This is a genomic window from Streptomyces sp. NBC_01224, from assembly GCF_036002945.1.
GTDB lineage: Bacteria > Actinomycetota > Actinomycetes > Streptomycetales > Streptomycetaceae > Streptomyces.
Genome location: NZ_CP108529.1, coordinates 3,847,288 through 3,904,655, shown reverse-complemented (window position 1 = coordinate 3,904,655; position 57,368 = coordinate 3,847,288). Strand labels below are relative to the sequence as shown.

Here is a 57,368-nt window from a genome sequence, read left to right as displayed (position 1 = left end):
TCTCCCCCGTCCTCTCCGCCTTCTGGGACCAGCCGGAATCCTGGACCCTGGATACCTACCGGCGTCACGAGGGGTACGAGGGTCTGCGCAAGGCCCTCGCCATGTCGCCGGACGACCTCATCGCGTACGTCAAGGACTCCGGTCTGCGCGGTCGCGGCGGCGCGGGTTTCCCCACCGGCATGAAGTGGCAGTTCATCCCGCAGGGCGACGGCAAACCGCACTATCTGGTGGTCAACGCCGACGAGTCGGAGCCCGGGACCTGCAAGGACATCCCGCTCCTCTTCGCCAACCCGCACAGCCTCATCGAGGGCATCGTGATCGCCTGCTACGCGATTCGTTCCTCGCATGCGTTCATCTATCTGCGCGGTGAAGTCGTCCCCGTGCTGCGGCGGTTGCACGAGGCCGTGCGTGAGGCGTACGAGGCGGGCTTCCTCGGGACGGACATCCTGGGCTCGGGACTCGACCTGGAACTCACCGTGCACGCGGGCGCGGGCGCGTACATCTGCGGTGAGGAGACCGCGCTGCTCGACTCGCTCGAAGGGCGACGCGGCCAGCCCCGGCTGCGACCTCCCTTCCCCGCGGTCGCCGGTCTGTACGCCTGCCCCACTGTGGTGAACAACGTCGAGTCCATCGCCTCGGTTCCCGCGATCCTGAACCGGGGCAAGGACTGGTTCAAGTCGATGGGCAGCGAGAAGTCCCCGGGCTTCACGCTGTATTCGCTCAGCGGGCATGTCGCGAGCCCCGGCCAGTACGAGGCCCCGCTCGGCATCACGCTGCGCCAGCTGCTCGACATGAGCGGCGGCATGCGCCCCGGCCACCGGCTGAAGTTCTGGACCCCGGGCGGCTCCTCGACCCCGATGTTCACCGATGAGCACCTCGATGTGCCGCTCGACTACGAGGGTGTCGGCGCCGCGGGTTCCATGCTCGGCACCAAGGCGCTCCAGTGCTTCGACGAGACGACCTGCGTCGTGCGGGCCGTCACCCGCTGGACCGAGTTCTACGCCCACGAGTCCTGCGGCAAGTGCACACCGTGCCGCGAAGGCACCTACTGGCTCGTCCAGTTGCTCCGCGACATCGAGGCCGGCAAGGGACAGATGGCCGACCTCGACAAGCTGAACGACATCGCCGACAACATCAACGGCAAGTCCTTCTGCGCCCTCGGCGACGGCGCCGCCTCGCCGATCTTCTCCTCACTGAAGTACTTCCGCGAGGAGTACGAGCAGCACATCACGGGCAGGGGCTGCCCCTTCGATCCCGCCAGGTCGACCGCCTGGGCCGACGACAAGAACGCTCACCAGGGGGTGAACGCATGACAGTCACCACGAGTGCGCCCTCCGGGGGCGGCGAGGCGGCCCTTCCGCCCGAGGACCTCGTCACGCTGACGATCGACGGCATCGAGATCAGCGTGCCCAAGGGCACCCTGGTCATCCGGGCCGCCGAACTCCTCGGCATCGAGATCCCGCGCTTCTGCGACCACCCGCTCCTCGACCCGGCCGGCGCCTGCCGCCAGTGCATCGTCGAGGTCGAGGGCCAGCGTAAGCCGATGGCGTCCTGCACCATCACCTGCACCGACGGCATGGTGGTGAGGTCGCAGCTCACCTCGCCCGTCGCCGAGAAGGCGCAGAAGGGTGTGATGGAGCTGCTGCTCATCAACCACCCGCTGGACTGCCCGGTCTGCGACAAGGGCGGTGAGTGCCCGCTGCAGAACCAGGCGATGTCGCACGGCGGCGCCGACTCCCGCTTCGACGGCAAGAAGCGCACGTTCGAGAAGCCCGTCCCGATCTCCACCCAGGTGCTGCTGGACCGTGAGCGGTGTGTGCTCTGCGCGCGCTGCACCCGGTTCTCCAACCAGGTGGCGGGCGACCCGATGATCGAGCTCCTGGAGCGAGGTGCGCTCCAGCAGGTCGGTACGGGCGAGGGTGACCCCTTCGAGTCGTACTTCTCCGGGAACACCATCCAGATCTGCCCGGTCGGGGCGCTGACCTCGGCGGCGTACCGGTTCCGCTCCCGCCCCTTCGACCTGGTGTCGTCGCCGTCGGTGTGCGAGCACTGCGCGGGCGGCTGCGCGACCCGTACCGACCACCGGCGCGGCAAGGTCATGAGGCGGCTCGCCGCCAACGATCCCGAGGTCAACGAGGAGTGGGTCTGCGACAAGGGCCGCTTCGGTTTCCGTTACGCGCAACAGCCAGGCCGGCTCACCACTCCGCTGGTACGCAACGCGGACGGCGTCCTGGAACCGGCGAGCTGGCCCGAGGCGCTGGACGCCGCGGCCGCCGGACTCGCCGCCGCACGCGGCAGGACGGGTGTCCTCACGGGCGGCCGGCTGACCGTCGAGGACGCGTACGCGTACAGCAAGTTCGCCCGGATCGCGCTGGACACGAACGACGTCGACTTCCGGGCCCGGGTGCACAGCAGCGAGGAGGCCGACTTCCTGGCCGCCCGCGTGGCCGGGCGAGGCCGGGACCTGGACGGCACGGGTGTCACGTACACCTCGCTGGAGAAGGCCCCGACGGTGCTGCTGGTCGGGTTCGAGTCGGAGGAGGAGGCGCCCGGCGTCTTCCTGCGGCTGCGCAAGGCGAACCGTAAGCACGGACAGCGCACGTTCGCCGTCGCCTCGCACGCGACGCGCGGCCTCACGAAGGCGGGCGGCACGCTGCTTCCCGCCGCCCCCGGCACCGAGACCGAGTGGCTGGACGCGATCGCGGGCGGCGTCGGACTCGACGGCGACGGAGCCGCGGCGGCCGAGGCGCTGCGCGGCGGGGGTGCCGTGATCGTGGTCGGTGAGCGGCTGGCGGCCGTGCCGGGCGGGCTCACCGCCGCGGTACGGACAGCCACCGCGACCGGGGCCACGCTGGTGTGGATTCCGCGCCGGGCCGGTGAGCGCGGTGCGGTGGAGGCGGGCGCGCTTCCGTCGCTGCTGCCCGGCGGACGTCCGGCGACCGACCCGAGGGCCAGGGACGAGGTGGCGGCCGTCTGGGGCGTCGCCGAGCTCCCGTCCGGCTTCGGCCGCGACACCGGCCAGATCGTGGAGGCCGCGGCCACCGGTGAACTGGGCGCGCTGGTCGTCGCCGGGGTCGAGACCGTGGACCTGCCGGACCCGGCACGGGCCCTGGAGGCTCTGGACCAGGTCGGCTTCCTGGTCTCGCTGGAGCTGCGGCCCAGCGAGGTGACCGAGCGGGCCGATGTGGTCTTCCCGGTTGCCGCGGTGGCCGAGAAGTCCGGCACCTTCCTCAACTGGGAGGGCAGGGCGCGGATGTTCGAGGCGGCGCTGAAGCCCGAGCAGATGACGCGGACGCTCGCGCCGACCGATGCGCGGGTGCTGCACATGCTGGCCGACGCGATGGCCCGCGTCGGAGGCGCTGATGGAGCCAGTCGCTTCGCGCTGCCGGATCTGAAGTCCGTACGCCGTGAGCTGGACCGGCTCGGCGGCTGGACCGGCACGCACGCCACCGACCCGAACGAGCCGGCGCGGCCGCTGCCCAGGCCCGGCGACGGCGAGGCGGTCCTCGCGGGCCACCGGATGCTGCTCGACCTGGGCCGGCTCCAGGAGGGCGACGACGCACTGGCCGGCACCCGGCACGCCTCAGTCGCCCGGCTCTCCGCCGTCACCGCGGCCGAGACGGGCGTGAAGGACGGCGATCTGCTGGCCGTCACCGGCCCGGCGGGCAGCGTCGAGCTCCCGTTGAAGGTCACCGACATGCCGGACCGGGTGGTCTGGGTGCCGCTGAACTCCGTCGGGCGGGGCGTCCCGGCCGACACCGGCGCCCGGCCCGGCGGTCTGGTCCGGATCGGCCCCGCCGCACCGGGTACTCCCGACGTCACACCGGAGGTGGGGGCGTGACTGCTTTCGCTCAACTGGCCGCGGCACCGCGCGGTGCCGTACTCGCCGCCGAGGATCTGTCGATGTTCGGCACCGATCCGTGGTGGCTCGTCGTCATCAAGGCGGTGTTCTGCTTCGCGTTCCTGATGGTGACCGTGCTCTTCTCCATCGTGTGGGAGCGCAAGGTCGTCGCCTGGATGCAGCTGCGCATCGGCCCCAACCGGCACGGCCCCTGGGGCATGCTCCAGTCGCTCGCCGACGGCATGAAGCTGATGCTGAAGGAAGACGTCGTCGTCAAGCGCGCCGACAAGGTCGTGTACGTGCTCGCGCCGATCGTCGCCGCCATCCCCGCGTTCATGGCGATCGCGGTGATCCCGTTCGGTCCGTCCGACGAGGTCTCGATCTTCGGGCACCGTACGGCGATGCAGCTCACCGACCTGCCGATCGCGATGCTCTACATCCTCGCGGTCGCCTCGGTCGGGATCTACGGCATCGTGCTGGCGGGCTGGTCGTCCGGATCGACGTACCCGCTCCTCGGCGGTCTGCGCTCGTGCGCGCAGATGATCAGCTACGAGATCGCGATGGGAGCCGCGTTCGCCTCGGTCTTCCTCTACTCCGGGTCGATGTCGACCTCGAAGATCGTGGAGGCGCAGCAGGACCGCTGGTTCATCATCCTGCTGCCGGTCTCCTTCATCATCTACATCGTCACGATGGTCGGTGAGACCAACCGGGCCCCGTTCGACATGCCGGAGTCCGAGGGCGACCTGGTCGGCGGCTTCAACACCGAGTACTCGTCGATCAAGTTCGCGATGTTCATGCTCGCCGAGTACGTCAACATGGTCACCGTCTCCGCGGTCTCCACGACTCTGTTCCTGGGCGGCTGGCGGGCCCCGTGGCCGATCAGCACCTTCTGGGAGGGCGCGAACCACGGCTGGTGGCCGATGCTCTGGTTCGTCATCAAGGTCCAGCTGCTGCTGTTCTTCTTCATCTGGCTGCGCGGCACGCTGCCCCGGGTCCGCTACGACCAGCTGATGAAGCTCGGCTGGAAGGTCCTGATCCCGGTCTCCGTGGTCTGGCTGATGCTGGTCGCGACAGTACGGGCGCTGCGCAACGAGGGGTACGACTTCTCGAAGATCGTGCTGTACGTGGCCGGGGCCGTGATCGCGATCCTGCTGATCTCCTTCGTCGCCGACATCTTCCGCGACAAGAAGGGCCGGGCCGCTCAGGCGGAGGCCGGCCCGGAGCCGGCGTTCGACCCGATGGCGGGCGGATTCCCGGTGCCTCCGCTGCCCGGACAGACCCTGCCGCCGGTGCCGCGCCGCAGGCCGCGGGGCGAGCGGGAGCTCGTTGTCAGTGGCGGGTCGGATACTCAGAGTGACGGAAATTCGAGTGACGGAAAGGAGGCTGACGGTGTCTGAGTCATCAGAGCCCTCGGGGGAGAAGTTCCAGAACCCTGTCGCCGGCTTCGGCGTGACCTTCAAGGCCATGTTCAAGAAGCGGCTGACCGAGCAGTATCCGGAAACGCACAAGGTGACGGCGCCGCGCTTCCACGGTCGGCATCAGCTCAACCGTCACCCGGACGGTCTGGAGAAGTGCGTCGGCTGCGAGCTGTGCGCCTGGGCCTGTCCGGCGGACGCGATCTATGTGGAGGGCGCGGACAACACCGACGAGGAGCGCTACTCCCCGGGGGAGCGCTACGGCCGCGTCTACCAGATCAACTACGCGCGCTGCATTCTCTGCGGACTGTGCATCGAGGCATGCCCGACCCGGGCGCTGACGATGACCAATGAGTTCGAGCTCGCCAACACCACCCGCGAGAGCCTCATCTACACCAAGGACGAGCTGCTCGCGGGCCTGGAGGAGGGCATGGTCGACACCCCGCACGCGATCTACCCCGGGATGGACGAGCAGGACTACTACCGGGGTCTCGTCACCGAGGCCGCGCCCGGTACGGAGCGCCAGGTCGCGGTCTCCAAGGGCGAGAAGCCGGCGGACGGCGCCGACGAGAACAGCGGCTCCGCGCGGGAGGTGGACGCATGACCGGCCTGGCCGCGGCGGCCTCCCAGACCTCGACCGGCGAGGCCGTCCAGTTCTGGGTGCTGGGCATCGTCGCCGTGCTCGGCGCGCTGTCCACCGTACTGATGAAGAAAGCCGTGCACAGCGCGCTGAGCCTCGCCGGGACAATGATCGTCCTGGCGGTGTTCTATCTGGCCAACGGCGCCTACTTCCTGGGCGTCGTCCAGATCGTCGTCTACACCGGCGCGATCATGATGCTGTTCCTCTTCGTGGTCATGCTCGTCGGCGTCACGGCGGCCGACTCCCTGAAGGAGACCCTCAAGGGCCAGCGCTGGCTGGCCGCGGGCTGCGGGATCGGCTTCGGCGTCCTGCTGATCGCGGGCATCGGAAACGCCTCGCTGAACAGCTTCAACGGGCTCGGCACCGCCAACGCCGAGCACGGCGGAAACGTCGAGGGGCTGGCCAGCCTCATCTTCACCAAGTACGTCTTCGCCTTCGAGATCACCGGCGCCCTGCTGATCACGGCGACGGTCGGTGCGATGGTGCTCACCCACCGGGAGCGCACCGAACGGGCCAAGACCCAGCGGGAGATGTCCGAGGAGCGCGTACGCGGCAAGCAGTTGCCCCCGCTGCCCGCCCCCGGTGTCTACGCCCGGCACAACGCCGTGGACATCCCGGGTCTGCTCCCGGACGGCACACCGTCCGAGCTCACCGTCATGCAGACGCTGCGCAATCGCGGGCAGATCCGCGATGTGTCGAACGAGTCGCTGGACCAGCTCAAGGCGCTGGAGCAGCGCTCCGAGGAGCGACTCGGCCGTGACAACGAAGATGAGGAGGTCGCCAAGTGAATCCGGTCAACTACCTCTATCTCGCCGCCCTGTTGTTCACGATCGGTGCGGCCGGGGTGCTGATCCGGCGGAACGCGATCGTGGTTTTCATGTGCGTGGAGCTGATGCTCAACGCCTGCAACCTCGCGTTCGTGACCTTCTCCCGGATGCACGGCAATCTCGACGGGCAGATCATCGCCTTCTTCACGATGGTCGTCGCTGCCGCCGAGGTCGTGGTCGGGCTCGCGATCATCGTGTCGGTGTTCCGTTCCCGCCACTCGGCCTCGGTCGACGACGCCAGCCTGATGAAGCTGTAAGGGGACGTTGAATCGTGGAGAACCTGATTGCGCTGCTCGTCGCGGCGCCTCTGCTCGGAGCCGCGGTCCTGCTCTGCGGCGGCCGACGGCTGGACCGCGCCGGACACTGGGTCGGCACCCTGCTCGCCGCCGTGTCGTTCGTCATCGGTGTCGTGCTCTTCCTCGACATGCTGGGGAAGGGCGCGGAGGACCGGGCGCTGCACCAGAAGCTGTTCAGCTGGATTCCGGTCGAGAGCTTCCAGGCCGATGTGGCCTTCCAGCTGGACCAGTTGTCGATGACGTTCGTGCTGCTGATCACCGGTGTGGGCACGCTGATCCACATCTACTCGATCGGCTACATGGCGCACGACGAGCGCCGGCGCCGCTTCTTCGGCTATCTGAACCTGTTCCTTGCGGCGATGCTGATCCTGGTCATCGCCGACAACTACCTGCTGCTGTACGTCGGGTGGGAGGGCGTCGGTCTGGCGTCGTACCTGCTGATCGGCTTCTGGCAGCACAAGCCCAGCGCGGCGACGGCCGCCAAGAAGGCATTCCTGGTCAACCGGGTCGGCGACATGGGCCTCTCGATCGCGATCATGCTGATGTTCACCACATTCGGCACCTTCGCCTTCGGTCCCGTCCTGGGGGCGACCGGTCAGGCGAGCGAGGGCAAGCTGACGGCGATCGGCCTGATGCTGCTGCTCGCGGCCTGCGGCAAGTCGGCCCAGGTGCCGCTGCAGTCCTGGCTCGGTGACGCGATGGAGGGCCCGACCCCGGTCTCGGCCCTCATCCACGCCGCGACCATGGTGACCGCGGGTGTCTACCTCATCGTCCGGTCCGGCGCGATCTTCAACGCGGCGCCGGACGCACAGCTGGCCGTCGTGGTCGTCGGTGCGGTCACGCTGCTCTTCGGTGCGATCGTCGGTTGTGCGAAGGACGACATCAAGAAGGCCCTCGCCGGGTCGACGATGTCGCAGATCGGCTACATGATCCTGGCCGCCGGGCTCGGCCCGATCGGCTACGTCTTCGCGATCATGCACCTGGTGACCCACGGCTTCTTCAAGGCCGGGCTATTCCTCGGCGCCGGTTCGGTCATGCACGGCATGAACGACGAGGTCGACATGAGGAAGTTCGGCGGCCTCAGGAAGTACATGCCGGTCACCTTCATCACCTTCGGCCTCGGCTATCTGGCGATCATCGGCTTCCCCGGTCTGTCCGGCTTCTTCTCCAAGGACAAGATCATCGAGGCGGCCTTCGCCAAGGGCGGCACCGAGGGCTGGATCCTCGGCTCGGTGGCCCTGCTGGGCGCCGCGATCACCGCGTTCTACATGACGCGCGTGATGCTGCTGACGTTCTTCGGTGAGAAGCGCTGGCAGCCCGACGCGGAGGGACACGAGCCGCATCCGCACGAGTCCCCGAAGTCGATGACCATCCCCATGATCATCCTGGCGTTCGGTTCGGTCTTCGCCGGATTCCTCTTCTCCTTCAACGACCGCTTCCTGAACTGGCTGGAGCCGGTCACCGGCCACAGCCACGGCCACGCCCCGGTCAGCGCCGCGACCGTCACGGCAGCCACCATGGTGGTGCTCGTCATCGGCGTCGCCATCGCCTGGGCGATGTACGGACGCAAGCCCGTTCCGGTCGTCGCCCCGCGCGGCTCGCTGCTCACCCGGGCCGCCCGCCGCGATCTCCTCCAGGACGATTTCAACCATGTGGTCCTGGTCCGCGGCGGCGAGCACCTCACCCGCTCCCTGGTGTACGTCGACCACACCCTGGTCGACGGCGTCGTCAACGGCACGGCCGCCTCGATGGGCGGGCTCTCCGGCCGACTGCGCAAACTGCAGAACGGCTACGCCCGCTCCTACGCGGTCTCGATGTTCGGCGGTACGGCGGTCGTCATCGCCGCGACCCTGCTGATGAGGGCGGTCTGATCACATGTCCTTTCCCCTCCTGACAGCGACGGCGGCGCTCCCGGCGATCGGTGCGATCGCCACCGCCGCCGTCCCGGCCGCCCGGCGCACCACCGCCAAATGGCTGGCGCTGCTCTTCTCGCTGGCCACGCTCGTACTGGCGGGCATCGCGCTCGCCCGCTTCGAGCCCGGCGGCGCCCGCTACCAGCTCACCGAATCGCATGCCTGGATCAAGGACTTCGGCGTCCGGTACGAACTGGGCGTGGACGGCATCGGGCTGGCGCTCATGGCGCTCACCGCCCTGCTGATCCCCTTCGTCATCCTGGCCGGCTGGCACGACGCCGACCCCCTGGAGAACAAGTCCTCGCGCTGGCGGCCGACTCAGGGTTTCTTCGCCCTGATCCTGATGGTCGAAGCGATGGTGATCCTCTCCTTCGAGGCCACCGACGTCTTCCTCTTCTACATCCTCTTCGAAGCCATGCTCATCCCGATGTACTTCCTCATCGGCGGCTTCGGGGACCGGGCACACACCGGCAGCGACGAGAACGCGGCTGCCCAACGCTCTTACGCCGCCGTCAAGTTCCTCCTCTACAACCTGGTCGGCGGCCTCATCATGCTGGCCGCCGTGATCGGCCTGTACGTGGTCGCGGGGACGTTCTCGCTCTCCGAGATCGCCGAGGCCCGGGCGAGCGGCTCGCTCTCCATGGCGACCAGCACGGAGCGCTGGCTCTTCCTCGGGTTCTTCTTCGCCTTCGCGGTGAAGGCCCCGCTGTGGCCGCTGCACACCTGGCTTCCCAACGCCATGGGTGAGGCGACCTCCCCGGTCGCCGTCCTGATCACCGCGGTCGTGGACAAGGTCGGCACATTCGCGATGCTCCGCTTCTGCCTCCAGCTCTTCCCGGAGGCCAGCAAGTGGGCGACGCCGGTGATCGTCGTCCTGGCGCTGATCAGCATCGTGTACGGGGCGCTGCTCGCCGTCGGCCAGCGCGACATCAAGCGGCTGATCGCCTATGCGTCGATCTCGCACTTCGGCTTCATCATCCTGGGCATCTTCGCGATGACGAGCCAGGGCCAGTCGGGCGCCACGCTCTACATGGTCAACCACGGGATCTCGACCGCCGCGCTGATGCTGGTGGCGGGCTTCCTGATCACCCGGCGCGGTTCGCGGCTCATCGCCGACTACGGCGGGGTGCAGAAGGTGGCGCCGGTCCTGGCCGGCACCTTCCTGATCGGCGGTCTGGCCACCCTGTCGCTGCCCGGACTCGCCCCGTTCGTCAGTGAGTTCCTGGTCCTCGTCGGCACGTTCAGCGCGTATCCGGCGGCGGGCATCATCGCCACGACCGGCATCGTGCTCGCCGCGCTGTACGTCCTCGTCCTCTACCAGCGGACGATGACCGGACCGGTGAAGGCCGAAGTCCAGGGCATGGCGGACCTCAAGGTCCGGGAGCTGGTGGTGGTCCTGCCACTGATCGCGCTGCTGCTCTTCCTGGGTGTCTATCCGAAGCCGCTGACGGAGATCGTCAACCCGGCGGTGCAGCACACCATGTCGGACGTCCAGAAGAAGGACCCCCAGCCTGAGGTGGAGGCCGCCAAGTGAGCGCAACAGCTGTCCACAGCCTGTGGACAATGGCGGGCGGGGTGACATCGGCCGCCCCGGCCGAGAAGTTCAAGGCACCGGTCATCGAGTACGCCCAGCTGACCCCGGTCCTCATTGTGATCGGTGTCGCCGTCGTGGGCGTACTCGTCGAGGCCTTCGTGCCGCGCCGGGCCCGCTACTACACGCAGGTATTCCTGACGGTCGTCGCCCTCGCCGCCGCGTTCGCCGCGGTCATCGGCCTGGCGGCCGGGGGATACGGCACGACGAAGGCGCACATCGCCGCGATGGGCGCCATCGCGATCGACGGGCCGACACTCTTCCTGCAGGGCACCATCCTGCTGACCTCACTGGTCGCCGTCTTCACCTTCGCCGAGCGGCGGCTCGACCCCGCCGCGCACGGCAACCGCGTCGACTCGTTCGCCGCACAGGCCGCGTCGGTCCCCGGCAGCGACAGTGAGAAGGCCGCGGTCAGGGCCGGATTCACCACCACCGAGGTCTTCCCGCTGGTCCTCTTCTCGGTGGCCGGCATGCTGGTCTTCCCGGCGGCCAACGATCTGCTGACGCTCTTCGTGGCCCTGGAGGTCTTCTCCCTCCCGCTCTACCTCCTGTGCGCCGTCGCCCGCCGCAAGCGGCTGATGTCGCAGGAGGCCGCGGTGAAGTACTTCCTGCTCGGCGCCTTCTCGTCGGCGTTCCTGCTCTTCGGGATCGCCCTGCTGTACGGGTACGCGGGCTCCGTCTCGTACGCCACCATCGCGAACGTGGTCGACGGCTCCATCACCCGGATCGACCCGGCGCTCGCCGACACCATGGGCAACGACGCGCTGCTCCTGATCGGCGGGGCGATGATCCTGACCGGCCTGCTCTTCAAGGTCGGCGCCGTCCCGTTCCACATGTGGACCCCGGACGTCTACCAGGGCGCCCCGACCCCGGTCACCGGCTTCATGGCCGCGGCCACCAAGGTCGCCGCGTTCGGTGCGCTGCTGCGGCTGCTGTACGTGGTGCTGCCGGGCCTCGCCTGGGACTGGCGCCCGGTCATGTGGGCCGTCGCGATCGTCACGATGCTGGGCGGTGCGATCGTCGCCATCACCCAGACCGACATCAAGCGGCTGCTCGCCTACTCCTCGATCGCACACGCCGGCTTCATCCTCGCCGGTGTCATCGCGACCACCCCGGACGGCATCTCGTCGGTCCTCTTCTACCTGGGCGCGTACTCCTTCGTGACGGTCGGCGCGTTCGCCGTCGTCACCCTGGTGCGCGACGCGGGCGGCGAGGCGACGCATCTGTCGAAGTGGGCCGGGCTCGGCCGGCGCTCGCCGCTGGTCGCCGCAGTCTTCGCGGTGTTCCTGCTGGCCTTCGCCGGTATCCCGCTCACCTCAGGGTTCTCCGGAAAGTTCGCCGTCTTCAAGGCCGCGGCCGACGGCGGCGCTGGCGGCCTGGTCGTCGTTGGTGTGATCTCGTCGGCGATCGCCGCGTTCTTCTACATCCGGGTCATCGTGCTGATGTTCTTCAGCGAGCCGAAGGCGGACGGCCCGACGGTCGCCGTCCCGTCCCCGCTGACGATGACGACGATCGGGGTCGGGGTCGCGGTCACGCTGGTGCTGGGCCTGGCCCCGCAGTACTTCCTGGACCTGGCGAGCCAGGCGGGAGTGTTCGTGAGGTAGCACACACGCACACAGCTGGGACAACGCCGGACGGGCCCGAGAAGTCAAGCCCGTCCGGCGTTGTCGTAGGCGGCGCCTATCGTGGCAGGGGACGGCGACAGGACAGAACGGCACGACTTCGGGGGACAGGGCAATGAGCGCGACGGGCGGGACCATGGATGTGACCGAGAGCGACGCGCTGCAGACGCTGCACCGGGTGTTCGGGTACGAGGCGTTCCGCGGCGAGCAGGAAGCGATCGTCGACCATGTGGTGGCGGGCCGGGACGCCGTCGTGCTCATGCCGACCGGTGGCGGAAAGTCGCTTTGCTACCAGATCCCGGCCCTGGTCAGAGCCGGTACAGGCATCGTCATCTCACCCCTGATCGCCCTGATGCAGGACCAGGTGGACGCGCTGCGGGCGCTCGGTGTGCGGGCCGGCTTCATCAACTCCACGCAGGATTTCGACGAGCGCCGCTCGATGGAGGCCCAGTTCGCCGCCGGCGAGCTCGACCTGCTCTATCTGGCCCCGGAGCGGCTCCGCCTGGACACCACGCTCGGCCTGCTCTCCCGTGGCGAGATCTCCGTCTTCGCGATCGACGAGGCGCACTGCGTCGCCCAGTGGGGCCACGACTTCCGCCCGGACTATCTGGCCCTCTCCGTCCTCGGCGAGCGCTGGCCCGACGTACCGCGCATCGCCCTGACGGCCACCGCGACCAACGCCACGCACCAGGAGATCACACAGCGCCTGGGCATGCCCGACGCGAAGCACTTCGTCGCCAGCTTCGACCGGCCCAACATCCAGTACCGGATCGTGCCGAAGGCCGACCCTAAGAAGCAGCTGCTCTCCTTCCTCAAGGAGGAGCACGCCGGGGACGCGGGCATCGTCTACTGCCTGTCACGCAACTCGACGGAGAAGACCGCCGAGTATCTCTGCCGCAACGGCATCGAGGCCGTCCCGTACCACGCCGGTCTGGACGCGGGCACGCGCGCCGTCCACCAGTCCCGCTTCCTGCGCGAGGAGGGCCTGGTCGTCGTCGCGACCATCGCCTTCGGCATGGGCATCGACAAGCCGGACGTGCGCTTCGTCGCCCACCTGGACCTGCCGAAATCGGTCGAGGGCTACTACCAGGAGACCGGCCGCGCCGGGCGTGACGGGCTGCCGTCCACGGCCTGGATGGCGTACGGACTCCAGGACGTGGTCCAGCAGCGCAAGCTCATCCAGGGTGGCGAGGGCGACGAGGCGTTCCGCCGCCGCGCGGCCTCCCACCTCGACTCGATGCTGGCCCTGTGCGAGACGGTCCAGTGCCGCCGCGCCCAGCTCCTGACGTACTTCGGCCAAGAGCCCACCGCGGCGACCTGCGGCAACTGCGACACCTGCCTCACCCCGCCCGAGACCTGGGACGGCACGGTGGTCGCGCAGAAGCTGCTGTCGACCGTCGTGCGGCTGAAGCGGGAGCGAGGGCAGAAGTTCGGTGCGGGCCAGATCGTCGACATCCTGCTCGGCCGCAAGACGGCGAAGGTCATCCAGTTCGACCACGACCAGCTCTCGGTCTTCGGCATCGGCGAGGAGCTGGCCGAGGCCGAATGGCGCGGAGTCGTGCGGCAGTTGCTCGCCCAGGGGCTGATCGCGGTCGAGGGCGAGTACGGCACGCTGGTGCTGACTCAGGAGAGTGGCTCGGTGCTCGGCCGGGAGCGCGAGGTGCTGCTGCGCAAGGAGGCGCCGAGGCCCGCGTCGCGCTCCACGAAGGGCGAGCGCAAGGCGAAGACCCAGGCGTCCGCCGCCGAGCTGGCGCCCGAGGCCGTCCCGGTCTTCGAAGCGCTACGGGCCTGGCGCGGCGCCCAGGCGAAGGAACAGGGCGTCCCGGCATACGTCATCTTCCACGACGCGACGCTGCGCGAGATCGCCACGGTGCGGCCGGACTCGGTGGCCGCGCTGGGCGGAATCAGCGGCCTGGGCGAGAAGAAGCTGGCGACGTACGGGGAGGGGGTGCTGGAGGTGCTCGCGTCGTTCGGGGAGGCCGCTGACGGGACCGGCGCGGAACCGGAAGCCGGCCCCGTACCGGTCCCGTCAGCGGCCCCCGTACCGGTCCTGGCTGCTGCCCCCGCGCCGGTGTCCTTCGACGACGGCTCGGAGTTCGGCTGGGACGAGGAGCCGCCGGAGTACGAGTGAGTGCCGGGCCCGGCGGCGGTCGCCGGTCTACGCCGGGGCCGCCGCCCGGCGCCGCGAGACGATCGCGGTGAGATCGAGATCGACGGGGAAGGGGACGGAGACCTTCATCCGGTCGTGGAAGACGCCGGTGGAGGTGTAGGCGCCGGTGGCCGGTTCCAGCTCGAAGACGTAGACCACCGCCCGGCCGTCCTGGTTCTCCACCCGCCAGTAGTGAGGGATCCTCGCCCGCGCGTATTTCACGGGCTTGGTCTCCCGGTCCCGGGTCAGGGATTCGTCGGACACGACCTCGACCGCCAGCAACACCGTCTCGGCGCGGAACCGTGTCTGCCGCAGACTCTCGACTGCATCCGCCCGCACGACGACCACATCGAGTTCGGGCCGGTTCTGCCAGTCGACGTCGACGGTGAATTCGCGAAAGACTTCCAGGTCGAGCGGTGCGAGCGACTGCAGCTGCCACTTGAGAAAGTCGGTCGCGCGCTCGTGGAATACGGTCTGCGGACTCACGAAAACAAGGCTCCCGTCGATCAGCTCCGTGTGCGGAGGCAGATTCGGGAGTGTGTCCAGGTCATCGGCGGTCCAGCCGCCCACGGGCGGCACCGCCCACCTCGGCTCGTTCGCCTCGGGGCCGACGCCCATCAGTGCTCCCATGCACGGAGTCTCGCGGATCTGTCCGGCATATCCGCCGAGAACCGGTTCAAAACCGCGCGAACAGGTGAACCAATCGAGTGCCAAACGGCCGCGCTCCGTCAGGGGCGCGGCCGTCGACGGGCAGGCGTCATGCGGGCGGCACGATCCGTCCCGTGACCTCGCCGAGGCCGACCCGCGTGCCGTCCGGGCCCGGTGCCCAGGCCGTCATCGTCACCGTGTCGCCGTCCTCCAGGAACGTCCGCTTGCCGTCCGGGAGGTCCAGCGGGTCGCGGCCGTTCCAGGTCAGTTCCAGGAGCGAGCCGCGCTGTCCGGGCTCGGCGCCGCTGACCGTGCCGGAGCCGTACAGATCACCGGTGCGCAGCGACGCGCCGTTCACCGTCATCTGGGCCAGCATCTGGGCCGCCGTCCAGTACATGGTGGCGAACGGCGGCTCGGCGACCGGCTGTCCGTTGATCGCGACGGAGATCCGCAGGTCGAGGCCACCGGCCTCCTCCTCGCCCGCGTCCTCCAGATAGGGGAGCAGCGGGAAGTCGCGGGCCGGGGGTGCGATCCGGGCCGCCTCCAGGGCTTCGAGCGGGGTCACCCATGCGGATACGGACGTGGCGAAGGACTTGCCGAGGAACGGGCCCAGCGGGACGTACTCCCAGGCCTGGATGTCCCGTGCCGACCAGTCGTTGAGCAGCGAGAGCCCGAAGACATGGTCGCGGAAGTCGCCGAGCGGGACCGGACGGCCCTGCTCGGAGCCCACTCCGACGACGAAGCCGACCTCGGCCTCGATGTCGAGCTTGATGGAAGGGCCGAAGACGGGGGCCGCGTCGGCGGGCGCCTTGCGCTGGCCGGACGGGCGCACCACATCAGTGCCGGAGACGACGACGGTGCCGGACCTGCCGTGGTAGCCGATCGGGAGGTGCTTCCAGTTGGGCGTCAGCGCGTCACCGTTCGGCCGGAAGATCTTTCCGACGTTGGTGGCGTGGTTCTCGCTCGCGTAGAAGTCGACGTAGTCCGCGACCTCGTACGGCAGATGGAGCGTCACGGAATCGACCGGGTGCAGCAGCGGTTCGATGTCCGCGCGGTGTGCCGGGACCGTCACCCATGCGGTCAGCGCCCGTCGGACGTCCCGCCAGGCGGTGCGGCCGGCGGCCAGCAGCGCGGTCAGGTCCGGCTGGGCGAGAAGCTGTGCGTAGGGCGATCCGAGTGCGTGTGCCGCCGCGCCGGCGTCCAGTACGTGGCTGCCGATGCGGACGCCGACCCGGCGGTCCTCGAGGTGGTCGGGGGTGGAGAACACACCGTACGGAAGGTTGTGCGGACCGAAGGGGTCGCCCTCGGCCAGATCGAGCGGGCTGCTCTGCTCGGGCATGTGTTGCTGCCTCGCTTTCCAGGTCGCTTGGGGGACACGTTACGTCGGTGTTGCTACCCCGCGGGAGTGTCCCAACTGCTCCTGATGCCCGGAAAGTTCCGCCGTGCCCCCTGCTGTCGGGGGCACGGCGGTGGATTCACCCGGCCGTGCGCGGGATCCGCTTCTCCCAGGTCCGGTGGAAGACGACCTCGCCGCCGTCCTTGCACAGCACCTCGTCGGACGTGATGAAGTCGGTGTCGTCCGCGCTGATTTCGGACCGGGTCTCGATCCGTACGTCCCACGCCATCTCCGGCCGGTGCAGCCGGATCGACCAGTCGGAGCGGGTGCGTGCGGAGAGCGGGTCGTTCTCCTGGATCGTGTACGTCTCCACGGCGTCCTCGGTGAATTCCAGGCCGTCCGGGTAGACGCGGGTGCCGCCGTAGCGCGGGTCGACCTCCAGCCGCCATTCGCCCTTGGCGACATCGCGGACCACCAGGCGCTCGGGGCGCTGTTCGTCGAGCGTCACCGGGTGGACGACGCCGAGCGGCTCCGACTGCTCCGGCTCCTCGAACCGGATCGCGGGGTCCTCGGTGTGCCGGCGCACCGGCAGTTCGACGAAGCTGCCGTCGGCGTCCAGGGTGAAGCCGACCGACCCGGCCTGCGGCCAGATCCACGGCCAGTACGAGGAGGAGACCGCGAGCCTGATCCGGTGGCCGGGCGGGAAGGTGTGCCCGATGCCGTTCAGATCGAAGGTCACGTCCTCGGTCCCACCCACCGGCCAGTCGTCCGCACGGTCGCGGCCGTGCCGTGCGGAGAGGTTGAGCGCGCCGCGGGTCACCAGGGTGGAGGAGCCGTCCGGCGCGACGTTGCAGAGCCGGGCGATCGCCTGGCCCCGCGGCACGTCCATCCGGATGCGCAGCTTCACCCGGGGGCGGCCCAGGATCTCGATCGGGGCGTCCTCGACCGGGAACTCGAAGCAGACCGACTTGGCGTCCTCGTCGCGCTGGTCGGGCGGCAGGTCGGCGTCGTTGCCGAACGGGAAGAAGCGCCCGGCGTCCAGACCGGTCTGCTGGGGCGAGTCGACGATCTGCGGACCGCCCTGGAGGGCGTACGCGACCGGCGCGATGTTCTCCGAGGGCCAGCCGGTCTCACCGACCCAGCGGCCGGGCAGCGTCTCGTACACCGTGGCGGGCCGGTGGGACTCGCTGATCCAGGACCGCAGCAGGGGCTCGGCCATGATGCCGGTGTCCTTGTCCTTCAGGTGCTGGTCCCACCAGCGCAGCGTCTCCTGGAGGAAGCCGATCGCCGGACCGGGCGGCAGACCCCGGTCGGGGTACTGGTGCGACCAGGGGCCGATCAGCCCGCGGACCTTGTCCGGGCGGAGGTGTTCGACGAGCCGCAGGACGGTGTCGCGGTACGGGTCGTGCCAGCCGCCCACCGCGAGGACGTTCGCTGTGATCGCGGAGTAGTCCTCGCAGACGCTGCCGTGCTTCCAGTAGTCGTCGCGGGTCTGGTGCGCCAGCCAGGTGTGGATGAATGGTTCGACCGCTTCCAGCCGATTCAGCCACATGTCCTTCCAGCCCTCGCCGACCTGTGCCGGATCCGGCGGCCGGGCGACGAAGGCCAGCATGGTGGCCGCCCAGGCGTGCATGTCGACGGCGAGGACCGAGCCGCCCATGTAGTGGACGTCGTTGTCGTAGCGGTCGTCGGTCGAGCAGACGGTGACGACGGCCTTCAGCGGCTCGGGGGCCAGCGCCGCGATCTGGAGCGAGTTGAAGCCGCCCCAGGAGATGCCGAACATGCCGACCCGGCCGGAGCACCATTCCTGCTCGGCCAGCCAGTGGATGACCGCGACCCCGTCGGCCAGCTCCGTCGCGTCGTACTCGTCGCCCGGCATCCCCTCGCTGTTGCCGTGTCCGCGTACGTCCACCCGGACGGAGGCGTAGCCGTGGCCCGCGTACCAGGGGTGGCGCTGCCAGTCGCGTGGCGCCGTCCAGTCGCTCAGCCGGTACGGCAGATATTCGAGGAGCGCGGGGACGGGCTCGTCGGTGAGGGGCCGCCAGATCCGGGCGTAGAGCCGGGTGCCGTCCGGCAGCGGAATGTAGACGTCCTCACGGGTGGTGTCATACGGATACGTGGTGCGGATGTGCATGGCGGTACCTCAGTGGACGGGGTGCATGGTGCGCTTGAGCCAGGGTGCGGCGGCGATGACGGCCACACCGGCCACCACCGCGATTGCGCCATTGACACCGAAGTAGGCGGGGTTGGAGACCTCGCCGTACAGCTTCACGACCTGGGCCTGGATGCCGTTGGCGAGGGCCAGCGAGAGGAACCAGAGCGCCATGGTCTGGCTGGCGAACGCCTTGGGCGCGAGCTTCGTGGTCGCGGACATGCCGGAGGTCTCCAGCAGGATGTCGCCGAGGCCGAGCAGCAGATATGAGCCGACGATCCACCAGGCGGCCATCTTGTAGGTGTCGCCGGAGTGCCCGGAGGTCGGCAGCACCATCAGCAGGAACGACAGTCCGCCGAGGATCACCCCGATCGCGATCTTGTTGGAGGCGTGCGGCTGACGCGGGCCCATCCGGGCCCAGACGGCGGCGACCACCGGGGCGAGCGCGACCTCGAAGGCGCCGAGCGCGGAGGCGTACCAGCTCGCCGGGAAGTGGAAGCCGAGGATCTCGGTACGGGCGTTGGTCGACGCGAGCAGAATCATCGTCGAGTACGCCTGGAAGAGGATGAAGTTGAAGACGACGGAGGCCAGGAACAGCACCACGTACGGGCGCAGCCTGCCGCGTTCCTCGCTGGTGACCCGCGGGCTGCGGAACATCACCACGAAGTACACGACCGGTGCGATCACCGAGATGAGGGTGAGCAGGTCGACGAAACGGTTCATGGTCAGCCACCCCGCAAGGGCCAGCGCGGTGGCGACGGCGGCGACCACGACGGCACCGGCCACGATCAGCCGGACGGCGCGGCGCATCGGCTCCGGAGCCAGTGCGAATTCGGCGCTGTGCTTTCGCCCGGCCAGGTGACGTCGGCCCAGTACGTACTGGATCAGACCGAGCGTCATACCGAAGGCGGCCGCGGAGAAGCCCCAGTGCCAGCTCGCATGGTCCCCGAGCCAGCCGGTGACCAGCGGGCCGAGGAACGCCCCGATGTTGATGCCCATGTAGTAGAGCGCGAAGCCGGCGTCGCGGCGCTCGTCGTCGGTGCGGTAGAGCTTGCCGACCATGGTCGCCACATTGGGCTTGAGCAGACCGGTTCCGGCGCTGATCAGACCGAGGCCGGTCCACGTCATGGCGTCGGTGGGCACCGCCATGGCGTAATGCCCGCACGCGATGAGAATTCCGCCGTACAGGACGGCGCGGTACGAGCCGAGGATCCGGTCGGCCAGCCAGCCGCCGGCCACGGAGACCAGGTAGACCAGGGTGCCGTAGGCGGCAGAGACGGACGCCGCGGTGCCCACATCCATGCCCATGCCGCCGCGGGCGACGGTGTCGGCGAAGTAGAGGACCAGGATCGCCTGCATGCCGAGGAACGAGAACCGTTCCCAGACCTCCAGGCCGGAGAGGGTCATCAGACCCCGTGGCTGGCCGAAAAAGGCATGGTCGTCGCTGGGTGGCGGCTGAGTCGGTTCAGTGTCGGTTGCCGTGAGGGACAAAGGGAGAACTCCTGATCGTATGAGCTGATCCCGAACATACCGGCGGTGGCGGGAAGGCGCCCACGGTGATCGAAAGGGGACCGGATACGCTGACTTGAGTGATGACAGCGACAGATCGACATTCCGTGTGATCGTCAGCAGACAGGAGATCCCCTCGTGACCGTCGTCGGGCCGTTCGGACTGAGCGTGCGGGACCACGCTCTTGAGGCCGATGTCCAGGCCGGTTTGGCTGCTGTCGAGTCGGGGCTGCTCGATGCCACCAAGAGCGGCGTGCCCTTCATCACGGAGGCCGCGCAGCATCTCGTACGCGCCGGGGGCAAGCGATTCCGGCCGCTGCTGGCCATACTGGCCGCCCAGTTCGGCGACCCCGACGCGCCGGGCGTCGTGCCCGCCGCCGTTGTCGTCGAGCTGACCCATCTCGCGACGCTCTACCACGACGACGTGATGGACGAGGCGGACGTACGCCGCGGCGTCGACAGCGCCAACACCCGCTGGGGCAACTCGGTGGCCGTCCTGACCGGCGACTTCCTCTTCGCCCGCGCCTCGCACATACTGGCCGACCTCGGTCCGGAGGCCGTACGCATCCAGGCGGAGGCGTTCGAGCGGCTGGTCACCGGCCAGATCCTGGAGACCGCGGGCCCGGGCGAGGGGCGCGACCCGGTCGAGCACTACCTCGAAGTGATGCGCGGCAAGACCGGCTCGCTGGTCGCGGTGGCCTGCCGGTTCGGCGCGATGACGGCCGGCGCGGACGAGACGGCCGTCGACATCCTCACCCAGTACGGGGAGCGGCTCGGCGTCGCCTTCCAGCTCGCCGACGACGTGCTCGACATCGCCTCCGACTCCCACGAGTCCGGCAAGACCCCCGGCACCGACCTGCGCGAAGGCATCCCGACGCTCCCCGTGCTCCATCTGCGGGCCCGGGCCGCGGCCGACGGAAAGCCGGACGACCTGGAACTCGTCGAGCTGCTCGACGGCGACCTGAGCGACGACGCCCGGCACGCCGAGGCGCTGCGCAGGCTGCGCGCGCACCCAGCGCTGGAGCAGGCCCGACGGGACGCCATCCGGTACGCGCAGGAGGCGCGTGCGACGCTGGCGCCGCTGCCCGGGGGCTACGCGAAGGCCGCGCTGGAGGAGCTGTGCGACGCGGTGGTGCACCGGGCGGGCTGAGCCCGTCCCCGCCCTCGGTGCGCCGCTTTCGCGGTGGTCCGGTGGTCGGGTGAGCTCCGAGGCCGAACGCGTTGTTCACCGGCCCGGGACGCGGTCCGTGGGCGCTTTCGGCCGTACCGGATTCGCGCCGGTGGCGCCTCGCCCGTCCGGGCCGGCGCCCGGCGGGTCCCGCCGGTATGACCCGCCCGGAAGAGGGCGCCCCTGGCGCCGCGTTCCGGGCACGTCCGTACCCCGGCCTCGGCCCGGCGGGACTTCCCGCCGTTGCCCGGGGCATGGCGCACCGGGGGCTGCGGGTTCTGTCGCCCCAGGTGCGCCGAGGGCGTACGCGGTCCTGACCGACGGTCGTCCGCAGATGTCCCGGGCGGCAACTGAGACGGGCCCGCACCCGGGCACTTTCGTTCCCCGGGTGCGGGCCGCTCGTCAGCGCAGGCCGATGGTGACCGGGCCGCCCTGGGCGCTGAGGCCCTTCATCACGGACCACGGCACGCGGAAGACGCGGCCGGGCGCGGCGGGCCAGGGCAGGGTCCGCTCCGAGAGGACCCGCCCGTTCTGGCGGACGATCACGTGCGGGAACCGGATGGACCGGTCCGTCCACAGCAGCAGGCGCCCACGCGGGGGAGCCGGGTCACCTGGGCGCAGCAGCCCCGGTGCCACCCAGCGCAACGGCGCCTCGGCGAGGATGCGCAGGCCCGGGGCAGGCTCGCCGGCCCCGGTCAGCCATGCCTCGACCTGGTCCGCGACGTGCAGGCCGTCAAGGGCTGCGACGTCGGCGGTGTCGACCGGGTGGAGGAGGTTGCCCGCGGCGAAGACGCCGGGGCGGCTGGTCCGCAGGGCGGTGTCGGTCAGCGGGCCGAGGGTTCCCGGGTCCAGGTCGAGCCCGCCGCTGCGGACCAGTTCGTGGTCGGGGATCCAGTCTCCGGTGAAGACCACGGTGTCGCAGGCGACGGTGCGCCGGGCGCGGGTGTCGAGATTCTCGATCTCGACGGCCTCGACCCGGCCCTTGCCGATGATGCGGGTGACCCGGCTGCGGTTGGCGACGGGAACGCGCAGCAGGGCGCGGCCGGCGATGTTGAAAGCTGCGTACGACTCCGTCCTGGGGTACTGGCTGACCATCAGCTCGGTGGCGCAGCCGGCTTCGCGGAGGGTGACGGCGGCGGACCAGCTGACCAGTTCCCCTCCGACGATGACGGCCCGGCTGCCGACCTCGCTGTGGTGGAGGTGGACGGCGTTCTGCAGCTGCCCGGTGGTGTAGACGCCCTGCGGCCGGTCGCCGGGGATGCGCCGGGCCGCGCGGGGCCGTTCGCGTGCGCCGGTGGCGAGCACGACGGCCTTGGCCTCCACACGCAGCCGCCCCTGCGGACCGGTGACCTCCACGGCCCGGTCGCCCGCCCAGTGGGTGACCATGGTCTCGGTGCGGATGGTGGCCCCGGCCGAAGTGGCCTGTTCGACGAGGTGGCGTGCGTACTTCGGGCCGGTCATGACCCGGCGCAGGTCCCGCAGGCCGTATCCGGTGTGGTCGCTGTGGCGGGGGATGCCTCCGGCGTCCTTCTCCCGGTCGAGCACCAGGACCTCGCCGCGGATGCGGGGTGCGAGGGCGGCGGCAGCCGTGAGCCCGGCGGGGCCGCCCCCGATGATCAGGACGTCCGGTGTGAGTGTGGTGGTGGTCATCAGGAGTTCACCTCGGGCCGCGCCGGCGCGGCGGCAGTGCCGCCGCAACCGTTTTCGTTCAGGAGTCGGTTGACAGCCGCGCCGCAGAAGAAGCCCTGGCAGCGGCCGTTCATGGCCCGGGTGCGGCGGCGCAGGCCCTCCAGGTTGCGTGCGGGCAGGGGCGACTGGAAGGCGTCGCGGATCTCACCGGCGGTGACGCGCTCGCAGAAGCAGACGACCTTGCCGTACTCGGGATCGGCGGCGATGCGGTCGGCGTCCTGGTAGGGACGTACGGTCGCCTCGCCGATGTTGGCCATCTGCGGAGGGCCGGGCAGGTCGGTGCGTGCGGTGAGGGCGAGTCCGGCCTTTTCGAGCACCTCGTGGACGTGCTCGGCGATGGCCATGCCGGAGGTCAGCCCGGTCGAGCGGATTCCGCCGACGAGGAGGTACCGCTGCGAGGGGGTGGGCTCGATGAGATAGTCCCCGTGGTTGATGGCGGCCCGCAGCCCCGCGTAGGAAGCGGTCACCTCCTCGGCGAGCAGCCGGGGCATGAGGCGCTCGCCCTTGTCCAGCAGGAAGGCGAATCCGTCCTCGGACGTTCCGGTCGCGGTGCGGTCGGTGAGGTCCTCCGAGGTGGGCCCCAGCATGACGTTGCCGTAGATGGTGGGGGAGATGAGCACCCCCTTGCCCCGGGACGTGGGAACCGGCAGGACGATCTTGTCGACCAGCGGGCGAGCGAGTTTGTCGAAGACGAACAGTTCACCGCGGCGCGGGGTGACGGTGAACCGCTCGTGGCCGAAGAGCCGGTCGATGCGGTCGGCGCCGAGGCCCGCCGCGTTGACCACCCAACGGGCCTGTACGGAGCCGCCCGTGGTGGTCAGCGTGGTGGACCGGGTGTTCACCGACACCGCGGTGACGGCGTGGTTGAGCAGGACCTCGGCGCCGCGCTGCCTCGCGTCGGTGGCCAGGGCCAGGTTCGTGGTCCAGGTGCAGATGATCGACTCGTCGGGGACCGTGAGTCCGCCGAGCGCTCCCTCGCCGAGGGAAGGGATCAGCTCGTAGACCTCGTCGGCGCCGACGATCCGGCACCGGTCGTAACCGTTCTGCTCGGCCTTCTCCTTGAGGCCGGGCAGGGCGGCCAGCTCCTCCGCGTTCCACGCGACGAGGATCGCGCCCGTCTGTTCGACCGGGATGCCGGTCGAGCGGGCGTACTCCGACAGCAGGTGATATCCGCGCTTGACGAGCCTGGACTCCAGCGTGCCCGGCTTTGCGTCGAATCCGGTGTGCAGGATCGCGGTGTTCGCCTTGCTGGTTCCGTCGCCGACGTCGTCGCGAGCCTCGACGAGCGCGACCGACAGCTGATGGCCGGACAGGTCGCGGGCGATTGCCGAGCCGACGATGCCTGCGCCGATGACGACGACGTCGTAGACATGGTCGGGCTCGTGCGGTGTGGTGTCGGTCATCCGAGTTCTCCCTTGCGGGCGGTGGCCTCGGCGGCCGCCGCCCATGTACTGCGGTAGTGCGCGGCCCGGTCGGCCGACCAGACCGGTTCGTAGACGGTGACCGGGTTCCAGTCACCGACGGCTTCCGCCAGGTCCATGCCCGGGGTGAGGGCCAGCCTGGCCAGCGCGGCCGCGCCGAGCGGGGTGGCGTGCGAGGACGGGTAGATGTCGATCGGTACCTGGGCCAGATCGGCCTGGGCCTGCATCAGGGTGCGGCTGCGGGTCAGCCCGCCGTCCGCGCGCAGTCGGCTGAGCGGCGTACCGAGGTCGGACTCGACCAGGCCGCACAGGGCGGCGACCTGGGCGGCGATGCCCTGCAGCACGGCGAGGACCAGGTGCTCCCTGCCGGTGGACAGGGTCATCCCGGTGAACGTGGCGGTGGCGTCGGGACGCCACCACGGTGCCGCGAGGCCCGCCAGGGCCGGTACGCACAGGGTGCCGTCGGACTCCTTCGCCGCTACGGTGTCCAGCTCGCTCGCGGACCCGATGAATCCCAGGTCACGGATCCAGCGGACGGCCGACGCCGCGGTGTACACCTGGCCGTCCACGCAGTAAGGCGTCTGCGCCGCGGTCCGCCAGGCTACCGAGGAGGTGAGCCCGGCCCGTGAACGCAGCGCGGTGTCGCCGGTGTTGGCCAGCAGGAACGCGCCTGTGCCGTAGGTACACTTCGCGGTTCCCCGCTCCAGGCAGCCCTCGGCGAGCAGAGCTGCCTGCTGGTCGACGACCAGGCCGGCGACCGGCACCTCGCGTCCGAACGCACTGGTCGTGCCGATGACCTCGTCGCAGCCCACGATTCGCGGCAGCTTCTCGGAGCCAAGACCGAACAGATCCACCAGCTCAGGGTCCCAGGAGACCTTGTCGAGGTCCATCAGCAGCGATCGGCTCGCGGTCGAGGCATCGGTGACGAACTCGCCGGTCAGCTGGTGCACCAGCCACGTGTCAGTGGTCGTCACCACTCCTTCGGTGGTGACGTGTCGTCGCAGCCAGGCCATCTTCGGCGCCGAGAAGTACGAGTCGAGTACGAGCCCACTGCGCTGAGCCACCCAGGGGGCGTGCTCGGCCAGAGCGGTGCAGATCGACTCCGCCCGGCGGTCCTGCCAGACGATCGCCCGGGACAGCGGGGTGCCGGTGCGCGGGTCCCAGGCCAGTACGGTTTCGCCCTGGTTGGCGAGGGCGACCGCGTCGACGGGCCTGCCTGCGGCGGCGATGGCACGCCGTCCGGCGGTGAGGACCGAGTCGAGCAGTTCTTGCGGGTCCTGCTCGACGCCACCGCCGCCGAGGTAGGCCGGCCGCAGTTCCTCCTCGGCGATGGCGATGGTCTCGCCCCGCTCGTCGACCACGATTGCCTTCGTGCCGGAGGTGCCCTGGTCGATGGCCAGAATGGTGCTCATCGCTTGCTTTCCTTGGCGGTCATGTGCACCGTGCCCGGGGCAGCGGGGTCGGTGACGTCGAGGGTTTCGTCGATGTTGATCATGTCGGGCATCGACATGCCGGACACGCCGCGCCGGACCAGCAGACAGGCGAGGTAGGCGGCCCCGAGGGCGAAGAGGACGAGGACGTAGAGCCAGGGGTCGCGGAACGACTGGTCACGGAAGATGAGGAGTTCGTATCCCAGCCACACGGAGGCGACCACGATGACCGGTATCTCCCAGCGCCCGAGGGAGAAGCCCTGCGTGGGCGGCAGCGACTTCCGCTTGACGATGTACATGAGCACCGTGCCGGCGTAGATGATCGCGGGCAGCAGAGTGGCGGCGGAGAACAGTGAGAACAGGGCGTCGGTCGAGCTGGAGAAGCTGGCGAGGATCAGCTGCGCGATGACGAAGATGAACATCGTGGCATTGAGCGGGGTGCCACGGGACGGGCTGACCTTGCGCAGCGCCTGCCACCCGGGGAAGCGCTCGTCGCGGGACATCGCCCACACCAGCCGGGTGCCGCTCATGGTGATGACCAGACCGCAGGAGAAGATCGAGATCACGACCAGGACCAGGAGCGCCTTGCCGACCGTCGATCCGAGCACGGCGGTGATCACGGTCGCCACGGGGGTGGCGGACGTGGCGAGCTTCGCGGGGTCGTCGATGAGGGCGGTGATGGCTACGAGGAACAGGAATCCGAGGACGCCGAGGGAGAGCACGGCCTGGGCCATGGCCTTGGGGATCACCCGTGCCGGGTCCTTGGTCTCCTCGGCGAGGTTGGCCGCGGACTCGAACCCGACGATGGTGAAGGCGCCCAGGAGGAACGCGAGGGCGAACGGACCCGCCTCGGTGGCGGTGCCCAGGCTGTAGTAGCCGTCGGTCGCGGCCGGCGCGGCGCTGAACAGCGTGGAGAAGTCGAGCTTGCCCGTGAACGCTCCGACGACGAAGAGCAGCACGGTCAACGAGATCATGCCGATGAGCTGCACGGTGACGGCGACCTTGTTGACCTTGTGCGTCAGATGCGTCGAGGCGGCCACGAGAATCGCCTGGAGCAGGATGACCACGGCGGTGATCGCCCAGGCGTTCTGCGTCGTCCCCCGGTACTGGAGAAGCTCCGGCAGGATTGTCGCGGCGACGGTGTAGTCCACCGCGACTACCACGACTCCGAGGAAGGAGAACGAGATCCAGCCCATGACCCAGCCCCAGACCGGGTTCACCAGTCGGGAAACCCACTGGTAGGCGTATCCGTTGATGGGGATACGGGCGGCGAGAGCGCCGAAGACGAGCGCGACCGACAGCTGGCCGATGACGCTGATCGGCCAGGCGAAGATGCCGCGCGGGCCCGAGCTGTTCAGCACGGAGCCGTAGGTCGTGAAGATGCCCGTGGCGATCGAGACGAAGCCGAAGGCCATGGCGAAAGAGGCGTACCGGCTCAACTCCCGGCGCATCTCCTGCTTGTAGCCGGAGCCCGGCGTGGAGGATGGGTCGTCACCTTGTACGACATCGGTGTTTGTCGTGACCATGGCGGTGCTGTCCTTTCAGAAACTACCGCTCGCTACAGAAACTGCCGTTCGTTGCATGGGGCGGGTCTCACGCGGAGACGTCGCCGAGAAGAGATCGCCGCAGTGCTCAGGAGTGTCCGGCCGAGATCACCACTGCGCCCGACTGCTCGATGGTCGAAGCCAGCGACAGTTCGGGGGTCTGATCGGTGATCAGGCCGGTGCAGTCGTCGAATCCGCAGACGCGGTGCGGAGCCACCCGGCCGAGCTTGCTCCCGTCGGCCAGTACGTAGGTGAGCGCGCTGCGAGCGAGGATCGCGCGCTTGGTCGCGTTCTCCTCGAAGTAGAAGTCGGTCATCCCGGCGGAGCTGTCGACACCGCCGGAGCCGAGAAACGCCACGTCGGCGTAGAGGCCGTTGAAGAAGTCCACTGTCAGCGGGCCGGAGCAGACCAGGTCGCCGCCCCGGATTCGGCCGCCGGGAACCAGCACGTCGACATGGGGGCGGGTGGACAGCTCGGCTGCGACGAGCAGGGACGGGGTCGCCACCGTCCCCCGGAAGTCCGGCGCCAGGGCGCAGGCGACCTGCAGAGCCGTCGTGCCGACGTCGATCACGACGGTCATGCCGGAGCGGACCAGGTCCGCCGCGGCTCGCCCGATCTCCGTCTTGGCCTGCTGCTGCGAGGCGGACCGCTCCGTGAAGGATGCCTCTTCGCCGCTCAGGCCGCGGACGACGGACAGCGCTGCCGCACCGCCGCGCACCCGCATGAGATGCCCCTGCTTCTCCATCTGTGCCAGATCCCGGCGCACGGTCTCGGCCGAGACGCCGAGCTGCTCCGCCAGACTCTCGGTGCTGATCGTGCCGCTGCGCTCCACGGCGGTGGAGATTCGACGGTGACGTTCGGCTGGCAGCATCCCGGCAACCTCGCTGACTGGTTTCGTGGAAAAGTGACTGGAGATGCCTGAAAGTGTGGACGCGTGACCGAAAATCGTCAAGAGTTGGCGTGTAATTCACCTGTCTCCCTGCGCCGTGACCCGATCGGCGGGCATGTGACGCGGTTCCCGACACGCCGGCCGGCCCGGCCCGGCCGGCGTGTCGGTCCTGGAGTCGGGGGCCCACCCCTACGGGACGGGGAAGGCCCGCCCGGGTGGTGTCATACCGAAGAGGTAGGTGGAGTTGCTCCCCGGGAGTGACGATTCCGCGCCGCAGGTTTGGTCAGATGGAGAACAACCACTCCTGAACAAACCGGTGAGAATGGCGGCACGGAGTGGACGAGTGCATCCGGACGGAAGCCGCCGACCACGGAGGTAGGGCACACATGGCACCGAACGACAGCGTAGAGACCAACGGCGGGACCAGGGGCACCGACGTCGGCCGTCGAAAGGCGGCGCGCTACATCGTCCCGGTCGCGGTGGCGGGAGTGGCGGCCGCGACGATCGGGCTCGTCCCGGCGCTCGCGAGCACCGGTGACCCCGATCTGCCGAAGATCACCGCACAGCAGCTCATCGAGAAGATCGCCGCTTCGGACACCCAGCAGCTCTCCGGCACGGTGAAGATCAGCACGGACCTCGGCATCCCGTCGCTCGGCGGTCTGGCCGGCTCCTTCGTCCCGGGCGGCAGCGAGGGCGACACCGGCAGCGCCAAGGGCGATTCGACCGCCGACCCGCAGACGAAGATGACGGAGCTGGCGTCGGGCACGCACACCCTGCGGGTGGCCGCCGACGGCCCCGACAAGCAGCGGGTGTCGATCCTGGAAAACGCGGCGGAGTACAGCCTGATCCACAACGGTGATCAGGTCTGGGCGTACGACAGCAGGACCAACCAGGCCTACCACGCCACCGAGGACCGGAGCGGGAAGGAGTCCGGGCACTCGGCCCCGGCTCCCGAGGGCGTGCCGACCACGCCGAAGGCGCTCGCCGAACAGGTCCTGAAGGCCGCCGGCCCCACCACATCGGTGACGGTCGACGGCACGGCGCAGGTCGCCGGACGTGACGCGTACAAGCTGCTCATCAAGCCCAAGCAGAGCGGCTCCACGATCGGCTCGGTCACGGTCGCGGTCGACGCGAAGAGCGGTGTGCCGCTGAAGTTCACGCTGCTTGCGAGCAGCGGTGGCAAGGCCGTCGTCGACGCCGGATTCACCAAGGTCGACTTTGCGAAGCCGGCTGCCTCCTCGTTCACGTTCACCCCGCCCAAGGGTGCCGAGGTGACCGAGGCCGACGACGCGAAGGCGCAGCGGAAGACCGACGGGGCAGGGGGCCTGGGCATGTTCCCGGGTGCCGAGGGACTGGGCGCCGGGGGCCAGGGCTCCAAGGACACGAAGGTCATCGGCGAGGGCTGGAACGCGATCGCCGAGATCAGGACCCCGGGCGGCACCGGACTCCCCACGAAGGCGTCGGGTGACGTACCGGCCGAGGCGCAGCAGTTCCTGGACTCGCTGGGCGACAAGGTCTCCGGAAAGTTCGGCTCGGGCACGGTCTTCAAGACCCGCCTGGTCAACGCGCTGATGACGGACGACGGCAAGGTGTACGTCGGCGCGGTCACGTCGGACGCGCTGGTCAAGGCGGCTGACAACGCCGCCTGACGCCGGGGCGCGTCGCGCTTCCCGCCGCAGGCCACCCGCCCCGCCGTACCCTCCGTACGGCGGGGCGGTCCGCTGAGGCGCTGTCCGGCCCCGATCCGCCGGACAGGCCCTACCCGACCCATGGGGAGTACGCATGACAGAGCCTGGGACCGTGACCGAGCCGAGGGCGGTGACCGCCCCCGGGGCCGTGATCGAGACACGGGGCCTCACCAAGCGGTACCGCGGCGGCCAACTCGCCGTCGACGGCCTCGACCTCAGCGTCCCCGGCGGCAGTGTCTTCGGATTCCTCGGCCCCAACGGCTCAGGGAAGACCACGACCATCCGGATGCTGATGGGTCTGATCGACCCGACATCCGGCACCGCGCAGGTCCTCGGCCACCCCATGCCGGGCGCGGCCCGCGCCGTACTTCCGCAGGTAGGAGCCTTGATCGAGGGGCCCGCCCTGTACGGCTTCCTGAGTGGCCGGGACAATCTGCTGCGCTACGACTCCGCCGACCCGACCGCCGATCCGCGCACCCGCCGGGACCGGGTCGGGCAGGCCCTGGACCGGGTCGGGCTCGCCGCGGCGGCGGGCAAGAAGGCCAAGGCGTACTCGCTCGGCATGAAGCAGCGACTCGGGCTCGCCGCCGCCCTGCTCCAGCCGCGCCGTCTGCTCGTCCTGGACGAGCCGACAAACGGCCTGGACCCGCAGGGCATGCGCGAGATCCGTGCCCTGGTCAGAGAACTGGCGGCGGAGGGCACCACCGTCTTCCTCTCCTCCCACCTCCTCGACGAGATCGAGCAGGTCTGCACACATGCCGCGGTGATGGCCAGGGGCCGGCTGATCACCCAGGGCCCGGTCGCGGATCTGGCGGCCGGGGCGCGCGGCCGGCTCGCCGTCACCACCCCCGACCCGGGTGAAGCCGCCCGCGTTCTCAAGGAGCTGGGCGTCACCGGTATCACGGTCGACGGCGACCGGGTGAGCGCCGACGCCCCGCCGGGCGACGTCGAACTCGCGGACCTCAGCGCGGCGCTGGTGCACGCCGGCGTACGCCTGCGGTCCTTCGGCGTCGAACGGGCCTCGTTGGAGGACGCCTTTGTCGCACTCACCGGAGAGGGTTTCGATGTCGCAGGCTGAAGCCGGAATCATAGGGGCGGGCAGGGCGCGCAATCGCCTGTGGACCTTCGGAATCCTCCGCTCCGAACTGACCACCACACTCCGCCGCTGGCGCACCCTCGCGCTGCTCGGGGTGCTGGCCGCCGTTCCCGTGCTGATCGGGATCGCGGTGAAGATCGAGACGAATCACGGTTCCTCGCCCGGACCGGGCGGTGGCGGGGGAGGCCCCGCTTTCCTCTCCCAGGTCACCAACAACGGCCTGTTCCTGGTCTTCGCGGCCCTCGCCGTGACGCTCCCGGTCTTCCTCCCGATGGCCGTCGGGGTCGTCGCGGGCGACTCGATCGCGGGCGAGGCCAACGCCGGCACCCTGCGCTATCTGCTGGTCGCCCCGGCGGGCCGGACCCGGCTGCTGCTGACGAAGTACGCCTCCGTCCTCACGTTCTGCCTGGTCGCGACCCTGGTCGTGGCCCTCTCGGCGCTCGCCGTGGGCGCGCTGCTGTTCCCGGTGGGTGAGGTCACCACCATCTCGGGGACCCGGATCGGGTTCGGCGAAGGGCTGCTGCGGGCCGGACTGATCGCGGTGGTGGTCGCGGCGTCACTGATCGGATTCGCGGCGATCGGCCTGTTCATCTCGACCCTCACCAGCAGCGGGATCGCGGCCATGGCCGCCACTGTCGGGATGCTGATCACCGTGCAGATCGTGGACACGATCCCGCAGCTGAGCGGGATCCATCCGTATCTCTTCCCGCATTACTGGATGTCGTACGCGGACCTGCTGCGCGACCCCGTGTACTGGGACGAGGCGGTCAAGAACCTGGGACTGCAGGGCTTGTACGCGGCGGTGTTCGGCTCGGCGGCCTGGGCCCGTTTCACGGCGAAGGACATCACCGCCTGACGCACGGCGCTTCGCACTCGTGCCGTCGGCCGGGCGAGCCGTCCCCCGATCGGCTCGTCGCGGCACGAACGGCACGAACGGTGCGAACAGCAGGAACGATACGACACGGCACGTTCCGTTTCCGCCTCAGTATTGTTCGACTTCTGGCGACGGACTGTCAACAAGGATTGGCTCAAATACACCTATGCTCACCGAATGATCACATCGCCGAGTTCACTGCGTCGCAGCGAGAGATCACGACGGGCGATCCTGGAAGCCGCCCTCGAACTGTGTACGGAGAAGGGGTACGGCCGGGTCACGGTCGAGGCCATCGCGGCCAGAGCGGGTGTCAGCAAGAAGACGATCTACCGTTGGTGGCCGTCGAAGAGCGCGGTGATGCTGGAGGCGTTCACCGACGCCCTGGTCGGCACGACGCCGTTCGTCGACACCGGCGACATCGCCGCCGACCTGCGCGCCAATGTGATGGGCGCGGTGAAACTGCTCTCCACACCGCCCTACGGCCCCGCGTACGCCGGGATTCTCTCCGAGGTCCACCACGACGACGCACTCGCGGAAACAGTCAGAACGAAGCTGATCGACCCCCGCTTCAACGAGGCGGTCGCCCGCCTGCGCCGGGCCCAGGGGCAGGGCCAGATCCCACCGGGCGCCGATCTTCCGCTGGCGGTGGAGATGCTGTACGGGCCGGTGTACTACCGCCATGTGCTGCGCAAGCCGGCACAGGACGAGGAGACGATCGCGGCACTGGTCGCGCATGTGCTGCGGGCGCTGGGGGCGCCGGAGGTGCTTCCGCCGGAGGGCGGGAACGGCTGAGAATCACCGATGTCCGTACACCCGCTCCAGTACCTCCGCCACCCCGTCGCCCTCGTTCGACGACGTCACCTCGTCCGCCGCGGCCCGGAGGTCCGGATGGGCGTTGGCCATGGCGACGCCGTAACCGGCCGTGCGGAACATCGGCAGGTCGTTGGGCATGTCACCGAAGGCGATCGTGGTGCCCGCGTCCATGCCCAGGACCTCGGCCGCCAGCGCGAGCCCGCTGCCCTTGTCGACGCCGTACGGCTGCAGTTCGACGGTGCCGGGGCCGGAGAGCGTGACGGAGGCGAGAACGCCGACTGCCGTACGGGCAGCCTCGGCCAGCGCGTCGTCCGTGAGCTCCGGGTGCCGGATGAGGACCTTGATGACGGGTGCGGACCACAACTCGTGGCGATGACGTGTCCGTTGGGCAGGAAGCGTGGGGTGGGGCATCAGATACCCCGGCTCGATCAGTGTCCGGCCCTCGGTCCCGTCCTGGTCCACGGCCGCGTGGACCGGTCCGACCTGAGCCTCGATCTTGCCGAGCGCGGTGTCGGCCGCCTCCCGGTCCAGGGTGACCGTGCGTACCATCCGCCCGGACCCGGCGTCGTACAGCTGAGTGCCCTGCCCGCAGACCACCGGCCCCCGGTAGCCCAGCACGTCGAGCAGCCCCCGTATGCCGGGAACGGGCCGCCCGGTGACCACGAGATGCCGCGCCCCGGCCCGTGCGGCCAGGGCGAGGGCGGCGCGGGTGCGGGGGCTCACGGTGTCGTCGCGGCGCAGCAGAGTGCCGTCCAGGTCCGTGGCGACGAGGGCATATGCGGGTGGGATGGGCATGGATCAAGCCTAAGGTCCGCCCGGGGGCGCGCACTTCGGCGTTGACAGGCGATGGCCGGCTGCGTGTAATGAGACCGGTGTCGCGTGACGCCGGCCAAAGAGCAGTGGGCCGGCCGGTGGTCGGGCGAACACCCTTCATCCAAGGGGTCCGTGATGAGTTCATACTCCGCGCCCTGTACGTGACGTAGCGCGGCAGTCGCACGTCATCATCTGCCGTTCGTGCGTCCCGGCGCCGTCATGTGCGCCGCCCCGACGCCAAGTCCTGTGATCGCGAACCGTAGTTGCCGCCGGGCCGAGTCCTGCGGTCGGCCGTGCGGTGGCTCCGTTCCGTGCGCAGCACGATCAGTCGTTCCCGCAGTCACTGCGGGCTTCATCCGCATCTTCCGGAGACACAGAACCGTATGCCCACATCCTTCAATCAATCAGTCATCGAGGAGTTCCGCGCCAATGGAGGGAAGGTCGGTGGCCCCTTCGAGAGCGGCGATCTGCTCCTGCTGACGACCACCGGCGCGAGGTCGGGGAAGGAGACCACCACTCCTCTCGGCTATGTCCGCCACGGCGACTCGCTGCTGATCGTCGGCTCCAACCTCGGTGCCCCGACCCACCCCGACTGGTACCACAACCTGCTCGCCCACCCCGTGGTACGGGTGGAGGTCGGCACCCGTACCTTCCAGGCCCTCGCGGTTCCCGCCGAGGGAGCGCGGCGCGAGGAACTGTTCGCACACGCCGTGGAAGCGGCGCCCGGATACGGCGACTACCAGGCCAGGACCACCCGGTCCCTGCCGGTCGTGGTGCTGGAACGCGCCGAGCCCGACGGCTGGGAGAGCCTCCGCGAGGTCAACAGCCTTGCCGACAAGGTCATGGAGGTCCACACCTGGCTGCGGGCCCAGTTGCGCCAGGTGAAGGCGGAGGCCGACGCCCACTTCACCGCACGGGCGGCCCACCGGGGCCCCGGTCAACCGCCGGCCCCGAGCCTGGGACTCCAGATCAGGCAGCGCTGCCTGGCGTTCTGCCAGGCCCTGGAGTTCCACCACACCAGCGAGGACGCGCATCTGTTCCCCGGAATCGCCCGCCACCACCCGCACTTGACCGACACCTTCGCCCGGCTCGCCGACGAACACCGCACGGTCGCCCGCATCCAGGGCGAGTTGGCGGCGCTGCTGGCGGGCATCGGCATCACCGATCCCGAGTGCTTCCGCGCCGAACTGGCCCGGATGTCGACGGAGCTGAACGCGCACCTCGACTACGAGGAGGAGCAGATCCTTCCCCTGCTGGCCGATGTCCCATGGCCGCCGGTTCCTCCGGTTCCTCCAGTTTCTCCGGCTCCTCGCGAGTAGGAATCGAGGATCTCCCCACGCCCTCCGTGCGGGCATGATGATCTCCGGGCTCGTGTCGGTCAGCGGGCGGCGGTCGGCCGCGGGATCCACGCCGCGCAGCTGCCCGCCGTGCCCGGCCTCCCGCGCCCGGCGCAGGAGCGATCCCGGCGCGCGGCAGCAATGAACAACCCCGCACCAGGACCGTCCGAGGCTATTGCACGCAGAACTCGTTGCCCTCGGGATCGGCGAGGACGGTCCACGTGCCGCCCGGTTCCTCGACCCTGCGGAGCACCCTCGCGCCCAGACCCTCCAGCCGTGTCACTTCTGCCTCGCGTCGCTCCGGGCCCGCGTGCACGTCGAGGTGGAGCCGGTTCTTCACGGTCTTGGCCTCCGGTACGCGCTGGAACAGGAGCCGTCGCCCGAGGCCGATTCCGTTCTCCTTCTCGTACGGATCGTCCGGGTGCCGGACGGCCACGAGGTCGCGCCAGGCGCGGCGGCCGTCGACCAGGACCGTCGCCTCTTCCGGCGCCGCGCCGAGGCCGAGGACCCGCTCGACCAGTGCGCTGTTGTCCTCGACCAGGTAGCCGAGGGCCTCGCCCCAGAAGGCGGCCTGGGCGTGCGGGTCGGCCGAGTCGATGACGAGCTTCCAGTTCAGGGTCATGGAAACCGTTTATAGTGGTTACATGACCGAGTCGGCAATGGGTGCGCCGGGGCTGACCCTCCGCCCACGGGAAGGCCGCCCCTATCGCTTCGATCCCGGTGCCCTGTGCCTGGAGTTGCTACCCACCGGCGGATATGCGCGGTACGCGGCGTACGAGGTGCTGCACACCCCCGCCGACCTGGTGCGATGGGCAGGCGAGAGCCGGCTGCCGGACGGCCTGTCCCTTTCGGTGAGTACGCAGGAGCTTCGGCGGGCCCACGAGTTGCGCGCCGCCCTCTGGAACCTGGCCCTCGCTCGCGCACACGGCCGCCCCTTCGACCCGGCGGAACTCACCACGGTGAACGCTGCGGCGGCCGAGCCCCCGCTCGTCCCTCGTCTCGCCGTGGACTCCGGCACCCTCGCCTGGGGCCCGGATGCCACGGGAACGGCCCTTCTGTCGACCGTCGCCCGTGATGCGGTGGAGCTGTTCACCGGCCCGTACGCCGACCGCATCCGTGAATGCGGCTCCGACAACTGCAAGTTGCTCTTCGTCGACACCTCACGGCCGGGCAGGCGGCGGTGGTGTGCGATGGAGCGCTGCGGAAACCTCCACAAGGTACGGGCCCACCGCGCCCGGCACACCACGACCGACTGAGGATTCATGCCAACGCCTTGGCTGTCCTGCGGCCGCCCATGGCGGTCGCGGACCATACGGGACCATGCGTCAGGCGTCACGCCGGCGCAGGACCAGGTAGCCGCCTGTCAGAGCGGCGGCAGTCCAGGCCAGCAGGATGACGAGAGCCGTCCCGGGGCCGTAGTCGGGGCCGAATCGTCCGTCGCCGGGCGGTCCGGCAATGCGCATCAGTTCCAGGCCGGCCTGGTCGGGCAGGTACTGCAGGACGGGCTTCAGGACGGGGACGTTGCCGAGTCCTTGGGCGCCGAGGAACAACATCGGGAGCAGGACGCCCAGCGAGATTGCCGAGCTGCGCACGATGGTCGCGATTCCCATGGAGAAGGTGCAGATCAACGTCAGGTAGGCAATGGCGCCGGCAAGGGCGGTCGGGATCCCGTCCGCAGTGAGTGTGGTGCCGTACGGGCCGAGGGCCGCCTGCGCCCCGGCGAACGTGACGATGACGGTGACCGTCGAGCCGACGAGGGCGGCCAGCGTGCCGACCAGCACCTTGCCGCCGTAGAGCAGACCACGCTGGGGCACCGCGGACAGCGACGCCCGGATCGATCCGGATGAGTACTCGGAGCCGACGAGCAGGACGCCGAACACAACGAGGGCGAGCTGTCCGAGGGGCACGCTGTACAGGCCGGCAACCAGTGGATCGAAGTTGACGACGTGCTCGATGTTGCTGCGCCAGTTGAGCGCGATGAGGGTGCCGAGGCCGGTGCTGAGCGCGAAGGCCAGCAGCAGGTTGAGGCTGGTCGAGCGTACGGTCCACGCCTTGGTCCATTCGGAGGCGAGAACCGCTCGGGGCGAATTGCTGGTCATCGGGGTGTTCCTCCCGGCAGTTCTGCCCGGTATTCGACCGTGTCGGCGGTCAGCCGCATGAACGCCTCTTCGAGAGACGCGGTACTCCGCGTCACCTCGTGCACCGTCACCGCGTGCGCTGCGACAAGTTCGCCGATCCGCTCCGCGGCGGCGGCCACATTCAGGCTGCCGTCGGCGCAGTCGGTGACCGTGATTCCTGCGCCGGCCAGCACTTCTCGCAGCCGCTGCGGTTCAGGCGTGCGCACCTGCACACCCGCGTCCGTGTGCCTGTCGATGAACGCGGTCATGCTGGTGTCCGCGAGGAGCCGACCGCGGCCGACGACGATGAGGTGGTCCACGGTGAGCGCCGCCTCGCTCATCAGGTGGCTGGACACCAGGACGGTGCGTCCTTGTGCCGCCAGGTCCCGCATGAGCTGCCGGATCCACAGGACGCCTTCCGGGTCGAGCCCGTTGACAGGCTCGTCCAGCACCAGGACGGCGGGGTCGCCGAGCAACGCCGCGGCGATTCCCAGCCGCTGACTCATACCCAGCGAGAACGTCCTCGCTCGACGGCGCGCGGCGCTCCGCAGGCCGGTCAGCTCGACCACCTCATGGACGCGACGTGGCGGGATCCCGTTGCTGCGGGCCAGGCACCGCAGATGGTTCAGCGCGGTTCGGCCAGGGTGCACCGCCTTGGCGTCGAGCAGCGCACCCACCGTACGCAGCGGGTCGTGAAGCCGCTGGTACGGTGCGCCGTCGATGCGTACCTCGCCGGTCGTCGGCCGGTCCAGGCCCAGCATCATGCGCATCGTGGTGGACTTCCCGGCGCCGTTGGGGCCCAGGAATCCGGTCACCCGGCCGGGCCGTACCTGGAAGGTAAGCCCCTCCACAGCGGTGGTTCTCCCGTAGCGCTTGGTCAGGTCGGTTACTTCGATCATGCCGGTGATGGTCCGCGACGCGAGGCGCCCGCCGCATCCGGCTCGGGGCTGACTGTCCTTCCTCCACCCGCGGGTGGAGGCTGACCGTCACGCGCGGCCGCGCATCCGACTGCAGGAGGAGCGGCTGCGACAACCCCTGGACGGAAGTGGAGCGCCGTACGCCTGGGTAGGGTCGAGCGGTGCAAGCAGGTACTGCGGTGGACCCCGACCATCCGATCCTGGCCCGGCGGCTGAGCCGACGCCAACTCATGGCCCTGGACTGCGTGTTCGTGCTCGTCTACGCGGTCGCGTTGCTGTTGACCGGGCCGACGGCCATCTCGTCGTCGTCCGCGCCGCCGCCCCCGGCCCCGGTGCCGTGGGAGCGACTCGTGCTCATAGCCGCGGCCACCGCGCCTGTCGCCGTACGGCGGATCTGGCCGTTGCCCGTGTTCGTTGTCGTGCTGGCGGTGACCGTCGTGGCCGTCGTACGGGACGGGGCGTGGGACCCGTTCCTGTCGGCGGCGTTCGCCATCTACACCGTCGCCGTCATGGTGCCGTTGCGCTGGTGGTGGCAACGATGGTTGCCCGGCCTGACGATCGCTGTGCTGACCGCGGCCGGCGCTGTCGGAGTGGCGCGTGCCGGCGAAGCGTACTGGTGGCGCGACGGCCCGGGTCTGCTGTTGCTCGGCTTTGCCGCACTGCTCGGCGCCTGGGAGCTGGGGCGCGCCGCGCGGCAGAGGCGCGCATTCGCCGTCCGGGCGGCCGAGCAGCTCGCGCAGCGGGCCGTCACGGAGGAACGCCTGCGGATCGCCCGCGAACTGCATGACGTCGTCACGCACAGCATGGGCCTGATCGCGGTCAAAGCCGGTGTTGCCAACCACGTGCTGCACATCAGGCCGCAAGAGGCGTACGACGCGCTGCAGGTCATCGAGCGCACGAGTCGCACCGCGCTGAACGACATGCGCCGGATGCTCGGTGTGCTGCGCACCTCCGAAGACGAGCGGCAGGCGGCGGCTCTTGGCCCGGTTCCCAGCGCCGTTGCTCTCCCCGAGCTCGTCGGGCAGGTCGGCGCGCAGCTGACCATGCGCGGTGTCGAAAGCCTGCCCGGCGGAGTCGCGCTGGCCGTCTACCGGATCGTGCAGGAGGCGCTCACCAACGTTGCCAAGCATGCCGGCCCGGCAACCCGCTGCCGGGTGGTGGTCGATGCGAACGGCCACGACGTCCGGCTCGCCGTCATCGACGATGGAGGTGACCGGGCGACCCTCGCGACGACACCCGGCGGTCATGGCATCGTCGGCATGCGCGAACGCGTCGCCGTGTACGGCGGCACTTTCACCGCCGGACCGCGTCCGGAGGGAGGCTTCGCGGTGCACGTGTCCCTGCCGTACCAGGAGGACGAATGATCCGGCCCGCCGATCCGCCCGCTAACCCGGTCCGGGTCCTGATCGCGGACGACCAGGCGCTGCTGCGCGGCAGTCTGCGAGTTCTCGTCGATGCCGAGCCCGGCCTGGTGACCACGTCGGAGGCGGCGACCGGGACGGAGGCGGTGCGGTTTGCCGAGCAGGATCCGCCGGACGTGGTCCTGATGGACGTGCGGATGCCCGGGATGGATGGCATCGAGGCGACCCGGCGGATCTGCGGCTCTCCCGCGACCGCGAACGTCAAGGTGCTGATCCTGACGATGTTCGACCTGGACGAGTACGTCTACGCCGCGCTGCGAGCCGGCGCCAGCGGCTTCCTGCTCAAGGACACGCCGCCCGGCGAGCTGCTCGCGGCGATACGGGTCATCGCCGCCGGCGAGGCGCTGCTGGCACCGGCCGTGACGCGACGCCTGATCGCGGAGTTCGTCCGCCGCCCGGAGCCCTCGCGACCGCTGCGTCGCACCCTGGACGGCGTGACCGAGCGCGAACGCGAAGTCCTCACCCTCATCGCCTGCGGTCTGTCCAACACCGAGATCGCCGAACGGCTGTATCTCGGCATTGCCACCGTGAAGACCCACGTCAGCCATCTGCTCACCAAGCTCGCCGCCCGCGATCGCGCCCAATTGGTGATCGTCGCGTACGAGAGCGGCCTGGTCACGGTGGCACGACCACCGCTCGGTTCCTGAGGGCGTGGGCCGGGCCTGCCTCGTCAGCCGTCGGAGTGCGGACGGGGGCCCCGGGCCAGGCGAAGTGCTGACGCCTCGCCATGTTCCGCCACGCCCTGGCACCATCACACAATCGCCGGGCGCAGCCGGGCAGGGGGCCCCCACCGCTACGCCGTCATGCTGCGCTCTTGGGCTTGATCGTGAGGCCGTGGACGACAGTGCCGGGGAAGTGTTTCTCCAGGTACTCCTCGATGGCGTGGACGCGGTGCGTGGCGATCGTGCGATCGGTGCGGCGGGCGTCAGCCGTCGCACCGGAGCGCAGGGAATCGGGGCCGGACGGGTGGACCTGCTCCACGCCGTCGTCCGTGTGCGTGGTGGGCGAGGTTCCGCAGACGAGGAAGGACAGCGTGGACAGGGCCGCGGTGGCGGTGCGCAGAAGCACGCGGGAGTTCCCGGACGTGCGCGTAAATCGGCTCATAACATGTCAGGAAAATATGAGCATGTGGTAGTTCTGGGATTGCCCGCCGTGACGCGCTCAAAGCCGCCTGAATGCCGTACCGCTCAGGTGGTCCAGATAGTCGATGACAGCCCGGCCGTCGTCGGCCGGCGCGATCAGCCCCACGTGGTTGTCCGGGCGGACCAGGACGAGAGCGTCGGCGCCCGTTTCGATGCCGTACGCCGAGCGGGCGTGGCCTGCGTCGTCGGTCAGGCCGTGCCGTGCTTCCGCGTCCACCCCGTACGCCCGCACCGCGTCGCCGTACGTCGTTTCCGTCGCCCGCAGCGCGTCCGTTGTGGCCGGGCCGAAGCCCAGCAGGGTGAAGTGCGGTCCGGCGAACGCCTCGAACAGCCGGGTCGGTGCGCCCGTCCCGGCATCGCGGCAGGGGGCGTCCGGGGCGCGGTCGCCCGCGCGCAGGCGGGCGGTGGAGCCTGCGGGGGAGAGTGAGCTCCAGCGGTAGCCCAGGCCGAGGCCCGTGGTCTCCCCGGTGACCGCCGAGTCCAGGCCGCCGCCCGGCTGCCTGATCGCGTCGAGCGTGACCCGCAGCCGCTCGGAACTGATGTCCAGCGCCCAGGAGGCCACGGGCAGCCGCTCCTCCTCGTACGTGTCCAGCAGGCCGGGATCGGCCTGGCCGGTGACGACCCGGGCGAGCTTCCAGCCCAGGTTGAACGCGTCCTGGATCCCGGTGTTCATGCCCAGTCCACCCGCGATGGAGTGCACATGCGCGGCGTCCCCGGCCAGCAGTACGCGACCCACCCGGTAGCGGTCGGCCATGCGCTCGTTGACCCGGTACGTGGAGAGCAGGGTGGCCTGCGTCAGATGGGTGGCCGGCAGTCCGGTGTGCTTGGCGAAGAGCCGCCGGAAGCTCTCCAGCGAGGGCGGTACGGGGGCTCCCGCCCGGTCCCGCTCCGGCCCCGCCTGGAACCACCAGCCCGACCGCGTACCCGGGATCGGGCACATCATCACGGCGCCGTCCTCGTCGAACCACTGGTGCCAGTAGCCGCGGTCGGGGCCGTCCGCCTCCACGTCCCCGCAGACCATCATCTGTTCCTCGGTGGTCTTCCCCTCGAATGGGACGCCGAGCAACTTGCGCACCGGGCTGTGGCCGCCGTCGCAGCCCACCACGTACCGCGCCTCGATGCTCCGGCCGTCTGCGAGCCCGACCGTCACCGAGTCGGAGCCCGCCGTCAACCGATCGGCTTCCGCGCCGAGTTCGACGTGTACTCCGTACTCCGCCAGGCGGTCCCGCAGGATCTCCTCCAGCCGCCACTGGGCGATCAGCCACCCCCGGTCGTACGGGGTGTCCGGCGTCGGGCGCGATGCCTCGAACGGGTCGGTGTCGGCGATCGGCAGCCCGTTCCGGTACTTGCGCATGGGCAGCGGCGCCGAGCCCGCGGCCAGGACCTTGTCCACGACCCCGAGGTCCTCCAGGACCTCCAGGGAGCGGGGGTTGGGGCCCTTGGCCCGTGAGCTGCGCGGAAAGTCCGGGGACTTGTCGATGATCCGTACGTCGATGGAGCGCCGGGCCAGATCGCAGGCCAGGGTCAGGCCGGTCGGCCCCGAGCCGACGATCAGTGTGCACGGGATCGCGTCGGCGGGTACGGACGGCTCGCCCGGAGCCTCCCTGGCGGCCTATCGGGCGGCGCTCGTCGTCCCGGTGGTGATGGTGGCGGCGGGGGCGCTGGTCACTTCGCTGGGGTTGCGGCGGAGGACGACGAAGGGGAATCCCCGGCCGTCGGTGTCTGTCGCGCCGCCAGCTGCACCGCACGAGTCTGCGCCTGTGCCCTCGTCCGCCGTGCCGTCCGGAACGCGTCCCACGTCAGCAGGGTGAGCGCCAGCCACACCAGGGCGAACCCGGCCCATCGCTCCGGCGGCATCTCCTCGTGGAAGTACAGGATGCCGAGGATGAACTGGAAGACCGGCGCCAGATACTGCAGCAGGCCCAGCGTGGAGAGCGGTACGCGGATGGCCGCCGCCCCGAAAAGGACGAGCGGCGTGGCCGTGACGACACCCGTCGCGGCCAGCAGCGCCGAATGACCGAGGCCCTCGGAGGTGAAAGTCGCATCGCCCTGCGCGCCCAGCCACAGCAGGTAGCCGAGCGCGGGCACGAACAGTACGGCGGTCTCGGCGGTGAGCGACTCCAGGCCGCCCATGTTGACCTTCTTCTTCACCAGGCCGTATGTCGCGAAGGAGAACGCCAGCGTCAATGAGATCCACGGCGGCCGTCCGTAGCCGATCGCCAGTACGAGCACCGCCGCGACACCGGTGCCGACCGCCACCCACTGCGCGGGGCGCAGCCGTTCGCCGAGAAGCAGAACGCCCATGGCGATGGTGACCAGCGGATTGATGAAGTAGCCGAGCGAGGCCTCGACGACATGGCCGTTGTTCACGGACCAGATGTACAGACCCCAGTTGACCGTGATCACGGCCGCGGCGACCGATATCAGGCCGAGCTTCTTCGGCTGCCGTATCAGCTCACCGATCCAGGACCAGCGGCGCAGCACCAGCAGTGCGATGCCGACGACCCCGACGGACCAGACCATGCGATGGGCGAGGATCTCGATCGCACCGGCGGGCTTCAGCAGCGGCCAGAACAGCGGGACCATGCCCCACAGGCCGTAGGCGCCGATGCCGGACAGCAGCCCGGCCCGTTGTTCATTTGTTCCCTTCACGGGCCCTCCCGGCACGTCCGTGTCAACCGCTCCGCCGACTGCACGACGGTAGCGCCGGGAGGGCCCCATGTCATAGCCGTATCGCCATACGGTCATGACATGGGGCCCGTGAGGTGCGGGGGAGCAAAGTTGCGTCGCGTCCGCCGTCTCGGTGACGGGGCGGAGTTACGCCGCGGCCACTGCCGCGGCCACCGTCTCGGCGAGCGGCGTCGTCGGCCGGCCGATCAGTCGGGTCAGGTCACCGCTCGTACCGGCGAGCAGTCCGCGCTCGATCGCGGCGTCGACGTCGACGAGGATCGCCGCGAACCCCTCGGGCAGACCGGCGCCGACGAGGATCTCCTGGTGCACGGCGGCCGGGACGTTCTTGTACACGATCTCCTTGCCGGTGGCCTCGGCGACCTCCGCCGCGTAGTCCGCGAACGACCAGGCGACGTCGCCGCTCAGCTCGTAGACCGCGCCGATGTGACCCTCACCGGTCAGCACGGCGGCTGCCGCGGCGGCGTAGTCGGCGCGGGTGGCGGAGGCGACCCGTCCGTCGCCCGCGTTGGCGACGACGGCGCCGTGCTCCAGGACGGGGGCGAGGTTGGCGGTGTAGTTCTCGGTGTACCAGCCGTTGCGCAGGAAGGTGTGCGGCAGCCCGGAGTCGAGGATCAGCTGCTCGGTGACCTTGTGCTCTTCGGCCAGTTCGAAGTCGGCGTCGGGACCGCCCAGCACGCCGGTGTACGCGAGCTGCGCTACGCCCGCCGCCTTGGCCGCGTCGATGACGGCGGTGTGCTGCGGTACGCGCTTGCCGACCTCACTGCCGGAGATGAGCAGGACGCGGTCACCGGCCTGGAAGACGTCCTTGAGGGACTCCGGACGGTCGTAGTCGGCGATGCGGAGCTCGACGCCGCGGGCGGCGAGCGGGGCGGCCTTCTCCTCGTTGCGGACGACGGCGGCGATCTCGTTCGCGGGCACGGCGGTGAGCAACTGGTCGATGACGAGACGGCCGAGCTCTCCGGTGGCTCCGGTGACAACGATGCTCATGGGGGGGTTTCTCCTCTTTGGGGGCACTGGTCCTTGTTCGGGCTCGCAGACTCACTGTAAAGGGTGCACTAACCAATCGAAAGTACCCACTTTAAAGTAAGGTACTGGCATGAGCGTGAGTGATCTGAGCAGGAAGCCCGATGTGAACCGGCAGATGTGCCCCTCCCGGCTGGTGCTCGAACATGTCACCAGCCGCTGGGGCGTCCTGGTCCTCGCCGCCCTGCTGGAGCGCTCGTACCGCTTCAGCGAGCTGCGCCGCGAGGTCGGCGGCGTCAGCGAGAAGATGCTGGCCCAGACCCTCCAGACGCTGGAGCGCGACGGCTTCGTGCACCGGGACGCGAAACCGGTGATCCCGCCGCGGGTGGACTACTCGCTCACCGGGCTGGGCCGGGAGGCCGCCGAGCAGGTGTGGGCGCTGGCCCGCTGGACGGAGCGGCGCCTGGACGCCGTGCACGCGGCGCGCGAGGCGTATGACGCCGGGAAGAAGGAGCAGGCTCAGTCCGGCTGAGGCGCGTGCCCTTCCTCCAGCGTGCGCAGCGCCCGCGAGACGTCGAACGGCAGGATCGTCACCGCCACGTGCGGCAGCTGCGCCAGCGTCTTCGCCATCTGCTCACCCGTGCCCCGGTGCAGCAGCTTCCCGAGCGCGTTGCTGTACAGCCGCCGGGGCACCAGCACCGTCAGCCAGGTCTCCCCGTCCTCCGTGGTGCGGGACACGAGTTCCTTCATGGCATGGCGCAGCCGCCGGTCCGGGCACTCCACCAGCTCCAGGGACACGGACGTGGCGGCCGTCGCCTCCCACCGGGCGGCCAGCCGTCTGGCGTACGCCTCGTCGATCGCGAAGTGCACCGCCCGGATCTCGTCCGGGCGCAGCTCATGGGCGTACCGCAGGGCCTTCAGCGTCGCGAGGTCGAGCGTCTCGACGAGGACGAAGACCAGATGGCGGCGGAACCGCGACCGGTCGGCGCCCGGAGCCTGGATGCTCTGCAGCACGGCGGCCTCGCGCCGGTACTCGCGGTTGATCCGCATCAGCGCCCACACCCCGAGCGGAAAGACCACCACGACCAGCCAGGCGCCTTCGGTGAACTTGGTGACGGCGAAGATCAGCACGACGGCGGCCGAGATGACCGCGGCGGTCCCATTGATCGCGATCTTGAGCCTGCGGTACGGCTCGCGGCGCCGCAGGTGGTACGCGGTGAGGCCGGCCCCGGCCATGGTGAAGGCGGTGAATACGCCGATCGCGTACAGCGCCACCAGCTTGTCCACGCTGGCGCCGGTCACGAGCAGCAGCGCCAGGGAGACGACGGCCAGCGAGATGATGCCGTTGGAGAACGCCAGCCGGTGCCCGCGCCGGGTCAGTACACGAGGCAGGAACCGGTCCTTGGCGACGAAACTCGCGAGGTACGGAAAGCCGGTGAACGGGGTGTTGGCGCCGGTGTAGAGGACCAGCGCGGTCGCCAGCTGCACGAAGACCAGCCCGGCCGTACCGAGCGGCCCGCCGCCGAACGCGAGATGGGCCTCCTGCGCGATGACGGTGGGTGTGCCGTCGGTGTACGGGACGGCATGGGTGAAGTGCGCCAGCGTGGAGACGCCGAGGACCAGGACACCGAGCACACAGCTCATCGTGATGAGGGTGCGGCGGGCGTTGCGGCCCTGGGGTTCACGGAACGCGGAGATGCCGTTGGAGATTGCTTCGAGCCCGGTGAGGGACGACCCGCCGTTGGCGAACGAGCGCAGCACGATGAAGAGCGAGGCGCCGTAGAGCCAGCCGTTGCCCGGAGTGCCGAGCGGCACGACCCCGGTGGCGTGCAGATCGGCGCGCGGCAGCTCGCCCGTGAGCCCACGCAGCGCGGCGACGAGAAGGACGAGGCCGACGGCGGCCATGAAGAGATAGGCGGGCAGCGCGAAGGCCCGGCCGGCCTCGCGGACCCCGCGCAGATTCCCGTACGCGAGCAGCACGATGACGGCGACGGAGACCGGGAGCTGGAGATGGTCCAGGCCGGTGAAGTCGTTGCCGGCCAGATGGGCGAGCGAGATCAGGGCGTTGGTGCCGGCCGAGACCTGGACGGCGACGGTGACGATGTAGTCGACGAGCAGCGCCACGGCGGCGATCTGCGCGATGTTGGGCCCGAAGTTCTCCCGGGCGACGACGTACGACCCGCCCGCCCGGGTGTAGATCATCACGACATCGCTGTAGCAGAGCGTGAGAAGCAGCAGTACGAGCAGGATCGCGCCGGTCACCGGCATGAGCAGGGTGAACGCGGCGGCGCCGACGACGGGTACGAGGACCCGGAGCATCTCCTCGGAGCCGTACGCGGACGAACTGATGCAGTCGGAGGCGAGCACCCCGAGCGCCGTCCGGTTGTTCAGCTTCTCCTCGCTGATGCGCTCGGTGGTGAGCGCTCTGCCGAGCAGACGCCGCTTGATGCGGTACGCGGGGCGGTCCGGGGTCATGGCCACATGGTGCGCGGTGGCCGGTCGCACCCCGGACCGCAATCGCCGGGCGGGCTGAAATTCAGCCCGTCCGGCGATGGGAAGTACCCCTGAGGGGCGCCTCGGCCGATGCACCCCCGGGGTGTCAGCCGACGACCGTCCAGTTGTCGTTGCCCGCGAGCAGTGCGGCCAGGTCGCCCTTGCCGTCCCGCCCGACGGCGGTCTCGAGCTGTTCGGCCATCTGCGTGTCGTAGACCGGCCGGTCGACGCTGCGCAGTACCCCGATGGGGGTCTGGTGCAGGGTGTCGGGGTCGGCGAGCCGGGACAGCGCGAAGGCCGTGGTGGGGCTGGCGGCGTGGGCGTCGTGGACGAGGATCTGCGACCGGTTCTCCTCGGTGACCGCGACGACCTTGAGGTCACCCGTGGCCGGGTCGCGCACGACACCCTTGTCGCTGTCCGAGCCGAAGAGGATCGGCTGCCCGTGCTCCAGCCGGATGACCGCGTTCTGCGCCTGGTCCTTGTCCTTGAGGACCTCGAAGGCGCCGTCGTTGAAGATGTTGCAGTTCTGGTAGATCTCCACCAGCGCCGTGCCCGGGTGGTCGGCCGCCGCGCGCAGCACGCTCGTGAGGTGCTTGCGGTCGGAGTCGATCGTACGGGCGACGAAGGACGCCTCTGCGCCGATGGCCAGGGACACCGGGTTGAAGGGGGCGTCGAGCGAGCCCATCGGCGTCGACTTGGTGATCTTGCCGACCTCGGAGGTGGGGGAGTACTGCCCCTTGGTGAGCCCATAGATCCGGTTGTTGAAGAGCAGGATCTTCAGGTTCACATTGCGGCGCAGCGCGTGGATGAGGTGGTTGCCGCCGATGGACAGCGCGTCGCCGTCGCCCGTGACGACCCAGACGGACAGGTCGCGGCGGGAGGAGGCGAGACCGGTGGCGATGGCCGGGGCGCGGCCGTGGATGGAGTGCATCCCGTAGGTGTTCATGTAGTACGGGAAGCGGGAGGAGCAGCCGATCCCGGAGACGAAGACGACGTTCTCCTTCGCCAGCCCGAGCTCGGGCATGAAGCCCTGCACGGCGGCGAGGACCGCGTAGTCACCGCAGCCGGGGCACCAGCGCACTTCCTGGTCGGACTTGAAGTCCTTCATGGACTGCTTGGCCTCGGCCTTGGGCACCAGCTGCAGGAGTTCATTGGTGTCAGGCATCGATGGCCTCCTTGAGAGCCGTCGCAAGCTGCTCGGCCTTGAACGGCATACCGTTGACCTGGTTGTAACTGCGCGCGTCCACCAGGTATTTGGCCCGGATGAGCGTGGCCAGCTGGCCGAGGTTCATCTCCGGCACCACCACCTTGTCGTAACGCTTCAGCGCCTCGCCGAGATTCCTCGGGAAGGGGTTGAGGTTGCGCAGATGGGCCTGGGCGATGGGCTGTCCGGCGGCGCGCAGCCGGCGGACGGCGGCGGTGATGGGGCCGTAGGTGGAACCCCAGCCGAGCACGAGCGTCCGCGCCTCGCCCGGATCGTCGACTTCGAGGTCGGGGACCTCGATGCCGTCCACCTTGGCCTGACGGGTGCGGACCATGAAGTCGTGGTTCGCGGGGTCGTACGAGATGTTGCCGCTGCCGTCCTGCTTCTCGATGCCGCCGATGCGGTGTTCGAGACCGGGGGTGCCGGGGACGGCCCACGGGCGGGCCAGGGTCTGCGGGTCGCGCTTGTACGGCCAGAAGACCTCGGTGCCGTCGGCCAGTTCATGGTTCGTACCGGTGGCGAACTGGACGCGCAGGTCGGGGAGTTCGTCGATCTCGGGGATCTTCCACGGCTCGGAGCCGTTGGCGAGATAGCCGTCCGAGAGCAGGAACACCGGGGTGCGGTACGTCAGCGCGATCCGGGCGGCGTCGAGCGCGGCGTCGAAGCAGTCCGCCGGGGTCTTCGGGGCCACGATCGGGACCGGGGCCTCGCCGTTGCGCCCGTACATCGCCTGGAGCAGGTCGGCCTGCTCGGTCTTGGTGGGCAGACCGGTGGACGGGCCGCCGCGCTGGATGTCGATGACGATCAGCGGCAGTTCGAGGGAGACGGCGAGCCCGATGGTCTCCGACTTCAGGGCCACCCCGGGCCCGGACGTCGTCGTCACCGCGAGCGATCCGCCGAACGCGGCGCCCAGCGCGGCACCGATGCCCGCGATCTCGTCCTCCGCCTGGAAGGTGCGTACCCCGAAGTTCTTGTGCTTGCTGAGCTCGTGCAGGATGTCGGAGGCCGGGGTGATCGGGTACGAGCCCAGGTAGAGCGGCAGATCCGCCTGCCGGCCGGCGGCGATCAGCCCGTAGGACAGCGCCAGGTTCCCGGAGATGTTGCGGTACGTACCCGGCGGGAAGGCCTGCGAGGCGGGTGCCACCTCGTAGGAGACCGCGAAGTCCTCCGTCGTCTCCCCGAAGTTCCACCCGGCGCGGAACGCGGTCACGTTCGCCTCGGCGATCTGCGGCTTCTTCGCGAACTTGGCGCGAAGGAACGCCTCGGTTCCCTCGGTCGGCCGGTGGTACATCCAGGAGAGCAGCCCGAGCGCGAACATGTTCTTCGAGCGCTCGGCCTCCTTGCGGGAGAGCCCGAACTCCTTCAGCGCCTCGATCGTGAGCGTCGTCAGCGGGACGGGGTGGACGTTGTAGGCGTCCAGCGAGCCGTCCTCCAGGGGGCTGGTCTCGTAGCCGACCTTCGCCATCGGGCGCTTGGTGAACTCATCGGTGTTGACGATGATTTCGGCGCCGCGCGGCACATCGCCGATGTTGGCCTTGAGAGCGGCCGGGTTCATCGCGACCAGGACGTTCGGCGCGTCGCCCGGGGTGAGGATGTCGTGGTCGGCGAAATGCAGCTGGAACGACGAAACCCCCGGCAGGGTGCCTGCGGGGGCGCGGATCTCGGCGGGGAAGTTCGGCAGCGTGGAGAGATCGTTCCCGAAGGAAGCGGTCTCCGAGGTGAACCGGTCACCGGTGAGCTGCATACCGTCCCCGGAGTCACCCGCGAAGCGGATGATCACCCGGTCCAGGCGGCGGATCTCCTTCTCACCGGCGCCCGCGTGATCGGGATGGGGGGCACGCGGTCCCCCGACGAGCGCCTCGCTGGCCTCATCGGCCTGTTCGGCTGTGCTACTGACCTGGCTGGTCACTGAACTGGACCTCCCTCGGGGCGGCGGCTCGGGACCGGCCGGCCCGCCGGCGGTCCCAAGGCCCACCCTACGTCGGTAAGGGTCGCCTTCCCTGGACCGATCATATGGTGGACGTCGTTTTGAGACGCGATTTGATACCGCTTTGTCATGTTTCGCAAGCCCCTCAGCCGTTCGGTGAAGACGCTGTGCACTCATTCTTTGGTTCTAGGACCCCGATCGGCCCCCGTTCGGGGCGCGGGTCACCGCGACGGCCGCCTCCGGCCCCCGCGGTGACCTTCACCAGATATCTGACAGGGTGTCAGCTCATCAGGAGTTCAGGTAGGTCAGCACCGCCAGCACCCGGCGGTGATCCCCGTCACTGGGGGACAGGCCCAGCTTCAGGAAGATATTGCTGACGTGCTTCTCCACGGCCCCGTCGCTCACCACCAGCTGCCTGGCCACCGCGGAGTTCGTCCGGCCCTCCGCCATCAGGCTGAGCACCTCGCGCTCGCGCGGCGTCAGCCCGGCCAGGACGTCCTGTTTACGGCTTCGCCCCAGCAACTGCGCCACCACTTCCGGATCCAGCGCCGTCCCGCCCTGCGCCACCCGGACCACCGCGTCCACGAACTCCCGGACCTCGGCGACCCGGTCCTTCAGCAGATACCCCACGCCTCGGCTGGATCCGGCCAGCAGCTCGGTCGCGTACTGCTCCTCGACGTACTGCGAAAGGACCAGTACCCCGATCCCGGGATAGTCCTTGCGCAGCCGCACCGCCGCCCGCACGCCCTCGTCGGTGTGGGTGGGTGGCATCCGCACATCGGCGACCACCACATCGGGCAGCGCATCCTGTCCGGCGAGGTCGCGCACCGTCTTGATCAGCGCCTCTGCATCCCCCACCCCGGCGACGACGTCATGCCCGAGATCGGTCAGCAGCCGGGTGAGCCCCTCCCGAAGCAGTACCGAATCCTCGGCGATGACTACTCGCACCCTGTCCTCCACCATGACGCTGTATCCCCCACTGCTCGCTGGTCCTGCCTGTACGACGTCCAGCATCCCAGTATCGGCAGTGCCGTGTCCCCGGCCGCCGGACCGGCTTGGAATCAAGCCGGTCCGGCGGCCGGGGACGAGGGGGAGCGGTGGGGGTGGGGGGTTCCTGTCACGGCTCCGTACGTGTGTGCGAGTGCGTTCAGCCGCGCCACGGCAGCTCGGCCGTGATCCGCGTCGGGCCGCCCTGCGGGGAATCCACGACGAGTACGCCGTCCACCGCGTCCAGCCGCTCGGTCAGCCCGGCCAGCCCGCTGCCCGAGGACACATCGGCGCCGCCGCGCCCGTTGTCGGTGACCTGGAGCATCAGCCGGTCCGCCGTCCGCCACACATCGACCGATGTGCGGGTCGCGCGTGAATGCTTGCTCACGTTCTGCAACAGCTCCGAGACCGTGAAGTAGGCGATTCCCTCGATGGCCTGGGCGGGCCTGGACGCCAGGTCCACCTCGACCGTCACAGGGACGGTGCAGCGGGAGGCGATGGCGGAGAGTGCGGCGTCGAGGCCTCGGTCGGTGAGGACGGCGGGGTGGATGCCGCGGGCGAGGTCGCGGAGTTCCTGGAGGGCGACCTTGACCTCTCCGTGGGCCTCGTCGACCATGCGGGCGGCGGCCTCGGGGTCGTCGGTCAGCTTCTCCTTGGCCAGGCCCAGATCCATGGCGAGGGCGACGAGCCGGGCCTGTGCGCCGTCGTGCAGGTCGCGCTCGATGCGGCGCAGGTCGGCGGCGGCCGTGTCGACGACCACCCCGCGGTCCGACTCCAGCTCGGAGACGCGCGTCGCCAGCCGGGACGGCCCGAGCAGCCCCGACACCATCACCCGGTCCACGCCCGCCAGACCACGGATGATCCACGGCGTGACGAGGACGAGTACCAGGCCGCACACGCTGGTCGCAGCCAGGTCGAAGGGGGAGTCGAGGTAGACGTCATGGGTGCCGTCGGCGTACAGCTGAAGGCCGGCGACCCCCACGTACGTCGGGAAGATCCAGTGCCACAGGGGGTAGGTGAGGGTGGTCCACCCGCACGACCAGAGCGTCAGCGAAACGGTGAAGGCGAAGATCGCCCACGGGAGGTGCAGCAGCGCGTAGAGCAGATGCCGCCAGGACACCCCGCTCTTGAGGACCGCGCCCACCCAGGACATCAGGCCGCCGGTCCTGCCGCGCACCGGTGCCGGGTCCGCCACGTCCAGCTTCAGCAGCCCGCGCGCCCGGGCCCGCTCCATCGCACCGAAACCGCGGCACATGGCCAGCGCGCCGGCCAGGATCGGAACCCCGAGGAAGGTGATCAGCATGCCGATGCCCAGCGTCGTCAGGGTGATCGAGAGGCTGAACAGGACCACGCTGATCGGCAGGCTCAGCAGCAGATAGCCGAACTCTCGCCAGGTCCTGCCCTCGAAAGGCGCGCGCAGCGCGGCCGGGAAGAAGTGCTTCACCGGGGGAGGGTCCCCGAAACCGGTTCCGGACCGCTGGTGGTCCCGAGTGTCCGGTCCGTATGCCGTGGCCATGGGTGCAGTCCGTTTCTTCTCATGGAGCCGGTTTCTCCGGTGGTTTCGGGGTTCCGGCCGGTACGTCAAGGGTGCTGGGTTGCGGGTCGGCGCACCATGAGGGCGGTATCCCTCTTCGACGGGGGGTTTTCCCCACCTTGCCAGGGGGCTCAGGGGGCTCAGGGGGCTGGGCCCGGGCGTGCCGGCCTTCTGGGGTCGCTGGGCCTGGTGTGCCGGCCTTCTGGGGGTGCTGGGTCTGGGCGTGACGGCCCTCTGGGGTCACCGGGCCTCTAGGGGCGCTTGGCCGCCCCCGCACGGTTCGGCTCCCTCTCCCGGTCCCGCCAGGGCAACTCCGCGGTGACCGTCGTGGGACCGCCGACCGGCGAGTCGAGGACGAACAGCCCATCGACGGCGCCCAGCCGTTCGGCCAGCCCGGCCATGCCCGTACCGCCGTCCAACCGGGCCCCGCCCTGCCCGTCGTCGGTGACCTGGATCAGCAGCCGGTCCGCCGACCGCCACACATCGACGGACGCCGAACGCGCCGCGCTGTGCTTGCTCACGTTCTGCAACAGCTCGGAGACCGTGAAGTAGGCGATTCCCTCGATCGCCTCCGCGGGACGCGCCGGCAGATCCACCCCCACCGTGACGGGCACGGTGCAGCGGGAGGCGATGGCGGAGAGTGCGGCGTCGAGGCCTCGGTCGGTGAGGACGGCGGGGTGGATGCCGCGGGCGAGGTCGCGGAGTTCCTGGAGGGCGACCTTGACCTCTCCGTGGGCCTCGTCGACCATGCGGGCGGCGGCCTCGGGGTCGTCGGTCAGCTTCTCCTTGGCCAGGCCCAGATCCATGGCGAGGGCGACGAGCCGGGCCTGTGCGCCGTCGTGCAGGTCGCGCTCGATGCGGCGCAGGTCGGCGGCGGCCGTGTCGACGACCACCCCGCGGTCCGACTCCAGCTCGGCGATCCTGCGCTCCAACTCGTCGGAGGGCGAGAGCAGCCCGCGCACCATCGCCCGGTCGGCATTGGTGAGGAGCCGCGCGATATAGGGGAGCACCGGCCACAGCACGAAGAGACTCACGAGCGTCACGGCGAAGGTGAGTACGCCCCAGGGCAGCCGTATGAAGGAGTACAGCACCGCCCGCCAGCCAACCGGGTCCGTGAGGCTCGACCACAGCCAGGGGAAGAACCCCTGTTCCCGGCGGGACAGAACCATCGGGCTCGGTTCGTCGATCCCCACCCCGAGCATCGCCCGCGCCCGGCCCCGCTCGGCCCTCCCGATCAGCCGTGCCCCGTGCAGTCCGGCGGCGAGCAGAGGCAGACCGATCACCGTGACCGCAAGCCCCACGCCGATGCAGATCATGAACACTGTGTAAACAAACCCGGAGATGGTCATGGGGAGGTTGGCCAGGAGATAGGCGATCTCCTTCCACGTCCACCGATCGAGGGTGAAGCGGGCGGGCGGTGGCCGGTCGTTGTCGGGCACCAGGGGGCTCATGGTCATACGCCCCAGCCTGCCGGGCGAGGCCCGCGCACGCCATGGGGCTCGTGGGTGGGGTGAAGTAGGGATAACCCCACCCGTTGTCCGATGCGACTGCTTACCCTCTCTTTAACAGGGCCTAGACTCCCGTGCGTACAGATCGTCGAACAGGTTTGAGGGAGCGAGGGGCGGACGTGGCGGACCTGCCGGAATCGACCGTTCTCGCGTCGGACTACTTCCACAGCTATTCGGTGGTCGGACTGCTCGCTGTGATCGGCGTGTTGTTCGTCGCCGTCGCCTTCGGCGCCGGCCGACTGCTCCGCCCCGTGGTTCCTACGCCGGAGAAGCTCCTGACGTACGAGTGCGGCGTGGACCCGGTGGGTGAAGGATGGGCACATACCCAGGTCCGTTATTACGTGTATGCCTTCCTGTACGTGATCTTCGCCGTCGACTCGATCTTCCTGTTTCCGTGGGCGACCGTATTCGCCGCACCCGGATATGGGGCGACGACTCTCGTGGAAATGTTCATCTTCCTCGGTTTCCTGGCCGTGGGACTGCTCTACGCATGGAAGAAGGGCGTCCTCGAATGGACGTGACGAGCCCGCCGCCCCCCGAGCACCGGCCCGCAGTGCAATCGGGACCGGAGCCGACGCCCGGGGTGGGGTCCGAACCGCAGCCCGTTCCGACGTTCCTGCCGGAGCCCAAGCGGCTCGGTGTCCTGTCGCGCCTGGCTCCCGAGCCGATGAAGGTGGTCCTGAACTGGGGCCGCCGCTACAGCCTCTGGGTCTTCAACTTCGGGCTCGCCTGCTGCGCGATCGAATTCATCGCCGCCTCCATGGCCCGGCACGACTTCATCCGGCTCGGCGTGATTCCGTTCGCTCCCGGCCCGCGTCAGGCCGACCTCATGATCGTTTCCGGCACGGTGACGGACAAGATGGCTCCGGCCGTGAAGCGGCTGTACGAGCAGATGCCCGAGCCCAAGTACGTCATCTCCTTCGGCGCCTGCTCCAACTGCGGCGGCCCGTACTGGGACTCGTACTCCGTGACGAAGGGCGTCGACCAGATCATTCCGGTCGATGTCTATGTCCCCGGCTGCCCGCCCCGGCCCGAGGCGCTCCTCCAGGGCATCCTCAAGCTGCAGGAGAAGATCGCCCGCGAGTCGCTGGGTGAGCGGTACGCGACGGGCGGCGGCAGCCGTCCTTCCACCGCCGCACTGCGCAGCGGCCTGGTCGCCGCCCCGCCGACACCGGAGGAGGGGCAGAAGTGACCGGTACCGAGAGCCATGACCGGGAAAGCTACGACCGGCTTCCGGACGCCGCGGCCGAGCTCTTCGGCGAGGACGCGACGGCCGAGTACGCCTACGACCTGCTGACCGTCGACGTACCGGCCTCCTCCTGGATCGCCGCTCTCGAAACGGCCCGCGACCGGCTGGGGTGCACCTATTTCGACTGGCTGAGCGCTGTCGACGAACCGGGCACCGGCTTCCGGGTCTGCGTCCATGTCGCCTCCCTGGCCGAGGGCAAGGTCCGTCGGCTCTTGATCCGTACGACCGTTCCGCACGAGGCGGCGGTCCTTCCCACCGCCATCGATATCTACGCGGGCGCCGCCTGGCACGAGCGCGAGACACACGAGATGTTCGGCATCGGCTTCGAGGGCCACCCGCACCTGGTGCCACTGCTGCTGCCCGAGGGCTTCGAGGGCCACCCGTTGCGCAAGGACTTCGTGCTGGCGGCACGCGTCGCGAAGGCCTGGCCGGGCGCGAAGGAGCCGGGCGAGTCGGAGCACGGCGGCCCGAAGCGGCGCACGATGCTGCCGCCCGGCGTCCCCGACCCGAACGAATGGGGCCCCCTCAAGGGCCAGCTCCCGCCCGCCCCGTCCCGCCCGGCCCGCACCCCGCGCGCGGCGGGCGACCGCCCGGTACGCCGTGCCCGCAGCGTGAGCGAGGGCTCGGCCGGCCAGCAGCCGGAGACGGCAGCACCGGCCACCGAGCCCACACCTCCCGCAACCCCGCGCCGTACCCGCAGCGCGTCCCAGGGCTCGGCCAGCCAGCAGCGCGAGGCGGCGAAGCCGGGGACGGCCGAGGCCGGGACAGGGGAACAGGCAGGACCGAACGCGTCGGGGACGGGGACGGGGACGGGGACGGGGACGGCAGAGCCGAACCCCGGAAGCAGCGACGCTCCCTGGCACCACGCCCGCCCGGCCTTCGACACGACGGGAGGCCCGAAGTCGGAGCCCCCGGTTCGGGAAGGGGCGGGCAGGGGAGAGGCCCCGCCCAGCGACACCCCCGTCCCCGAGGCCGCGCCCACCCCCGACACCACAGCTCCCACGGACACCCCCGACCAGCCCGAGCCCCCGGCCCAGGACCCCACACCCGAGCCGGCCCCCGACCGCCCCGCCGGAGGCGATACCGCGTGAACGACGCACTGGACGTCGCCCTCCGGCTCGTCATCGTCTTCGCCGTGTTCATGGTCCTCCCCCTCGTCGTGGGGCAGACCGAGCACAAGGTGATGGCCCATATGCAGGGCCGCCTCGGACCCATGTACGCGGGCGGCTTCCACGGCTGGGCCCAGCTCGTCGCGGACGGCGTGAAGTTCGCGCAGAAGGAAGACATCGTCCCGGCCGAGGCCGACCGCCGTATCTTCCAGCTCGCGCCGGCCGTCGCGCTGCTCCCGTACCTTCTCGTGCTCGTCGCCATCCCGATCGGTCCCAGCGAGGGCGCGGTCGGACAGATCGTCGACGCGGGCATCTTCTTCGTGCTCGCCGTGATGGGCGTCGGAGTGCTCGGCTCGCTGATGGCGGGCTGGGCCTCGGCCAATAAGTTCTCCCTCCTCGGGGGCCTGCGCACCGCCGCCCAGCTGCTCGCGTACGAACTGCCGATGCTGCTCGCCGCCGCCTCCGTCGCGATGGCGGCAGGCACCGTCTCCCTCCCGGGCATCCTCAACGCCTTCGAGTGGTGGTGGCTGCCCTGGCAGATCGTCGGCGCCCTGGTCTTCTTCGTGGCCGGACTCGCCGAACTGCAGCGCCCGCCGTTCGACATGCCGGTCGCCGACTCGGAGATCATCTTCGGCGCGTACACCGAGTACACCGGCCTTCGTTTCGCACTGTTCCTGCTCGCCGAGTACGCGGGCATCGTCGTCCTGTGCGGACTGACCACCGTCCTCTTCCTCGGCGGCTGGCACGGCCCGTTCGGCGCCGACGGACTCGGCTGGGTCTGGACGCTCCTCAAGGCCGCGGTCCTCGCCTTCGTCGTCATCTGGCTGCGCGTGAGCTACCCCCGGCTCCGGGAGGACCAGCTGCAGAAGCTCGCCTGGACCACTCTCATCCCGCTCGCTCTCGCGCAGATCGCGCTCACCGGCATCGTGAAGGTGGCGATCAACTGATGGCTGCATCGCTCCCGCCCTCGCGGCCCCGCATCCCCGGCTCAGGCCTGGCCAAGGGCCTGGCCGTCACCCTGCGGACGATGACGAGGAAGACGGTCACCGCGCAGTACCCGGACGTCCAGCCCGAGCTCCCGCCCCGCTCCCGAGGCGTCATCGCACTGTTCGAGGAGAACTGCACGGTCTGCATGCTCTGCGCCCGTGAGTGCCCGGACTGGTGCATCTACATCGACTCCCACAAGGAGACGGTGCCCGCCACCACCCCGGGCGGGCGCGAGCGCAGCCGCAACGTCCTCGACCGCTTCGCGATCGACTTCTCGCTCTGTATGTACTGCGGTATCTGTATCGAGGTGTGTCCCTTCGACGCACTGTTCTGGTCGCCGGAGTTCGAGTACGCGGAGACGGACATCCTCGAACTCACCCATGAGCGCGACAAGCTCCGCGAATGGATGTGGACGGTGC

The 57,368-nt window shown here is 69.8% G+C and carries 48 protein-coding genes (2 of these 48 only partly in view); 25 read left to right on the top strand and 23 right to left on the bottom strand.

Annotation, left to right across the window (positions count from 1 at the left end; all coding sequences use genetic code 11):
* The 10 genes from nuoF to recQ all read left to right on the top strand — a co-directional run.
* Positions 1-1,313 carry the 3' portion of an NADH-quinone oxidoreductase subunit NuoF gene (gene nuoF, locus OG609_RS16995; protein WP_327273589.1) on the top strand. The gene continues 58 nt to the left of window position 1, outside the view, so 1,313 of the gene's 1,371 nt are visible here — the last part of the coding sequence; its start codon lies off the left edge, out of view; it ends in the stop codon at positions 1,311-1,313.
* Positions 1,310-3,841 carry an NADH-quinone oxidoreductase subunit G gene (locus OG609_RS16990; protein ID WP_327273588.1) on the top strand — a complete coding sequence of 844 codons (2,532 nt, stop codon included), beginning with the start codon at positions 1,310-1,312 and terminating at the stop codon, positions 3,839-3,841. Before nuoF ends, OG609_RS16990 begins: the two co-directional genes overlap by 4 nt.
* Entirely contained in the window at positions 3,838-5,238 is a 1,401-nt protein-coding gene (gene nuoH, locus OG609_RS16985) for an NADH-quinone oxidoreductase subunit NuoH (protein ID WP_327273587.1), read from the top strand. The genes OG609_RS16990 and nuoH overlap by 4 nt, the downstream gene beginning before the upstream one ends.
* Complete coding sequence (nuoI, locus tag OG609_RS16980; RefSeq protein WP_327273586.1) at positions 5,231-5,860, top strand: NADH-quinone oxidoreductase subunit NuoI; 630 nt, start codon at positions 5,231-5,233, stop codon at positions 5,858-5,860. Before nuoH ends, nuoI begins: the two co-directional genes overlap by 8 nt.
* Complete coding sequence (locus OG609_RS16975; RefSeq protein ID WP_327273585.1) at positions 5,857-6,684, top strand: NADH-quinone oxidoreductase subunit J; 828 nt, start codon at positions 5,857-5,859, stop codon at positions 6,682-6,684. The genes nuoI and OG609_RS16975 overlap by 4 nt, the downstream gene beginning before the upstream one ends.
* A complete protein-coding gene (gene nuoK, locus OG609_RS16970; RefSeq protein ID WP_093543641.1) occupies positions 6,681-6,980 on the top strand; it encodes an NADH-quinone oxidoreductase subunit NuoK in 300 nt (99 codons plus the stop codon). The genes OG609_RS16975 and nuoK overlap by 4 nt, the downstream gene beginning before the upstream one ends.
* Before the next feature lie 14 nt (positions 6,981-6,994).
* The gene (gene nuoL / locus OG609_RS16965; RefSeq protein WP_327273584.1) at positions 6,995-8,890 is read left to right on the top strand and encodes an NADH-quinone oxidoreductase subunit L; all 1,896 of its coding nucleotides are present in this window, start codon (positions 6,995-6,997) and stop codon (positions 8,888-8,890) included.
* Between the two features lie 4 nt (positions 8,891-8,894).
* Entirely contained in the window at positions 8,895-10,466 is a 1,572-nt protein-coding gene (locus OG609_RS16960; RefSeq protein WP_327273583.1) for an NADH-quinone oxidoreductase subunit M, read from the top strand.
* On the top strand, positions 10,463-12,127 hold the full coding sequence (gene nuoN, locus OG609_RS16955) for an NADH-quinone oxidoreductase subunit NuoN (protein ID WP_327273582.1): 1,665 nt from the start codon (positions 10,463-10,465) through the stop codon (positions 12,125-12,127). Before OG609_RS16960 ends, nuoN begins: the two co-directional genes overlap by 4 nt.
* Positions 12,128-12,260: 133 nt before the next feature.
* Positions 12,261-14,276 carry a DNA helicase RecQ gene (recQ, locus tag OG609_RS16950; protein ID WP_385649818.1) on the top strand — a complete coding sequence of 672 codons (2,016 nt, stop codon included), beginning with the start codon at positions 12,261-12,263 and terminating at the stop codon, positions 14,274-14,276.
* A gap of 27 nt (positions 14,277-14,303) precedes the next feature.
* On the opposite strand, the gene OG609_RS16945 is transcribed toward recQ, so the two are convergent.
* The 4 genes from OG609_RS16945 to OG609_RS16930 all read right to left on the bottom strand — a co-directional run bounded on the left by OG609_RS16945 (position 14,304) and on the right by OG609_RS16930 (position 19,921).
* Entirely contained in the window at positions 14,304-14,912 is a 609-nt protein-coding gene (locus OG609_RS16945; protein WP_327278080.1) for a Uma2 family endonuclease, read from the bottom strand.
* 139 nt (positions 14,913-15,051) lie between these two features.
* Complete coding sequence (gene fahA / locus OG609_RS16940) at positions 15,052-16,281, bottom strand: fumarylacetoacetase (protein ID WP_327273581.1); 1,230 nt, start codon at positions 16,279-16,281, stop codon at positions 15,052-15,054.
* A 136-nt stretch (positions 16,282-16,417) separates the two neighbouring features.
* Positions 16,418-18,412, bottom strand: coding sequence for a CocE/NonD family hydrolase (locus OG609_RS16935; RefSeq protein WP_327273580.1), 1,995 nt, complete (start codon positions 18,410-18,412; stop codon positions 16,418-16,420).
* A gap of 9 nt (positions 18,413-18,421) precedes the next feature.
* Positions 18,422-19,921, bottom strand: a complete 1,500-nt coding sequence (locus tag OG609_RS16930) for a peptide MFS transporter (protein ID WP_327273579.1) — start codon at positions 19,919-19,921, stop codon at positions 18,422-18,424.
* A 156-nt stretch (positions 19,922-20,077) separates the two neighbouring features.
* Between OG609_RS16930 and OG609_RS16925 the strand changes: the two genes are divergently transcribed.
* Positions 20,078-21,088 (top strand): polyprenyl synthetase family protein, encoded by a 1,011-nt coding sequence (locus OG609_RS16925; RefSeq protein ID WP_327273578.1) that lies wholly within the window; start codon positions 20,078-20,080, stop codon positions 21,086-21,088.
* A 420-nt stretch (positions 21,089-21,508) separates the two neighbouring features.
* On the opposite strand, the gene OG609_RS16920 is transcribed toward OG609_RS16925, so the two are convergent.
* The 5 genes from OG609_RS16920 to OG609_RS16900 form a co-directional block, all read right to left on the bottom strand.
* Complete coding sequence (locus OG609_RS16920) at positions 21,509-22,756, bottom strand: NAD(P)/FAD-dependent oxidoreductase (protein ID WP_327273577.1); 1,248 nt, start codon at positions 22,754-22,756, stop codon at positions 21,509-21,511.
* The gene (locus OG609_RS16915) at positions 22,756-24,198 is read right to left on the bottom strand and encodes an NAD(P)/FAD-dependent oxidoreductase (protein ID WP_327273576.1); all 1,443 of its coding nucleotides are present in this window, start codon (positions 24,196-24,198) and stop codon (positions 22,756-22,758) included. Before OG609_RS16915 ends, OG609_RS16920 begins: the two co-directional genes overlap by 1 nt.
* Positions 24,195-25,628 (bottom strand): FGGY family carbohydrate kinase, encoded by a 1,434-nt coding sequence (locus OG609_RS16910; RefSeq protein ID WP_327273575.1) that lies wholly within the window; start codon positions 25,626-25,628, stop codon positions 24,195-24,197. Before OG609_RS16910 ends, OG609_RS16915 begins: the two co-directional genes overlap by 4 nt.
* Positions 25,625-27,172 (bottom strand): APC family permease, encoded by a 1,548-nt coding sequence (locus OG609_RS16905; RefSeq protein WP_327273574.1) that lies wholly within the window; start codon positions 27,170-27,172, stop codon positions 25,625-25,627. The genes OG609_RS16910 and OG609_RS16905 overlap by 4 nt, the downstream gene beginning before the upstream one ends.
* A gap of 106 nt (positions 27,173-27,278) precedes the next feature.
* Positions 27,279-28,061: a DeoR/GlpR family DNA-binding transcription regulator gene (locus OG609_RS16900; RefSeq protein ID WP_327273573.1), complete on the bottom strand. Its 783-nt coding sequence runs from the start codon at positions 28,059-28,061 to the stop codon at positions 27,279-27,281.
* Between the two features lie 404 nt (positions 28,062-28,465).
* Between OG609_RS16900 and OG609_RS16895 the strand changes: the two genes are divergently transcribed.
* From OG609_RS16895 to OG609_RS16880, 4 genes are all read left to right on the top strand, one after another.
* The gene (locus OG609_RS16895) at positions 28,466-29,728 is read left to right on the top strand and encodes a LolA family protein (RefSeq protein WP_327273572.1); all 1,263 of its coding nucleotides are present in this window, start codon (positions 28,466-28,468) and stop codon (positions 29,726-29,728) included.
* A gap of 133 nt (positions 29,729-29,861) precedes the next feature.
* Positions 29,862-30,845, top strand: coding sequence for an ABC transporter ATP-binding protein (locus tag OG609_RS16890; protein WP_327273571.1), 984 nt, complete (start codon positions 29,862-29,864; stop codon positions 30,843-30,845).
* On the top strand, positions 30,832-31,719 hold the full coding sequence (locus OG609_RS16885; RefSeq protein ID WP_327273570.1) for an ABC transporter permease: 888 nt from the start codon (positions 30,832-30,834) through the stop codon (positions 31,717-31,719). Before OG609_RS16890 ends, OG609_RS16885 begins: the two co-directional genes overlap by 14 nt.
* A gap of 195 nt (positions 31,720-31,914) precedes the next feature.
* Entirely contained in the window at positions 31,915-32,529 is a 615-nt protein-coding gene (locus OG609_RS16880; RefSeq protein WP_327273569.1) for a TetR/AcrR family transcriptional regulator, read from the top strand.
* 3 nt (positions 32,530-32,532) lie between these two features.
* Here OG609_RS16880 and OG609_RS16875 read toward each other — a convergent pair whose 3' ends face one another.
* Positions 32,533-33,345 carry an HAD family hydrolase gene (locus OG609_RS16875; RefSeq protein ID WP_327273568.1) on the bottom strand — a complete coding sequence of 271 codons (813 nt, stop codon included), beginning with the start codon at positions 33,343-33,345 and terminating at the stop codon, positions 32,533-32,535.
* Between the two features lie 401 nt (positions 33,346-33,746).
* Here OG609_RS16875 and OG609_RS16870 point away from each other — a divergent pair, with 401 nt between their 5' ends.
* Positions 33,747-34,682, top strand: coding sequence for a nitroreductase/quinone reductase family protein (locus OG609_RS16870; RefSeq protein WP_327273567.1), 936 nt, complete (start codon positions 33,747-33,749; stop codon positions 34,680-34,682).
* Between the two features lie 190 nt (positions 34,683-34,872).
* Here the strand turns inward: OG609_RS16870 and OG609_RS16865 are convergent, their stop codons facing one another.
* A complete protein-coding gene (locus tag OG609_RS16865; RefSeq protein ID WP_327273566.1) occupies positions 34,873-35,322 on the bottom strand; it encodes a VOC family protein in 450 nt (149 codons plus the stop codon).
* Positions 35,323-35,344: 22 nt separating this feature from the next.
* Here OG609_RS16865 and OG609_RS16860 point away from each other — a divergent pair, with 22 nt between their 5' ends.
* Complete coding sequence (locus OG609_RS16860) at positions 35,345-35,956, top strand: CGNR zinc finger domain-containing protein (RefSeq protein WP_327273565.1); 612 nt, start codon at positions 35,345-35,347, stop codon at positions 35,954-35,956.
* 69 nt (positions 35,957-36,025) lie between these two features.
* Here the strand turns inward: OG609_RS16860 and OG609_RS16855 are convergent, their stop codons facing one another.
* Positions 36,026-36,799, bottom strand: coding sequence for an ABC transporter permease subunit (locus OG609_RS16855; protein WP_327273564.1), 774 nt, complete (start codon positions 36,797-36,799; stop codon positions 36,026-36,028).
* Positions 36,796-37,716 carry an ABC transporter ATP-binding protein gene (locus OG609_RS16850; RefSeq protein WP_327273563.1) on the bottom strand — a complete coding sequence of 307 codons (921 nt, stop codon included), beginning with the start codon at positions 37,714-37,716 and terminating at the stop codon, positions 36,796-36,798. The genes OG609_RS16855 and OG609_RS16850 overlap by 4 nt, the downstream gene beginning before the upstream one ends.
* Before the next feature lie 179 nt (positions 37,717-37,895).
* Between OG609_RS16850 and OG609_RS16845 the strand changes: the two genes are divergently transcribed.
* Positions 37,896-39,098 carry a sensor histidine kinase gene (locus OG609_RS16845; protein ID WP_327273562.1) on the top strand — a complete coding sequence of 401 codons (1,203 nt, stop codon included), beginning with the start codon at positions 37,896-37,898 and terminating at the stop codon, positions 39,096-39,098.
* Positions 39,095-39,802 carry a response regulator transcription factor gene (locus tag OG609_RS16840; protein WP_327273561.1) on the top strand — a complete coding sequence of 236 codons (708 nt, stop codon included), beginning with the start codon at positions 39,095-39,097 and terminating at the stop codon, positions 39,800-39,802. Before OG609_RS16845 ends, OG609_RS16840 begins: the two co-directional genes overlap by 4 nt.
* 154 nt (positions 39,803-39,956) lie before the next feature.
* Here the strand turns inward: OG609_RS16840 and OG609_RS16835 are convergent, their stop codons facing one another.
* From OG609_RS16835 to OG609_RS16820, 4 genes are all read right to left on the bottom strand, one after another.
* A complete protein-coding gene (locus OG609_RS16835; protein ID WP_327273560.1) occupies positions 39,957-40,223 on the bottom strand; it encodes a hypothetical protein in 267 nt (88 codons plus the stop codon).
* A 93-nt stretch (positions 40,224-40,316) separates the two neighbouring features.
* A complete protein-coding gene (locus OG609_RS16830) occupies positions 40,317-41,864 on the bottom strand; it encodes an FAD-dependent monooxygenase (RefSeq protein ID WP_327278079.1) in 1,548 nt (515 codons plus the stop codon).
* Positions 41,865-41,962: 98 nt separating this feature from the next.
* Positions 41,963-42,949, bottom strand: a complete 987-nt coding sequence (rarD, locus tag OG609_RS16825; protein WP_327273559.1) for an EamA family transporter RarD — start codon at positions 42,947-42,949, stop codon at positions 41,963-41,965.
* Between the two features lie 165 nt (positions 42,950-43,114).
* Positions 43,115-43,975, bottom strand: coding sequence for an SDR family oxidoreductase (locus OG609_RS16820; RefSeq protein ID WP_327273558.1), 861 nt, complete (start codon positions 43,973-43,975; stop codon positions 43,115-43,117).
* A 109-nt stretch (positions 43,976-44,084) separates the two neighbouring features.
* Between OG609_RS16820 and OG609_RS16815 the strand changes: the two genes are divergently transcribed.
* A complete protein-coding gene (locus OG609_RS16815; protein WP_327273557.1) occupies positions 44,085-44,483 on the top strand; it encodes a winged helix-turn-helix transcriptional regulator in 399 nt (132 codons plus the stop codon).
* Here OG609_RS16815 and OG609_RS16810 read toward each other — a convergent pair.
* From OG609_RS16810 to OG609_RS16785, 6 genes are all read right to left on the bottom strand, one after another.
* Positions 44,471-46,426, bottom strand: coding sequence for an APC family permease (locus OG609_RS16810; protein ID WP_327273556.1), 1,956 nt, complete (start codon positions 46,424-46,426; stop codon positions 44,471-44,473). The genes OG609_RS16815 and OG609_RS16810 overlap by 13 nt on opposite strands.
* Before the next feature lie 124 nt (positions 46,427-46,550).
* A complete protein-coding gene (locus OG609_RS16805) occupies positions 46,551-47,609 on the bottom strand; it encodes a 2-oxoacid:ferredoxin oxidoreductase subunit beta (protein ID WP_327273555.1) in 1,059 nt (352 codons plus the stop codon).
* The gene (locus OG609_RS16800) at positions 47,602-49,557 is read right to left on the bottom strand and encodes a 2-oxoacid:acceptor oxidoreductase subunit alpha (RefSeq protein ID WP_327273554.1); all 1,956 of its coding nucleotides are present in this window, start codon (positions 49,555-49,557) and stop codon (positions 47,602-47,604) included. The genes OG609_RS16805 and OG609_RS16800 overlap by 8 nt, the downstream gene beginning before the upstream one ends.
* Positions 49,558-49,863: 306 nt before the next feature.
* Positions 49,864-50,538 carry a response regulator transcription factor gene (locus OG609_RS16795; RefSeq protein ID WP_308427387.1) on the bottom strand — a complete coding sequence of 225 codons (675 nt, stop codon included), beginning with the start codon at positions 50,536-50,538 and terminating at the stop codon, positions 49,864-49,866.
* A 184-nt stretch (positions 50,539-50,722) separates the two neighbouring features.
* Positions 50,723-52,078, bottom strand: a complete 1,356-nt coding sequence (locus OG609_RS16790; protein ID WP_327273553.1) for a sensor histidine kinase — start codon at positions 52,076-52,078, stop codon at positions 50,723-50,725.
* 269 nt (positions 52,079-52,347) lie between these two features.
* Positions 52,348-53,553 carry a sensor histidine kinase gene (locus OG609_RS16785; protein WP_327273552.1) on the bottom strand — a complete coding sequence of 402 codons (1,206 nt, stop codon included), beginning with the start codon at positions 53,551-53,553 and terminating at the stop codon, positions 52,348-52,350.
* Between the two features lie 170 nt (positions 53,554-53,723).
* On the opposite strand from OG609_RS16785, the gene OG609_RS16780 reads away from it, so the two are divergent.
* The 5 genes in view from OG609_RS16780 to OG609_RS16760 are tightly spaced (each overlapping or abutting the next) and all read left to right on the top strand, a layout consistent with a single transcriptional unit that may run on beyond the window.
* Complete coding sequence (locus OG609_RS16780) at positions 53,724-54,125, top strand: NADH-quinone oxidoreductase subunit A (RefSeq protein WP_037689408.1); 402 nt, start codon at positions 53,724-53,726, stop codon at positions 54,123-54,125.
* Positions 54,116-54,796 carry an NADH-quinone oxidoreductase subunit B gene (locus OG609_RS16775; protein ID WP_327273551.1) on the top strand — a complete coding sequence of 227 codons (681 nt, stop codon included), beginning with the start codon at positions 54,116-54,118 and terminating at the stop codon, positions 54,794-54,796. Before OG609_RS16780 ends, OG609_RS16775 begins: the two co-directional genes overlap by 10 nt.
* Positions 54,793-55,944, top strand: coding sequence for an NADH-quinone oxidoreductase subunit C (locus tag OG609_RS16770; protein ID WP_327273550.1), 1,152 nt, complete (start codon positions 54,793-54,795; stop codon positions 55,942-55,944). The genes OG609_RS16775 and OG609_RS16770 overlap by 4 nt, the downstream gene beginning before the upstream one ends.
* Positions 55,941-56,909 (top strand): complex I subunit 1/NuoH family protein, encoded by a 969-nt coding sequence (locus tag OG609_RS16765; RefSeq protein ID WP_327273549.1) that lies wholly within the window; start codon positions 55,941-55,943, stop codon positions 56,907-56,909. The genes OG609_RS16770 and OG609_RS16765 overlap by 4 nt, the downstream gene beginning before the upstream one ends.
* On the top strand, positions 56,909-57,368 hold the 5' portion of the coding sequence (locus tag OG609_RS16760; RefSeq protein ID WP_327273548.1) for a NuoI/complex I 23 kDa subunit family protein. It continues 182 nt past the right edge of the window; 460 of the gene's 642 nt are visible here — the first part of the coding sequence; the start codon lies at positions 56,909-56,911; its stop codon lies off the right edge, out of view. Before OG609_RS16765 ends, OG609_RS16760 begins: the two co-directional genes overlap by 1 nt.

Bases quoted from the DNA above. Each gene is read 5' to 3' on its own strand.
- OG609_RS16990 (WP_327273588.1), top strand. From the start codon at position 1,310: ATGACAGTCACCACGAGTGCGCCCTCCGGGGGCGGCGAGGCGGCCCTT.
- OG609_RS16975 (WP_327273585.1), top strand. From the start codon at position 5,857: ATGACCGGCCTGGCCGCGGCGGCCTCCCAGACCTCGACCGGCGAGGCC.
- OG609_RS16960 (WP_327273583.1), top strand. From the start codon at position 8,895: ATGTCCTTTCCCCTCCTGACAGCGACGGCGGCGCTCCCGGCGATCGGT.
- recQ (WP_385649818.1), top strand. From the start codon at position 12,261: ATGAGCGCGACGGGCGGGACCATGGATGTGACCGAGAGCGACGCGCTG.
- OG609_RS16945 (WP_327278080.1), bottom strand. From the start codon at position 14,912: ATGGGCGTCGGCCCCGAGGCGAACGAGCCGAGGTGGGCGGTGCCGCCC.
- fahA (WP_327273581.1), bottom strand. From the start codon at position 16,281: ATGCCCGAGCAGAGCAGCCCGCTCGATCTGGCCGAGGGCGACCCCTTC.
- OG609_RS16935 (WP_327273580.1), bottom strand. From the start codon at position 18,412: ATGCACATCCGCACCACGTATCCGTATGACACCACCCGTGAGGACGTC.
- OG609_RS16920 (WP_327273577.1), bottom strand. From the start codon at position 22,756: ATGACCACCACCACACTCACACCGGACGTCCTGATCATCGGGGGCGGC.
- OG609_RS16915 (WP_327273576.1), bottom strand. From the start codon at position 24,198: ATGACCGACACCACACCGCACGAGCCCGACCATGTCTACGACGTCGTC.
- OG609_RS16910 (WP_327273575.1), bottom strand. From the start codon at position 25,628: ATGAGCACCATTCTGGCCATCGACCAGGGCACCTCCGGCACGAAGGCA.
- OG609_RS16905 (WP_327273574.1), bottom strand. From the start codon at position 27,172: ATGGTCACGACAAACACCGATGTCGTACAAGGTGACGACCCATCCTCC.
- OG609_RS16900 (WP_327273573.1), bottom strand. From the start codon at position 28,061: ATGCTGCCAGCCGAACGTCACCGTCGAATCTCCACCGCCGTGGAGCGC.
- OG609_RS16895 (WP_327273572.1), top strand. From the start codon at position 28,466: ATGGCACCGAACGACAGCGTAGAGACCAACGGCGGGACCAGGGGCACC.
- OG609_RS16890 (WP_327273571.1), top strand. From the start codon at position 29,862: ATGACAGAGCCTGGGACCGTGACCGAGCCGAGGGCGGTGACCGCCCCC.
- OG609_RS16885 (WP_327273570.1), top strand. From the start codon at position 30,832: ATGTCGCAGGCTGAAGCCGGAATCATAGGGGCGGGCAGGGCGCGCAAT.
- OG609_RS16880 (WP_327273569.1), top strand. From the start codon at position 31,915: ATGATCACATCGCCGAGTTCACTGCGTCGCAGCGAGAGATCACGACGG.
- OG609_RS16875 (WP_327273568.1), bottom strand. From the start codon at position 33,345: ATGCCCATCCCACCCGCATATGCCCTCGTCGCCACGGACCTGGACGGC.
- OG609_RS16870 (WP_327273567.1), top strand. From the start codon at position 33,747: ATGCCCACATCCTTCAATCAATCAGTCATCGAGGAGTTCCGCGCCAAT.
- OG609_RS16865 (WP_327273566.1), bottom strand. From the start codon at position 35,322: ATGACCCTGAACTGGAAGCTCGTCATCGACTCGGCCGACCCGCACGCC.
- OG609_RS16860 (WP_327273565.1), top strand. From the start codon at position 35,345: ATGACCGAGTCGGCAATGGGTGCGCCGGGGCTGACCCTCCGCCCACGG.
- OG609_RS16855 (WP_327273564.1), bottom strand. From the start codon at position 36,799: ATGACCAGCAATTCGCCCCGAGCGGTTCTCGCCTCCGAATGGACCAAG.
- OG609_RS16850 (WP_327273563.1), bottom strand. From the start codon at position 37,716: ATGATCGAAGTAACCGACCTGACCAAGCGCTACGGGAGAACCACCGCT.
- OG609_RS16840 (WP_327273561.1), top strand. From the start codon at position 39,095: ATGATCCGGCCCGCCGATCCGCCCGCTAACCCGGTCCGGGTCCTGATC.
- OG609_RS16820 (WP_327273558.1), bottom strand. From the start codon at position 43,975: ATGAGCATCGTTGTCACCGGAGCCACCGGAGAGCTCGGCCGTCTCGTC.
- OG609_RS16815 (WP_327273557.1), top strand. From the start codon at position 44,085: ATGAGCGTGAGTGATCTGAGCAGGAAGCCCGATGTGAACCGGCAGATG.
- OG609_RS16810 (WP_327273556.1), bottom strand. From the start codon at position 46,426: ATGACCCCGGACCGCCCCGCGTACCGCATCAAGCGGCGTCTGCTCGGC.
- OG609_RS16805 (WP_327273555.1), bottom strand. From the start codon at position 47,609: ATGCCTGACACCAATGAACTCCTGCAGCTGGTGCCCAAGGCCGAGGCC.
- OG609_RS16795 (WP_308427387.1), bottom strand. From the start codon at position 50,538: ATGGTGGAGGACAGGGTGCGAGTAGTCATCGCCGAGGATTCGGTACTG.
- OG609_RS16790 (WP_327273553.1), bottom strand. From the start codon at position 52,078: ATGGCCACGGCATACGGACCGGACACTCGGGACCACCAGCGGTCCGGA.
- OG609_RS16785 (WP_327273552.1), bottom strand. From the start codon at position 53,553: ATGACCATGAGCCCCCTGGTGCCCGACAACGACCGGCCACCGCCCGCC.
- OG609_RS16775 (WP_327273551.1), top strand. From the start codon at position 54,116: ATGGACGTGACGAGCCCGCCGCCCCCCGAGCACCGGCCCGCAGTGCAA.